The 56955-nt window shown below is 75.4% G+C and carries 52 protein-coding genes (2 of these 52 only partly in view); 27 read left to right on the plus strand and 25 right to left on the minus strand.

Features of this window, described 5'->3' with window-relative positions:
* From GWJ10_RS15075 to GWJ10_RS15105, 7 genes are all read left to right on the plus strand, one after another.
* Window positions 1-22, plus strand: the 3' portion of a protein-coding gene (locus tag GWJ10_RS15075; protein WP_021481970.1) for a DUF2505 domain-containing protein. The gene continues 479 nt to the left of window position 1, outside the view; the window shows 22 of its 501 coding nt (coding positions 480-501); the start codon falls outside the window, past its left edge; it ends in the stop codon at window positions 20-22.
* 292 nt (window positions 23-314) lie between these two features.
* Window positions 315-1649: an ABC transporter substrate-binding protein gene (locus GWJ10_RS15080; protein ID WP_043653372.1), complete on the plus strand. Its 1335-nt coding sequence runs from the start codon at window positions 315-317 to the stop codon at window positions 1647-1649.
* Window positions 1650-1765: 116 nt separating this feature from the next.
* Window positions 1766-2890 (plus strand): sugar ABC transporter permease, encoded by a 1125-nt coding sequence (locus GWJ10_RS15085; protein WP_061267476.1) that lies wholly within the window; start codon window positions 1766-1768, stop codon window positions 2888-2890.
* A complete protein-coding gene (locus tag GWJ10_RS15090) occupies window positions 2887-3807 on the plus strand; it encodes a carbohydrate ABC transporter permease (protein ID WP_061267475.1) in 921 nt (306 codons plus the stop codon). Before GWJ10_RS15085 ends, GWJ10_RS15090 begins: the two co-directional genes overlap by 4 nt.
* 136 nt (window positions 3808-3943) lie before the next feature.
* Complete coding sequence (locus GWJ10_RS15095; RefSeq protein ID WP_163188318.1) at window positions 3944-5494, plus strand: family 1 glycosylhydrolase; 1551 nt, start codon at window positions 3944-3946, stop codon at window positions 5492-5494.
* A 67-nt stretch (window positions 5495-5561) separates the two neighbouring features.
* The gene (locus tag GWJ10_RS15100; protein WP_061267473.1) at window positions 5562-6578 is read left to right on the plus strand and encodes a LacI family DNA-binding transcriptional regulator; all 1017 of its coding nucleotides are present in this window, start codon (window positions 5562-5564) and stop codon (window positions 6576-6578) included.
* Between the two features lie 83 nt (window positions 6579-6661).
* Window positions 6662-7876, plus strand: a complete 1215-nt coding sequence (locus GWJ10_RS15105) for a crosslink repair DNA glycosylase YcaQ family protein (protein ID WP_206158413.1) — start codon at window positions 6662-6664, stop codon at window positions 7874-7876.
* Window positions 7877-7910: 34 nt separating this feature from the next.
* On the opposite strand, the gene GWJ10_RS15110 is transcribed toward GWJ10_RS15105, so the two are convergent.
* On the minus strand, window positions 7911-11447 hold the full coding sequence (locus GWJ10_RS15110) for a bifunctional proline dehydrogenase/L-glutamate gamma-semialdehyde dehydrogenase (protein WP_163188320.1): 3537 nt from the start codon (window positions 11445-11447) through the stop codon (window positions 7911-7913).
* Window positions 11448-11500: 53 nt separating this feature from the next.
* Here GWJ10_RS15110 and GWJ10_RS15115 point away from each other — a divergent pair, with 53 nt between their 5' ends.
* From GWJ10_RS15115 to GWJ10_RS15125, 3 genes are all read left to right on the plus strand, one after another.
* Window positions 11501-12259 carry a helix-turn-helix domain-containing protein gene (locus GWJ10_RS15115; RefSeq protein WP_163188322.1) on the plus strand — a complete coding sequence of 253 codons (759 nt, stop codon included), beginning with the start codon at window positions 11501-11503 and terminating at the stop codon, window positions 12257-12259.
* Window positions 12260-12328: 69 nt separating this feature from the next.
* Window positions 12329-13129 carry an aldo/keto reductase gene (locus tag GWJ10_RS15120; RefSeq protein ID WP_163188324.1) on the plus strand — a complete coding sequence of 267 codons (801 nt, stop codon included), beginning with the start codon at window positions 12329-12331 and terminating at the stop codon, window positions 13127-13129.
* Between the two features lie 86 nt (window positions 13130-13215).
* Entirely contained in the window at window positions 13216-14562 is a 1347-nt protein-coding gene (locus GWJ10_RS15125) for a Glu/Leu/Phe/Val dehydrogenase (protein ID WP_241005839.1), read from the plus strand.
* Window positions 14563-14646: 84 nt separating this feature from the next.
* On the opposite strand, the gene GWJ10_RS15130 is transcribed toward GWJ10_RS15125, so the two are convergent.
* The 3 genes from GWJ10_RS15130 to GWJ10_RS15140 all read right to left on the minus strand — a co-directional run bounded on the left by GWJ10_RS15130 (window position 14647) and on the right by GWJ10_RS15140 (window position 17690).
* Window positions 14647-15480, minus strand: a complete 834-nt coding sequence (locus GWJ10_RS15130) for a tryptophan-rich sensory protein (protein WP_163188326.1) — start codon at window positions 15478-15480, stop codon at window positions 14647-14649.
* Window positions 15481-15684: 204 nt separating this feature from the next.
* Window positions 15685-16419, minus strand: coding sequence for a hydrogen peroxide-dependent heme synthase (hemQ, locus tag GWJ10_RS15135; RefSeq protein WP_043653352.1), 735 nt, complete (start codon window positions 16417-16419; stop codon window positions 15685-15687).
* A gap of 41 nt (window positions 16420-16460) precedes the next feature.
* Window positions 16461-17690 (minus strand): ferrochelatase, encoded by a 1230-nt coding sequence (locus tag GWJ10_RS15140; RefSeq protein WP_163188328.1) that lies wholly within the window; start codon window positions 17688-17690, stop codon window positions 16461-16463.
* 201 nt (window positions 17691-17891) lie between these two features.
* Here GWJ10_RS15140 and GWJ10_RS15145 point away from each other — a divergent pair, with 201 nt between their 5' ends.
* Together GWJ10_RS15145 and GWJ10_RS15150 are read left to right on the plus strand one after the other, a co-directional pair.
* The gene (locus GWJ10_RS15145) at window positions 17892-18932 is read left to right on the plus strand and encodes a DUF2804 domain-containing protein (RefSeq protein WP_163188329.1); all 1041 of its coding nucleotides are present in this window, start codon (window positions 17892-17894) and stop codon (window positions 18930-18932) included.
* 162 nt (window positions 18933-19094) lie between these two features.
* Window positions 19095-20402 (plus strand): alkaline phosphatase, encoded by a 1308-nt coding sequence (locus GWJ10_RS15150; protein ID WP_241005840.1) that lies wholly within the window; start codon window positions 19095-19097, stop codon window positions 20400-20402.
* Between the two features lie 167 nt (window positions 20403-20569).
* Here the strand turns inward: GWJ10_RS15150 and GWJ10_RS15155 are convergent, their stop codons facing one another.
* From GWJ10_RS15155 to GWJ10_RS15175, 5 genes are all read right to left on the minus strand, one after another.
* On the minus strand, window positions 20570-21631 hold the full coding sequence (locus tag GWJ10_RS15155; RefSeq protein ID WP_081599886.1) for a carbohydrate ABC transporter permease: 1062 nt from the start codon (window positions 21629-21631) through the stop codon (window positions 20570-20572).
* The gene (locus GWJ10_RS15160; RefSeq protein WP_076406070.1) at window positions 21628-22512 is read right to left on the minus strand and encodes a sugar ABC transporter permease; all 885 of its coding nucleotides are present in this window, start codon (window positions 22510-22512) and stop codon (window positions 21628-21630) included. Before GWJ10_RS15160 ends, GWJ10_RS15155 begins: the two co-directional genes overlap by 4 nt.
* 244 nt (window positions 22513-22756) lie before the next feature.
* On the minus strand, window positions 22757-24157 hold the full coding sequence (locus GWJ10_RS15165) for an extracellular solute-binding protein (protein ID WP_021483402.1): 1401 nt from the start codon (window positions 24155-24157) through the stop codon (window positions 22757-22759).
* Between the two features lie 110 nt (window positions 24158-24267).
* Window positions 24268-25932 (minus strand): glycoside hydrolase family 13 protein, encoded by a 1665-nt coding sequence (locus GWJ10_RS15170; RefSeq protein ID WP_241005851.1) that lies wholly within the window; start codon window positions 25930-25932, stop codon window positions 24268-24270.
* A 444-nt stretch (window positions 25933-26376) separates the two neighbouring features.
* On the minus strand, window positions 26377-27408 hold the full coding sequence (locus GWJ10_RS15175; protein ID WP_043658239.1) for a LacI family DNA-binding transcriptional regulator: 1032 nt from the start codon (window positions 27406-27408) through the stop codon (window positions 26377-26379).
* 132 nt (window positions 27409-27540) lie between these two features.
* Between GWJ10_RS15175 and GWJ10_RS15180 the strand changes: the two genes are divergently transcribed.
* The 5 genes from GWJ10_RS15180 (at window position 27541) to GWJ10_RS15200 (ending at window position 34178) form a co-directional block, all read left to right on the plus strand.
* A complete protein-coding gene (locus tag GWJ10_RS15180) occupies window positions 27541-29322 on the plus strand; it encodes a beta-N-acetylhexosaminidase (RefSeq protein ID WP_241005841.1) in 1782 nt (593 codons plus the stop codon).
* Entirely contained in the window at window positions 29319-30971 is a 1653-nt protein-coding gene (locus GWJ10_RS15185; RefSeq protein WP_076405893.1) for an amidohydrolase family protein, read from the plus strand. Before GWJ10_RS15180 ends, GWJ10_RS15185 begins: the two co-directional genes overlap by 4 nt.
* Window positions 30972-31020: 49 nt before the next feature.
* On the plus strand, window positions 31021-32397 hold the full coding sequence (locus GWJ10_RS15190) for an alanine racemase (protein WP_163188333.1): 1377 nt from the start codon (window positions 31021-31023) through the stop codon (window positions 32395-32397).
* Between the two features lie 68 nt (window positions 32398-32465).
* The gene (locus GWJ10_RS15195; RefSeq protein ID WP_021483739.1) at window positions 32466-32873 is read left to right on the plus strand and encodes a RidA family protein; all 408 of its coding nucleotides are present in this window, start codon (window positions 32466-32468) and stop codon (window positions 32871-32873) included.
* A 99-nt stretch (window positions 32874-32972) separates the two neighbouring features.
* A complete protein-coding gene (locus GWJ10_RS15200; RefSeq protein ID WP_163188336.1) occupies window positions 32973-34178 on the plus strand; it encodes an AAA family ATPase in 1206 nt (401 codons plus the stop codon).
* 57 nt (window positions 34179-34235) lie between these two features.
* Here GWJ10_RS15200 and GWJ10_RS15205 read toward each other — a convergent pair whose 3' ends face one another.
* The 3 genes from GWJ10_RS15205 to GWJ10_RS15215 form a co-directional block, all read right to left on the minus strand.
* Window positions 34236-35438 carry a glycerate kinase gene (locus GWJ10_RS15205; RefSeq protein ID WP_241005842.1) on the minus strand — a complete coding sequence of 401 codons (1203 nt, stop codon included), beginning with the start codon at window positions 35436-35438 and terminating at the stop codon, window positions 34236-34238.
* A gap of 146 nt (window positions 35439-35584) precedes the next feature.
* Entirely contained in the window at window positions 35585-36112 is a 528-nt protein-coding gene (locus GWJ10_RS15210) for a MarR family winged helix-turn-helix transcriptional regulator (protein ID WP_163188338.1), read from the minus strand.
* 59 nt (window positions 36113-36171) lie between these two features.
* Entirely contained in the window at window positions 36172-36933 is a 762-nt protein-coding gene (locus GWJ10_RS15215) for an isoprenyl transferase (RefSeq protein WP_043655243.1), read from the minus strand.
* 371 nt (window positions 36934-37304) lie between these two features.
* Between GWJ10_RS15215 and GWJ10_RS15220 the strand changes: the two genes are divergently transcribed.
* Window positions 37305-37973: a hemolysin III family protein gene (locus GWJ10_RS15220; RefSeq protein WP_061267462.1), complete on the plus strand. Its 669-nt coding sequence runs from the start codon at window positions 37305-37307 to the stop codon at window positions 37971-37973.
* 45 nt (window positions 37974-38018) lie between these two features.
* Here the strand turns inward: GWJ10_RS15220 and GWJ10_RS15225 are convergent, their stop codons facing one another.
* The 3 genes from GWJ10_RS15225 to mca are packed head-to-tail and all read right to left on the minus strand — an operon-like array spanning window position 38019 to window position 40194.
* Window positions 38019-38825: a carbon-nitrogen hydrolase family protein gene (locus GWJ10_RS15225; RefSeq protein WP_241005843.1), complete on the minus strand. Its 807-nt coding sequence runs from the start codon at window positions 38823-38825 to the stop codon at window positions 38019-38021.
* 2 nt (window positions 38826-38827) lie between these two features.
* Entirely contained in the window at window positions 38828-39256 is a 429-nt protein-coding gene (locus GWJ10_RS15230) for a hypothetical protein (RefSeq protein ID WP_163188230.1), read from the minus strand.
* The gene (gene mca, locus GWJ10_RS15235) at window positions 39253-40194 is read right to left on the minus strand and encodes a mycothiol conjugate amidase Mca (RefSeq protein ID WP_241005844.1); all 942 of its coding nucleotides are present in this window, start codon (window positions 40192-40194) and stop codon (window positions 39253-39255) included. Before mca ends, GWJ10_RS15230 begins: the two co-directional genes overlap by 4 nt.
* A 207-nt stretch (window positions 40195-40401) precedes the next feature.
* Between mca and GWJ10_RS15240 the strand changes: the two genes are divergently transcribed.
* The 3 genes from GWJ10_RS15240 to GWJ10_RS15250 all read left to right on the plus strand — a co-directional run bounded on the left by GWJ10_RS15240 (window position 40402) and on the right by GWJ10_RS15250 (window position 42802).
* The gene (locus tag GWJ10_RS15240) at window positions 40402-40836 is read left to right on the plus strand and encodes a DUF4307 domain-containing protein (protein WP_061267455.1); all 435 of its coding nucleotides are present in this window, start codon (window positions 40402-40404) and stop codon (window positions 40834-40836) included.
* Window positions 40837-41164: 328 nt separating this feature from the next.
* Window positions 41165-41647: a transcription elongation factor GreA gene (gene greA / locus GWJ10_RS15245; protein ID WP_021483866.1), complete on the plus strand. Its 483-nt coding sequence runs from the start codon at window positions 41165-41167 to the stop codon at window positions 41645-41647.
* A 165-nt stretch (window positions 41648-41812) separates the two neighbouring features.
* Window positions 41813-42802 carry a hypothetical protein gene (locus tag GWJ10_RS15250; RefSeq protein ID WP_163188340.1) on the plus strand — a complete coding sequence of 330 codons (990 nt, stop codon included), beginning with the start codon at window positions 41813-41815 and terminating at the stop codon, window positions 42800-42802.
* A gap of 102 nt (window positions 42803-42904) precedes the next feature.
* Here the strand turns inward: GWJ10_RS15250 and ilvA are convergent, their stop codons facing one another.
* The 3 genes from ilvA to GWJ10_RS15265 form a co-directional block, all read right to left on the minus strand.
* Window positions 42905-44170, minus strand: coding sequence for a threonine ammonia-lyase (gene ilvA / locus GWJ10_RS15255; RefSeq protein WP_163188342.1), 1266 nt, complete (start codon window positions 44168-44170; stop codon window positions 42905-42907).
* A complete protein-coding gene (locus GWJ10_RS15260; protein ID WP_081600043.1) occupies window positions 44167-45477 on the minus strand; it encodes an AI-2E family transporter in 1311 nt (436 codons plus the stop codon). The genes ilvA and GWJ10_RS15260 overlap by 4 nt, the downstream gene beginning before the upstream one ends.
* A gap of 79 nt (window positions 45478-45556) precedes the next feature.
* Window positions 45557-46792: a cystathionine gamma-synthase gene (locus tag GWJ10_RS15265; protein ID WP_163188395.1), complete on the minus strand. Its 1236-nt coding sequence runs from the start codon at window positions 46790-46792 to the stop codon at window positions 45557-45559.
* 213 nt (window positions 46793-47005) lie between these two features.
* On the opposite strand from GWJ10_RS15265, the gene GWJ10_RS15270 reads away from it, so the two are divergent.
* The 4 genes from GWJ10_RS15270 (at window position 47006) to GWJ10_RS15285 (ending at window position 50528) form a co-directional block, all read left to right on the plus strand.
* Window positions 47006-47800: an SDR family oxidoreductase gene (locus GWJ10_RS15270; protein ID WP_061267450.1), complete on the plus strand. Its 795-nt coding sequence runs from the start codon at window positions 47006-47008 to the stop codon at window positions 47798-47800.
* A 144-nt stretch (window positions 47801-47944) separates the two neighbouring features.
* Window positions 47945-48619, plus strand: coding sequence for a peptide-methionine (S)-S-oxide reductase MsrA (gene msrA / locus GWJ10_RS15275; RefSeq protein WP_021479764.1), 675 nt, complete (start codon window positions 47945-47947; stop codon window positions 48617-48619).
* A gap of 135 nt (window positions 48620-48754) precedes the next feature.
* Window positions 48755-49591 carry an aldo/keto reductase gene (locus GWJ10_RS15280; RefSeq protein ID WP_061267449.1) on the plus strand — a complete coding sequence of 279 codons (837 nt, stop codon included), beginning with the start codon at window positions 48755-48757 and terminating at the stop codon, window positions 49589-49591.
* A 109-nt stretch (window positions 49592-49700) separates the two neighbouring features.
* The gene (locus GWJ10_RS15285) at window positions 49701-50528 is read left to right on the plus strand and encodes a CPBP family intramembrane glutamic endopeptidase (protein WP_034653394.1); all 828 of its coding nucleotides are present in this window, start codon (window positions 49701-49703) and stop codon (window positions 50526-50528) included.
* A 21-nt stretch (window positions 50529-50549) separates the two neighbouring features.
* On the opposite strand, the gene GWJ10_RS15290 is transcribed toward GWJ10_RS15285, so the two are convergent.
* The 5 genes from GWJ10_RS15290 to GWJ10_RS15310 all read right to left on the minus strand — a co-directional run bounded on the left by GWJ10_RS15290 (window position 50550) and on the right by GWJ10_RS15310 (window position 54095).
* Window positions 50550-51377 carry a phosphatase PAP2 family protein gene (locus tag GWJ10_RS15290; RefSeq protein WP_241005845.1) on the minus strand — a complete coding sequence of 276 codons (828 nt, stop codon included), beginning with the start codon at window positions 51375-51377 and terminating at the stop codon, window positions 50550-50552.
* Window positions 51378-51511: 134 nt separating this feature from the next.
* A complete protein-coding gene (locus tag GWJ10_RS15295; RefSeq protein ID WP_163188344.1) occupies window positions 51512-52183 on the minus strand; it encodes an SRPBCC family protein in 672 nt (223 codons plus the stop codon).
* Window positions 52180-52572, minus strand: a complete 393-nt coding sequence (locus tag GWJ10_RS15300) for a metalloregulator ArsR/SmtB family transcription factor (protein WP_061267446.1) — start codon at window positions 52570-52572, stop codon at window positions 52180-52182. Before GWJ10_RS15300 ends, GWJ10_RS15295 begins: the two co-directional genes overlap by 4 nt.
* Before the next feature lie 39 nt (window positions 52573-52611).
* Window positions 52612-53187: a GNAT family N-acetyltransferase gene (locus tag GWJ10_RS15305; RefSeq protein WP_163188346.1), complete on the minus strand. Its 576-nt coding sequence runs from the start codon at window positions 53185-53187 to the stop codon at window positions 52612-52614.
* A complete protein-coding gene (locus GWJ10_RS15310; RefSeq protein WP_163188348.1) occupies window positions 53184-54095 on the minus strand; it encodes a LysR substrate-binding domain-containing protein in 912 nt (303 codons plus the stop codon). Before GWJ10_RS15310 ends, GWJ10_RS15305 begins: the two co-directional genes overlap by 4 nt.
* Before the next feature lie 144 nt (window positions 54096-54239).
* Here GWJ10_RS15310 and GWJ10_RS15315 point away from each other — a divergent pair, with 144 nt between their 5' ends.
* A complete protein-coding gene (locus GWJ10_RS15315) occupies window positions 54240-54620 on the plus strand; it encodes a DUF5997 family protein (RefSeq protein WP_034650386.1) in 381 nt (126 codons plus the stop codon).
* A gap of 44 nt (window positions 54621-54664) precedes the next feature.
* Here the strand turns inward: GWJ10_RS15315 and GWJ10_RS15320 are convergent, their stop codons facing one another.
* Entirely contained in the window at window positions 54665-54985 is a 321-nt protein-coding gene (locus GWJ10_RS15320; RefSeq protein ID WP_346773837.1) for a SelT/SelW/SelH family protein, read from the minus strand.
* Between the two features lie 182 nt (window positions 54986-55167).
* Window positions 55168-56562 (minus strand): DUF2252 domain-containing protein, encoded by a 1395-nt coding sequence (locus GWJ10_RS15325; protein ID WP_206158414.1) that lies wholly within the window; start codon window positions 56560-56562, stop codon window positions 55168-55170.
* 87 nt (window positions 56563-56649) lie between these two features.
* Between GWJ10_RS15325 and GWJ10_RS15330 the strand changes: the two genes are divergently transcribed.
* On the plus strand, window positions 56650-56955 hold the beginning of the coding sequence (locus GWJ10_RS15330; protein WP_241005846.1) for a class I SAM-dependent methyltransferase. 903 nt of this gene lie beyond the right edge of the window; the window shows 306 of its 1209 coding nt (coding positions 1-306); its start codon is at window positions 56650-56652; the stop codon falls past the right edge of the window.

The raw sequence follows: 56955 nt of genomic DNA on the forward strand, positions 1-56955 counted from the left end.
TCTCGCGTGGCTGTCGCGCTGACCACCGACCGAGCGGCGCCCGGCCGGACCTGATCGGCGACCCGGCGACGCCGGCCCGGCGACCGGTCTCGAACCGGTAACGATTTCCACGGAACCCGACCAACTGGTCGGTCGTCGTAACGCCCTGACCTGCGGCGATACCCCGGTGGGAGCGCGACCACACCCGTGCGGACCCGACTCAGGCTTGACACGGGTTCGGGCGGGAACGCACGATCAGGCCGTTGTGTGGAAGCGCTACCACATTGGTGGTGGGAGCGCTGCCACGACCCCGCCCCACCGACAAGGGAGTCACCGTGCTGAGCAGCACCCGTACGACCCGCCGGCCCCGCAAGGCGATCACCGCCGTCGCAGGCCTCGCGGCCATCACCCTCACCCTGACCGCGTGCTCGAGCGGCTCCGGCTCGGACGACGACGCGACGGGCTCCGGCGACGGAGACAAGATCACGCTCACCGTCGCGACGTTCAACGACTTCGGCTACACGGACGAGCTCCTCGCCGCGTACACCGCGGAGCACCCGAACGTCACCGTCAAGCAGACGAAGGCCGCCAAGTCCGAGGACGCGCGGACCAACCTCACCACGAAGCTCGCCGCCGGCGGCGAGGGTCTCGCGGACATCGAGGCCATCGAGGTCGACTGGCTCCCGGAGCTCATGCAGTACCCCGACCTCTTCACGGACCTCACCGACTCGTCGCTCGACGGCCGCTGGGTGGACTGGAAGGTCCAGCAGGCGACGACGACCGACGGCAAGCTCATCGGCTACGGCACCGACATCGGCCCGAGCGCGATCTGCTACCGCCAGGACCTCTTCGAGGCCGCGGGCCTCCCGAGCGACCCGGCCGGCGTGGCGGAGCTCCTCGGTGGCGAGGACGCCACGTGGGACGACTACTTCGCCGCGGGCAAGACCTTCGTCGCCGCGAGCGACGCGGCCTGGTACGACTCCGCGATGTCCATCTCGCAGGCGATGGTCAACCAGATCGACAACGCCTACGAGGAGTCCGACGGCACGCCGAAGGACCTCGCGTCCAACCAGCCGATCATCGACATCTACGACACGGTGCTCGAGCAGTCGACGACGAACGAGCTCTCCGCCGGCCTCGAGCAGTGGTCGGGCGACTGGGACGCCGCGTTCCAGAACGACGGCTTCGCGACGATGATCTGCCCCGCGTGGATGACCGGCCCGGTCGAGGAGCGCTCGGGCGGCGTCACCGGCTGGAACGTCGCGGACGTCTTCCCCGGCGGCGGCCTCAACTGGGGCGGCTCGTTCCTCACGGTGCCGGCCTCCGGCCCGAACGCCGAGGCGGCCAAGGAGCTCGCCGCGTGGCTGACCGACCCGGCGCAGCAGACGACGGCCTTCGAGAACGCGGGCACGTTCCCGTCGCAGCTCGAGGCGCAGGAGTCCGACGCCGTGCAGTCCTTCACGAACGACTTCTTCAACGACGCCCCGGTCGGCACGATCTTCGTCAACCGTGCGCTCGCGATCGACAGCGCGCCGTTCAAGGGCGCGAACTACTTCTCGATCCACACGACCGTCCAGGACGGCATCAAGCGCGTGGACGTCGAGAAGACGGACGACGCCGCCTCCTCGTGGCAGAAGACGCTCCAGTCCTTCCAGGACCTGGGCCTGTGACCTGACGGGGCCGGGGGCGGCACGACCTGCCGCCCCCGGCCCCGCGCGCGTCCGCCCGCGGACGACGCCCCGCACCCGCAGCCACCCAGCGCCACCGAGCAGCCCAGGAATCCCACATGGCCGTCCTCACGCCCACCCAGCCCTCGCCGGGGCTCAGCGGGCCGCCGCCGCGCACGCCGCGCCGCGTCGGCTTCTCCCAGCGCCTCAGCCGCTGGGACGTCAAGGTCTCGCCCTACCTCTACATCTCGCCCTTCTTCATCCTGTTCGCGATCACGGGACTCTTCCCGCTCGTGTACACCGCCGTGGTGTCGGTCTACGACTGGAACCTGCTCGGCGGCCAGGGCGACTTCGTCGGTCTCCAGAACTACACGGACGTCCTCGCGCAGCCGACGTTCTGGAAGTCCCTGCGCAACACCGTCTCGATCTTCGTGCTCTCGTCCGTGCCGCAGGTCGTCGCCGCGATCGCGATCGCGGCCCTGCTCGACCAGAACCTGCGCGCCGCGACGTTCTGGCGCATGGGCGTCCTGCTGCCGTACGTCGTCGCGCCCGTCGCGGTCTCGATGATCTTCGGCCGCCTGTTCGCCGACCAGTACGGGCTCATCAACGAGCTGCTCGGCCTCGTCGGCGTCGACCCGATCCGCTGGCACGCCGACGCCCTCGCGAGCCACGTCGCCATCGCGTCGATGGTGAACTTCCGCTGGACCGGCTACAACGCGCTGATCTTCCTCGCCGCGATGCAGGCCGTGCCGCGCGAGCTCTACGAGGCCGCGATCATCGACGGCGCCGGGCGCGTGCGCCAGTTCTTCTCCGTGACCGTCCCCCAGATCCGCGCCACGATCATCTTCGTCGTCATCACGTCGACGATCGGCGGCCTGCAGATCTTCGACGAGCCGCGCATGTTCGACGCGCAGGGTCTCGGCGGCGCCGACCGGCAGTGGATGACGACCGTGCTCTACCTCTACGACGTCGCGTGGGGCAACCAGAAGAACTTCGGCCGAGCGGCCGCCGTCGCGTGGCTGCTGTTCCTGCTCATCATCCTCGTGGGCATCGTCAACTTCCTCGTCACCCGGCGGATCGCCACGTCGAACGCGCAGCCGCGCCCGCCACGCTGGGTGCGTCGCCGCCAGGAGGCGCGCAAGCGCCTGCGCGCCGAGGACGCCATGTCCGCGCAGCGTTCCGCCGCGGGGACCGAGGCGTCCGTCCCGACCGCCGCCAGCCCGACCGACCGGAGGAAGCGATGAGCTCCGTCCCCGTCATCGCCCAGACCGCCGGCCCGGGCGCGGCCCGCGCCGCGTCCCGCCGCCGGAGCGCCGGGAAGAACGTGGGCGGCACGCAGCGCCGCCCGCGCTGGGTCACGTACACCATCCTCGGGATCGTCCTGCTGATCTCGGTGTTCCCGCTGTACTTCACCCTGATCCTCGGCTCCTCGACGCCCGAGGAGATCTCGCGCAGCGCGCTGCCCCAGCTCCTGCCGGACGCGAGCCTGTTCGACCGGTTCGCCGACGTCATGAGCTCGGACGCGATCAACTTCTGGAAGGCCGCCTGGAACTCGGTGGTCGTCGCTGTCCTCACGTCCCTCTCGGTCGTGCTGTTCTCGACGCTCGCCGGCTTCTCGTTCTCGAAGCTCCGGTTCCGCGGCCGCGGCCCGCTGCTCGTGTTCGTCATCGCGACGATGGCGGTGCCCACGCAGCTCGGCGTCATCCCGATGTACATCCTCATGTCGGACCTCGGGTGGATCGGCAAGCTCCAGGCCGTCATCGTGCCCGCGCTCGTCACGGCGTTCGGCGTCTTCTGGATGACGCAGTACCTCGGCGAGGCGCTCCCGTACGAGCTCATCGAGGCGGCCCGGGTCGACGGCGCGTCCATGATCCGCACGTTCTGGTCCATCGCGCTGCCGGCGGCCCGCCCGGCCGCCGCGATGCTGGGCCTGTTCACGTTCGTGCAGCAGTGGACGAACTTCTTCTGGCCGTCCATCGTGCTCAACCAGAACAACCCGACGCTGCCGCTCGTGGTGCGGTCCCTGCAGTCGAACTTCTTCGTCGACTACTCGCTCGTCATGGCCGGGATCTTCCTCGTCACGCTGCCGCTCATCGTCATCTTCATCTTCACCGGCCGCCAGCTCGTGGCGGGCATCATGCAGGGCGCCGTCAAGGGCTGACGCCCGGCGCCCCGCCGCCGCACGACCCGCCCACCACCCGGTGGGCGCGGTCCGTGCTGCGCGCCGACCGTCGCGCGGGCGGGCCCGACCGGCCCGCCCGCGTGCCATCCCGCGACTTCTCGAAGGACAATCGACCATGACCAGCTTCGTCCCGTCCGCGCCCCTTCCCCCGAACCCGGCGACCGCGACCGGACGCGTCGAGATGCCCCCCGGCTTCCTCTGGGGCGCCGCGACGGCCGCGTTCCAGATCGAGGGCGCGGGGCACACCGACGGACGCACGGACTCCGTGTGGGACGCGTTCGCCCGCGTGCCGGGCGCCGTCGTGAACGGTGACGACGGCATGGTCGCGTGCGACCACTACCACCGGTACCGCGAGGACGTCGCGCTCCTGCGCGACCTCAACCTGGGGACGTACCGGTTCTCGACGTCGTGGGCCCGCGTGCGCCCCGACGGCGGCGCGGTCAACCCCGCCGGGCTCGCGTTCTACGACCGCCTCGTCGACGAGCTGCTCGCCGCGGACGTCCTGCCGTGGCTCACGCTGTACCACTGGGACCTCCCGCAGGCGCTCGAGGACAAGGGCGGCTGGACGTCGCGCGACACGGCGTACCTCTTCGCCGAGTACGCGGTGACGATGCACGAGGCGCTGGGCGACCGCGTCGGCGTGTGGACGACGCTCAACGAGCCGTGGTGCTCCGCGTTCCTCGGCTACACCGCTGGCGTACACGCGCCCGGCCGGCAGTCGCGCGAGGACGGCCTCGCGGCCGCGCACCACCTGCTGCTCGGGCACGGCCTCGCGGTCCAGGCGCTGCGCGAGCGCGCGCCGGAGGCGAACCTCGGGCTCACGCTGAACTTCACGGTGTCCGACCCGGTCGACCCCCAGGACCCGGCCGACGTCGACGCCGCGCGCCGGATCGACGGCCAGTTCAACCGGATCTTCCTCGACCCCGTCTTCCACGGCGAGTACCCGGCCGACGTCCTCGAGGACGTCGCGCCCTACGGTCTGCTCGACCACGTCAAGGACGGGGACCTCGAGATCATCTCGACCCCGATCGACACGCTCGGGGTCAACTACTACAACGGCGGGGCGGTCTCGGCCCGCCCGCAGACGACGGCGCCCGGCACCGGGAGCGACGGCGGCGGGGGCACCCGCCCCGAGGGCGTCCGCGACGAGGAGGCCGACGCCGCGCCGGTGCGCCCGACGTCGTCCCCCTACCCCGCCGCGGACGGTGTGCACGCCCACTCCCGCGGCCTGCCGCGCACGGACATGGGCTGGGAGGTCCAGCCCGAGGGGCTGACGCGCCTCCTCACGCGCCTGCAGCGCGACTTCACCGGCCCGCGCGGCGTCGCGATGTACATCACCGAGAACGGCGCCGCCTACCCGGACCAGGTGGGCCCGGACGGCTCGGTCGACGACCAGGACCGGCTCGAGTTCCTCGACGCGCACCTGCGCGCGACGCGCGACGCGATCGACGCGGGGGCGGACGTGCGCGGCTACTTCGCGTGGTCCCTCATGGACAACTTCGAGTGGGCGCTCGGCTACACGAAGCGCTTCGGCATCGTCCGCGTCGACTACGAGACGCAGGAGCGCACCGTCAAGGCGAGCGGCGCCTGGTACGCCCAGGTCGCGCGCGACAACGCGATCCCGGCGCGCGAGACGCCGGTCGCGGACGCCGCCCCGGCCGAGTGACGGCGACGGTGAGGACACGGTGAGCGGGGCGGTGCGCACCGGGGAGCGCGCGCGCCATACTGTCCCGATGAACAGCCTGCGCTCCGCGCCGACCCTGGACGAGGTGGCCCAGACGGCGGGTGTCTCGCGCTCGACGGCGTCGCGCGCCATCAACGGCGGCCTGCGGGTGTCGCCCGAGGCGCAGGCGGCGGTCGACGCCGCCGTCGCGCAGCTCGGCTACACGCCCAACCGCGCCGCCCGCTCGCTCGTGACGCGCCGCACGGACTCGATCGCCCTCGTGGTCCCCGAGCCCGACGAGCGCATCCTCACCGACCCGTTCCTCGCGGGCACGATGCGCGGCGTGAGCGCCGCGCTCGGCGGCACGGACCTGCAGCTCGTGCTGCTGTTCGCGCGTCCCGACGAGCAGCCGGGCCGCATCGTGCGGTACCTCAGCAGCGGCCACGTCGACGGCGCGATCGTCGCGTCGCACCACCGCGACGACGACCTCGAGGAGGCGCTCCTCGCGGCGCGCCTGCCCGCCGTGTTCGTGGGGCGGCCGTTCCACCCGACGCCGGACCTCCTGTACGTCGACGTGGACAACGTCGAGGGCGGCCGCCTCGCGGCGCGGCGTCTCGTCGAGGCGGGCCGGCGCCGTATCGCGACGATCGCCGGCCCGCAGGACATGACGGCGGGCGTGGACCGGCTCACGGGGTTCCGCGAGGTGCTGCGCGACGCCGGCCTTCCGGACGACGCGGTCGAGATCGGCGACTTCGCCGTCGCGGGCGGCGCGGCGGCCATGGAACGCCTCCTCGCCGCGCACCCCGACCTCGACGGCCTGTTCGTCGCGTCCGACCTCATGGCCGAGGGCGCGCTGCGCGTGCTCGCGGCCCACGGCCGCGACGTGCCGCGCGACGTGTCCGTCGTCGGCTTCGACAACCTCGCCACCGCCGCCACGACGTCGCCCCCGCTCACCACGGTCCAGAACCCCATGGTCGAGATGGTGCGCGGCGCGACCGACCTCCTGCTCGACCTCGTGGGCGGCCGCGGCGACGAGATCGCGTCGCAGGTCCTCGCGCCGGAGCTCGTCGAGCGCGACTCCGTCTGACCCCCGCGCCGTCCGCGGCGCCGCGCGGCACCCGAGGCGTGGGGGGCCGAGACGCTGTGGGCGGTCGCTCGTAACCTGGCGTCGTGCACCCGTCCACGGAACCGGTGGCCATGCTCTCGCGGGCCGACGTCCTCGCCGCGCGCTGGCACGCCCACGAGCTCGACCGGGCGCCGGGCGCGGCCGCCGCGGTGACGGACGTCGCCGTCCTCGACCTGGGCGTCCAGGACACGGGGTCCGACGGCGCCGCGTGGGCGCTCGCCGTCCGGGGCGCCCCGCCCGTCGCGCCGGGCACCCTGCCGCCCGACCTCGCGCTCGCGTGGACGCTGCGCGGCGCCCCGCACGTCTACCGCCGCGCGGACCTCGCCGACGTCGCGACCGCGACGGCACCGTTCTCCGAGGCCGACGCCGCCAAGCGGGTCTACGACGCGAGCCGACCGCTCCGCGCGGCGGGTGTCGCCGTGCTCGACGCCCTGCGCACCGAGGCGCGGCTCGAGCGCGAGCTCGTCGAGACCCCGGCCGTCAAGGGCGACCTCTCGACGCGGCTCACCGCGCGGCTCCCGGAGCCGCACCTGCGCTGGTGCGGGCCGTGCGGCGCCACCCACAGCTACGAGCAGACGTTCCGCCTCGCGGCCCTGCAGGCCGGGCTCGAGCTCGAACCGGGCTCGTCCCCGCCCGTGCTGCGGCGCGTCCCCGGCCTCGAGCCGCCGCTCTACGGGCGCCTCGGCGGCGACGCCCTGCCGCGCCTGGACGTCGTCCGCGGCTACCTGCGCTTCTTCCCCGCCGCCAGCGTCCAGGACGTCGCCGCGTTCCTCGACGCCCCGGTCAAGGACGTCCGGGACCGGTGGCCCGACGACGCGGTCCGCGTCGAGGTCGCCGACGTCGAGCCCGGCCCGCGGCCGACCGAGCGCTGGGTGCTCGCCGAGGATCTCGGTCGCGTCACGGGCGCCGCCGCGCGCGAGCGCGACGCGCGACCCGCGCCCGGCGCCCCGGTCGTGCGCCTCGTGGGCCCCTACGACCTGTTCCTGCAGCTGCGCGACCGCGCGACGCTCGTCCCGGACGTGGCGCGTGCCAAGGACCTGTGGCGGGTCCTCGGCCGGCCCGGGGCCGTGCTCGCGGGCGGCGAGGTCGTGGGCACGTGGCGGCCCCGCGCGTCGGGCCGGCGCCTCACGGTCCTCACCGACCCCTGGGTCCCGTGGGACGCCGGGCTCGCCGACGCCGTCGCCGAGCAGGCGGAGCGCCTGCGCGCGTCCCGCGACGCGGCGTCCGTGACCGTCTCGCCGGTGCCGGACGCGCGGTAGCGACCGGGGTGCCGCGCGGTCGTCGCGGGAGGGGTCAGCGCTTCACGTGGCCGTACCGGTGCGTCGTGCGGCTGACGGCCTGCTCGTGGAGCACGGTGAGCAGCTCGCGGCGCCCGCTCGCGACGACGGGGTGGTCGAGCACCGTGACCTCGCCGACGCGCTCGGCCGCGGCCTCGTGCAGCCCCGGCGCGGAGCCGACGACGCGGACCCGGCCCCGGACGGCACCCGACGCGACGCGGCGCGCGAAGTCCTCGTCGCTCACCGCGGCGTCGCCCGTGCTCGGCACCACGACGGCCGGCACGCCCGCGGTGCGCGCGGCGTGCAGGACGCGCTCGACCTCGACGGGGAGCGCGTCCGCGCCGACGCGCACGGTGAGCACGTCGACCGGGCGGTAGCGGAAGACGTTCGCCTCGACGTGCAGGCCCGAGGGGTCGTGGCCCACGGAGAACTCCCGCTCCCACCAGCGCACGTCGTCGGCCTTCGCCCACGCGAGCCACGCCTCGGGCGCGGTCTCGCGCGCGGGCGGCACCGCGTCGTGCGTGCCGTCGGTGCCCGACGCCGACGCGCTCGTCGAGGTGTCGGGCGCGTCGCTCCAGCGCCCGAGCTGCGCGACGTAGTTCGGCCCGCCCGCCTTGGCGCCCGGCCCGACGGCCGACTGCTTCCAGCCGCCGAACGACTGCCGCTGCACGATCGCGCCAGTGATGTGCCGGTTGACGTAGGCGTTGCCCACCTGGACGGCGTCGAGCCAGCGTTCGACCTCGGCGTCGTCCAGGCTGTGGATGCCGCCGGTGAGGCCGAACGGGACCGCGTTCTGCAGCGCGATCGCCTCGTCGAGGGTCGCGGCCGTCATGATCCCGAGGACCGGCCCGAAGTACTCGGTGAGGTGGAACGGCGACCCGGGCGCGACGCCCTCCTTGAGAGCCGGCGTCCAGAGGCGGCCTTCCAGCTCGGGCCCGCCGTCCAGCAGCCGCGGTCGCACGAGCCAGGACTCCCCCGGCTCGAGCGTCGTCAGGGCGTGCAGCAGCTTGCCCGACGCGGGCTCGGTGAGCGGGCCCATGGTCGTCGCGACGTCCGTCGCCGGACCGACGGCGAGCGAGCGCACCGCGTCCACGAGCTGGCGCCGCACCCGGCGGCCCGTCTCCGTCCGCGGGTCGCCCGCCGAGCCGACGAGGATCGCGAGCGACGCGGCCGAGCACTTCTGCCCCGCGTGCCCGAACGCCGACCGCACGAGGTCCGCGACCGCGAGGTCGAGGTCCGCCGACGGCGTGACGACGAGCGCGTTCTTGCCCGACGTCTCGGCGAGCACCGGGCGCGACGGCTTCCACCGCGCGAAGAGCTGCGCGGTCTCGATCGAGCCCGTGAGCACGACGCGCGCGACGTCGTCGTGCGTGACGAGGCGGGTGCCGAGCTCGTCGTCGGGCACGCGGACGTACTGCACGACGTCGGTCACCGAGCCCGCGTCCAGCCCCGGGAAGTCACCGGGCGCCGCAGCCACCGCGTCGCGCAGGCCCGCGTGGACCGCCTCGACGGCGACCTCGAGGCAGCGCGGCGTCGGCGGCGCGGGCTTGGCGAGCACGGCCGACCCGGCCGCGAGCGCCGCGAGGACCCCGCCCACGGGGATCGCGACGGGGAAGTTCCACGGCGGCGTGACGAGCGTGACGCCGTCGGGCGCGAACCGGGCGCCGGGCACGTGGTCCAGCTCCTCGGCGGAGCGCGCGTAGTAGCGCGCGAAGTCGACGGCCTCGCTCACCTCGGGGTCGGCCTCGGCGACGGTCTTGCCCGGCTCGTGCACCATCGCGGCGACGAGGTCGGTGCGTGCCTCCTCCAGGCGCCGGGCGACGGCGCGCAGCGCGGCGGCGCGGGTCGCCGGGGCGACCTGCGACCACGCGGCGGTCGCGCGCACGGCGGTCGCGACGGCGTCGTCCACCTGGGCGGTCGTCGTGAGCTCGGGCGTGCGGACGGGGACGTACCCGGAGCCGGCCCCGGTGACGTGGCGGGCCCAGTCGCGCGAGGCGGCGACGGCGGGGTCGGTGTCGGGGGCGTTCGCGAACCCGGCGCCGGTCCCGCCGCCGACGGCGGGCCGGGGCGTGCGGCGCGGCGCGACGTCGGTCTCGGCGTAGTGCACCCCGTGGCGCACGGACGCGCGGAACGCGGCCTCCTGGCGCTCCATGGGGCTGCCCGCGGGCGACCCGTCGGGCGCGAACATGGCGTGCAGGAAGTTCTGCTCGGCGGCGTTCTCCTCGAGACGGCGCACGAGGTAGGAGATCGCGACGTCGAAGTCCTCGTCGCGCACGACGGGCGTGTACAGCACGACGCGGCCGCCGCGCCCGGCGTGCGGGCCGCTCTCGACGCGGTCGGCCGCGACCTCGTCGCGCACGGCGCGCGCCTCGCCGGGGGCCATGCCCTGGAGCATCTCGACGTCGAGCGCGTGGCTCACGCCGCGGGCCCGGCCGAGGAGCACGGCGAGCGCGACGTGGAAGAGGTTGTGGCTCGCGACGCCGATGCGCACGGCGTCGGTCCGCGGCGCGCGCAGGGCGTGGTCGAGGAGGCGGACGTAGTTGGCGTCGACGTCGGGCTTCGTGGGGTAGGGCGCCTGCGGCCAGCCGTGCAGCTCGGCCTCGACGGCCTCCATCGCGAGGTTCGCCCCCTTGACGAGGCGCACCTTGATCGGCGCTCCCCCGGCGGCGACGCGCTCGGTCGCGAAGCGGGTGAGCCCGTCGAGCGCGCCGAGCGCGTCGGGCAGGTACGCCTGGAGCACGATCCCGGCCTCGAGGTCGTGCAGGTCGTCGTGCGCGAGGATCTCGCGGAAGACCGCGGTCGTGAGCGCGAGGTCCTTGTACTCCTCCATGTCGAGGTTGAGGAAGACGCCGTGGTCGCGCGCGGCCCGGTACAGCGGCAGCAGCCGCTCGACGACGCGCGCGCACGACCCGTCGAGGTCCCACGTGACGAGCTGCGACGCGACGGACGACACCTTGACCGACACGTAGTCGACGTCGGGCCGCCGCACGAGCGCGAGCGTGCGCTCGAGGCGCGCGTCCGCCTCGGCCTCGCCGAGCACGGCCTCGCCGAGGAGGTTGACGTTGAGCGCGTAGCCCTCCGCGCGGGTCCGGGCGAGGTGCGGGCCGAGGCCGCGGCCGGCGTCGGCTACGAGGTGGCCCACGAGCTGGCGCAGGCGCACGCGCGCGGCCGGCACGACGACGCGCGGCAGCACCGGCGCGACGCCCGCCCCGACGCGCAGGAGGGACCGGTCGACCGGCCCGAGGAACGACCCCGCGCTACCCGCGAGCTCGCCGAGGCGGCCGAGCGCCCGCGCGGCGACGTGCACGTCCTGGGGACGCGCGACGTCGTCGACGAACCGGACCGCGAGCTCGAGGCCCGCGGGGTCGGAGACGAGCGCGCCGAGCCGCTCGGCGGTCCTGCGGGCGCGCGCGTCGCCCGCCCCCTCGCTCGCGGCGAGCCAGCGGCGGGCCAGCGTGACGGCCTCCTCGACGAGGTCGTCCGGGGAGGTGAGGCTCGTGTCGCCGACGGCTCCGGGGGTGGGGAGCGGCCGGGCGGGCGCGTCGTTGCTCATCCCTCCAGGGTGCCTCGGGTCGCGGTGGCTCGTCTTGTACGATCCGGGGCGACATGACACCCGTCCGCGACAACGCCGAGACCTCGCCGCCCGCGGCGGACCAGCTCCTCGCCGCCCTCAGCCCCGCCATGGTCGCGCTCATGGACGAGCTGCCGGACACGATGTTCTGCGCGAAGGACGTCACGGGCCGGTACGTCGCGGTCAACCCGGTGTTCGTCGCGCGCACGAACGAGCGCTCGCGCCGCGCGGTGCTGGGCCGACGCGCGCGCGACCTGTTCGTCGCGCAGCTCGCCGAGCGCTACGAGCAGCAGGACGCCGAGGTGCTGCGCGGGCGCGCGCTGCGCGGCGAGCTCGAGCGCATCCGGCGGCTCGGCGGCACGTCGGGCTGGTTCCTCACGTCCAAGCTCCCCGTGCACGACGACGCCGGTCACCTCGTGGGGATCGTCTCCGTCTCGCACGACCTGCGCGCGGGCGCGGCGGACGACGCGACGATGGACTCCCTCGCCGCGCTCGTCGCCGCGGTCGAGGCGGACCTCGGGGCGCGCTGGACGACGGCGCGGCTCGCCGAGGCGGCGGGGTGCACGCCCGCGGTGCTCGACCGGCGCGTGCGGCGCGTGTACGGCGTGACGCCGCGCCAGCTCGTGCTGCGCACCCGGGTCGACCACGCGACACGCCTGCTCGCGGGGAGCGCCGTGTCGATCGGTGACGTCGCGGCGGCGAGCGGGTTCTACGACCAGCCGTCGTTCACGCGCACGTTCGCGCGCCTCGCGGGCGAGACCCCGGCCCAGTACCGGCGCCGCACCCGCCGCTGACCTCCACCCGCCCGACGGCGAGGGCGCCCGCGGTGGCGAGGGACGGCGTCGGGCACGGAGACTGACGGCATGACCTCCGCAGACCTTGCCCCCGTCCCCGCGGTCGAGCTGCCCGGCGGCACGATGCCCCTGCTCGGCCTCGGCACCTGGCAGTCCGAGGGCGACGACGCCTACCGCGCCGTGCGCCACGCGCTCGACGTGGGCTACCGGCACGTCGACACCGCGACGGGCTACGGCAACGAGGCGCAGGTGGGGCGCGCGCTCGCCGACTCGTCCGTCGACCGCGCCGACGTGTTCGTCACGACCAAGCTCCCGCCGGACGCCGCGGGCCGCGAGCGCGAGACGCTCGAGGCGTCGCTGCGCGACCTCGGCACGGACCACGTCGACCTGTGGCTCATCCACTGGCCGCCGGCGGGCGAGGCGTCGCCGTGGGTGTGGGAGCGGTTCGTCGCGCTGCGCGACGAGGGCAAGGTCCGCTCGATCGGGGTGAGCAACTACTCCGTCGAGCAGGTCGACGTGCTGTCCGAGCAGGTCGGCGAGACGCCCGCCGTCGACCAGATCCCGTGGAGCCCGGCCGACTACGACCACCGGGTCGTGCACGAGCTCGCGCAGCGCGGCGTCGTGCTCGAGGGGTACAGCCCGTTCAAGCGCACCGACCTCGACGCGCCGGTCCTGGCGGAGGTCGCGGCGGCGCACGGCGTCACCCCCGCGCAGGTCGTGCTGCGCTGGCACCTCGACCACGGGTTCGTGGTCATCCCGAAGTCCGTGACGCCGGAGCGGATCGAGGTGAACTTCCGGGTGACCGGGTTCTCCCTCACCGCCGACGAGCTCGCGGCGGTCGACGCGCTCGGGCACCGCCGGGGCGCGTGAGGGGCGAGCGACCGCGCCGGGGGTAGCGTGACCCTCGGTGCCGCACACCCCCGCGGCACCGAGGAGAACCTCGAACCGGAGGAACCGTGACGACGACGTCCGTGCCGCCCGCCACCACGAGCGACGGCCCCACCCCGACCGACAGCACCGATCTCCCCCGCGGCACACGCCGCTCCCCCGACGCCGGGACCCCGGCGTCCGCGCTCGACACCGCGCACGCGCAGCTCGCCGGCGCGGTCCGCTTCCTCGGCTACGACGACGGCCTGCACGAGATGCTCGCGACCCCGCGCCGCGAGGTGAACGTGGCCGTGCCGCTGCGGCGCGACGACGGCCGCACCGTCCTGTTCCACGGCTACCGCGTGCAGCACAACGTCTCGCGCGGTCCGGGCAAGGGCGGCCTGCGGTACGCGCCGAGCGTCGACATCGACGAGGTCCGCGCGCTCGCCATGTGGATGACGTGGAAGTGCGCCCTCGTGGACCTGCCGTACGGCGGCGCGAAGGGCGGCGTCGCGATCGACCCGCGCTCCTACTCCGACGCGGAGCTCGAGCGCGTCACGCGCCGCTACACGTCGGAGATCATGCCGGTCATCGGGCCCGAGCGGGACATCATGGCGCCCGACATGGGCACGAGCGAGCGGACCATGGCCTGGGTCATGGACACCTACTCCGTCAACCAGGGCTACACGATCCCAGCGGTCGTGACGGGCAAGCCCATCACCGTGGGCGGGTCGCTCGGTCGCACGACGGCGACGAGCGCCGGGGTCGTGCACGTCACCGCCGCGGCGCTCGAGGAGGCGGGCGTGCCGCTGTCCGACGTGCGCGTCGCCGTCCAGGGCTTCGGCAAGGTCGGGTCGCACGCGGCCGCGATCTTCGCCGCCCGCGGCGCGCGCGTCGTGGCGGTCTCCGACCAGTACGGCGGGCTGCACGCCCCGGACGGGCTCGACGTGCGGGCGCTGGTCGAGCACGTCGCCGCGACGGGGAGCGTCGTGGGCTTCGACCGGGCCGACCCGGTGGACAACGACGCGCTGCTCGCGCTCGACGTCGACGTGCTCGTCCCGGCCGCGGTCGAGGGCGTGCTCGACGGCGACACCGCCCGGACCGTGCGCGCGCGCTGGGTCGTCGAGGGCGCCAACGGCCCGACGACCGCCGAGGGCGACCGCGTGCTCGCGAAGAACGGCGTGACCGTGGTGCCGGACGTGCTCGCGAACGCGGGCGGCGTCGTCGTCTCCTACTTCGAGTGGGTCCAGGCGAACCAGGCGTACTGGTGGACCGCGGACGAGATCGGCGACAAGCTCGAGCACCGCATGCTCCACGCCTACGAGGAGGTCGCGGGTCTCGCGCGCCGCGAGGACCTCAGCCTGCGCGACGCGGCGCTCGTCATCGGCGTCCAGCGCGTAGCGGAGGCCCACCAGATCCGAGGCCTCTACCCCTGACGGACCAGACTCGGCCCCGCCGAGCACGGGGTCCGCGACCGTCCTGGGCTCGATCCGGTCGCGGAGCCCGTGCTCGGCGGGTGATCAGGGGCGTGGCCGGCGGGTTGTCGCCAGGAGCGCCGACAGGAGGGCGATCGCGGATGCTGCGACGGCGGCCCAGGCGACGGTGTGGTTGACCAGCTCGCCCTGGAACCGGCCGACGGCGATCCACGCGAGGCCCCACGACATCGCGAGGCCGATGCCGAGCACGACCGCACGGCGACCGGCGGCGAACACGGCCCACGCGACCGAGAGGGCGGCGGCCGCCGCGACGAGCACGACCGACCAGACCGTCGCGCCGAGGCCGAGCTCGCCGACGCCCGCGTCGGTGAGTGCCGCGGCGACGTTCGCGAGCGTCGCGACGCTCACCCAGCCGGTGTACAGGCCCATCGTCCCGTCGAGCACGACGGCCTGCGCCGTCGACTCGGGCCGACGGCGCACGAGCCGCACGACGACCACCGCGTCGACGGCGAGCAGCGCCGCGATGACGACGACGCTCAGCGGCACCCACCCGGCCTGCACGACACCGATCCACGCGGCGTTGAGGACCATGGACACCAGGACCCACCACGCGGTCGCGCGCAGGCGCGGGCTCGTCGCGTGCCGCGGCAGCACCTGGTAGACGGCGAACGCGAAGAGGCCGAGGTAGATCACCGACCAGATGCGGAACGCCGGGTTGTCGGGCGCGACGGGCGTCGCGGTCGAGGACAGCGCTCCCCCGGCGGTCTGCTCGACGGACGTGCCGCCGAAGGCGCCCGCGCCGTACGCGGCGGCCCCGGCCGCGACGAGCGACCCGACGAGGACGACGACCTGGCGGACCCGGTCGGAGGGAGCGGGGGCGCGGACGCTTCCCGCGGGGACGGCGGCTGCGGTGGTCATGCCTCCAGCCTGACATCACTCAGCATGCTGAGCATGTCGGGGCGCCACCGCTCCCCGCGGAGAAGGTGGCCGCTCCCCCGCCGAGAACGACCCTGCTCCCCGCCGAGAGCGACTCTGGTGTCGGTATCGCGGGGATACCGACACCAGAGTCGTTCTCGGCCGCAGGCCCGGGCTTGCCGGGCGGGCGGGAGCGAGGGTGGGGGGTCAGGCCAGGGGCTGGCGGTCCGCCCAGTCGGCGAGGGTGGTGCGCGGGCCCGTGAAGAACGGGACCTCCTCGCGCACGTGGCGGCGCGCCTCGGTCGCGCGCAGCTCGCGCATGAGGTCGACGATGCGGTGCAGCTCGTCGGCCTCGAACGCGAGGATCCACTCGTAGTCGCCGAGGGCGAACGACGCGACCGTGTTGGCCCGCACGTCCGGGTAGTCCTTCGCCGCGAGGCCGTGGTCGCGCAGCATGGTGCGGCGCTCGGCGTCGGGCAGGAGGTACCAGTCGTACGAGCGCACGAACGGGTAGACCGACAGGTAGTCGCGCGGCTCCTCGCCCGCGAGGAACGCGGGCACGTGCCCCCGGTTGAACTCCGCCGGGCGGTGCAGCGCCACGTTCGACCACACGGGCTCGAGGTGCGCGCCCAGACCGCTCGCGCGCAGGTGCTGGTAGGCACGCTGCACCGACTCGACCGTCGGGCCGTGCCACCACACCATGAGGTCGGCGTCCGAGCGCAGGCCCGCGACGTCGTACCAGCCGCGCACGACGAGGTCGCCGTCCGTCGCGGACGGGTCGTCGCCGCCGCCGACGGCGGTCAGCGCGTCGGCCACGAGGCCCGCGCGCTCGTCCGCGTCGGCGGGCAGGGGCGCCGCCGTCGCGAAGACGGACCACATCGCGTAGCGGATGGTGGTGTTGATCTGCTCGTGGTCCGCGGGTACGCGCGCGGCGTCGTTCATCGGGGTTCCTCTCGGGTCCGTGCGGGGGTGTCCGCCGGGGTTCAGCTGTGGATGTCCGTGCTGCACAGCGCCGGGACGCCGCTCGGCTCGCCGTCGCGGCGCAGGCAGCAGCCCGGCGCGCACACCGAGCGGAACGGGGGCAGCGCGCCGACCGTGGCCTGCTCGACGTCCTCGCCGCGCGCGAGCGCCGCGCGCTCGACGAGCAGGTCGACGAGACCGCGCACGAACGGCTCGCGCGTGCTCACGGTGCCCGCGCGGACCGCGGTCATCCCGAGCTCCGTCGCCGTCTCCATCGCCTCGGTGTCGAGGTCGTACGCGACCTCCATGTGGTCGGAGACGAAGCCGATCGGCGACAGCACGACGTCGCGGACGCCGTCCTGCGCGAGGGCCTCCAGGTGGTCGTTCACGTCGGGCTCGAGCCACGGCTGGCTCGGCGGGCCGGACCGCGAGCAGTACGCGAGGTCCCACGCGACGTCGTGGCCCAGGCGCGCCGAGACCTCCGCGGCGATGACGCGCGCGAGGTCGAGGTGCTGCTCGGAGTACGTCGCGAACGAGATGCGCGACGCCGCCTCCATCGTGTCCGGGATGGAGTGCGTGACGAACACGAGCCGCGCGGCCGCGCCGTCGCCGCCCTTGTCCGCGAGCGCCGCGTAGCCGTCGAGCACCGCGTCGACGTTCGCCTGCGCGAAGCCCGGGTGGTTGAAGTAGGAGCGCACCTTGTCGAACTGCACGCCCGTGGAGCCGTCGGGGCCGAGCTGGCCGCGCCCGTCGAGCACGACCGCGAGGTCCTCGCGGTACTGGCGGCAGCCCGAGTACGACGAGTACGCGGACGTCACGAGCGCGACGGCGTTCTTCGCGCCCAGCGCCTCGAGCTCGTCGATCGCGTCGGTCGTGTACGGCTCCCAGTTGCGGTTGCCCCACACGACGGGCAGCTCGGCGCCGCGGCGCGCGAGCTCGGCCTCGATCGCCGCCTTGAGCGCGAGGTTCTGCTCGTTGATGGGGCTCTTGCCGCCGAAGCCGTAGTAGTGCTCGCCGACCTCCTCGAGGCGCGAGTCCGGGATGCCCTTGCCCGCGGTGACGTTGCGCAGGAACGGCACGACGTCCTCGGGCTTGTTGGGCCCGCCGAACGAGTACAGCAGCAGCGCGTCGTACGGGCGCAGGTCGGGCGCAGGGCCGGGGTCGACGGCGCTCGCGGGGGTGGCGGCGGGCTCGACGGGCTCAGCGGCCCGGCCCGTGTCGGCAGTGACGTCCTGGGGGGAGAACGGGGGCATGCTCCCGATCATGGCACCCGCTCCTGAGCCCGCTCGTCCGGAAGCGGGCACCTCGGACGTGACATTGACGGGACAGAGTGTCACCTCGTCCCTCGCGACGACGGTCGCGCCCTAGACTCGGGCCGCTCGTCCCTCGGGCCGCGCCGTGGGCACCGACGCCCGCGCACGAGCCGCCCGAGCCGACCACGTGGAGGTGGAGCCGTGCCGCTCCCGGAGATCACCGAGCGCGTGCCGCTCACGCGCCCCGACGGCCGCCTCGACCGCCGGGCCGTCGGCTGGGCCCGCCGGCCTCTCGTCGACACCGACGCGATCGGGCGGCGCGGCGCGGGCGGCCCGCGCCGGTTCGGCCGGAACAAGCGCTGGGAGTACTGGGGCGTGACCACCCCGACGCACGTCCTCGCCCTCACCGTCTCCTCGATCGACTACGCCGCGGTGCACGAGGTGTGGGTCCTGGACCGGGAGTCGGGCCGGACGTGGGGTGCCGGCGCGACCGTGGTGCCGGCGCGCGGCGTCGAGCTCCCCGGCACGCTGGGCGACGGCCCGGCGCGCGCCCGGGCGAGGAACCTCGCGATCGACCTCGACGAGGTCGACGGCGGCACGCGCCTGCGGGCGCGCACGCGCGACGTCTCGTTCGACGTCGTCGCCACGCTGCCGCCGGGTCACGAGCGGCTCGCGGTGGTGGTCCCGTGGAGCGACACGCGGTTCCAGTACACGGTCAAGGACGTGGCCCGCCCGGCGCACGGGACGCTGTGGGTCGACGGCCGGACGGTCGACGTGCCGGCCGGGTCGTCGTGGGCCGTGCTCGACCACGGGCGCGGCCGCTGGCCGTACGACGTCCGGTGGAACTGGGGCGCGGGCTCGGGCGAGAGCCACGGCCGGGTCGTCGGGATCCAGGTGGGCGGCCGCTGGACGGTCGGCACGGGCTCGACCGAGAACGCGGTCCTCGTCGACGGGCGCCTCCACCACCTCCCCGACGAGCTCGGGTGGGACTACGACCTCGCCGACCCGGACCGGCCGTGGCGCGTCAGCGGCGGCGGCCTGGACGCGACGTTCGTGCCCTTCCACACGAAGGTCACGCGCACGCACCTCGGGGTCGTCTCGTCGTCGACCGACCAGTGCTTCGGGCACTGGTCGGGCACGTTCACCCCGCCGGCCGCGCCGGGAGCGGGCGGCACCCCGCCCGCGCCGGTGCGGTTCGACGGGCTCGTCGGCTGGGCCGAGGAGGTCCACAACCGCTGGTGACCGCCCCGCACCCCGGCCCGGCTTGCCAGTCCCCCGCCCCTGCCTAGCGTGGGGAGCGTCCCGACGGCACCGACGCCGTCGGGCGTGCCCCGCGACGACGGCGACCCGTCCGCGGCGGCCGTGCCGGCACCGGAGCCGGCGCCGGTGGGAAAGGGGAGTCTCATGCAGGCACGACGAGGACGGTTCAGCGCGGGGACGACGGGGGTCGCGGCCGCCGCGGCGCTCGTGATGCTCCTGCCGCTCGGCGGCGGAGGCGAGCGCGGCGACGACCGGGGCGGCGACCGCGGCGGCGGCCAGGGCCACGGGAACGACCGCGCCCGCAACGTCATCTTCATCCAGGGCGACGGGCTCGGGCTCTCGCACCGCGAGCTCATCCGGCTCGCGACGGTCGGCAAGGACGGGCAGCTCGCGATGGACTCGCTCGAGCACGCCGGGTGGACCACGACGGACTCGGCCGACCCCGAGGAGGCCGTCACGGACTCCGCGGCGGGCGCCACGGCGTTCGCGTCCGGGGTCCGGACGTACAACGGGGCGGTGGGCGTCGACGTCGACGGCAACCCGGTCCCGACGCTCCTCGAGGCGGCCCGGGACGCGGGCAAGGCCACCGGGCTCGTCACGACGGCGCAGGTCACCGACGCGACGCCCGCGGCGTTCGGCGCGCACGTGCCTGACCGCGGCGACCAGAGCGAGATCGCGCGCCAGCTCCTGGAGGGCTCGCGGCCCGACGTCGTCCTCGGCGGCGGCGAGGACTGGTGGTACCCGGCGGGCGACCCCGGCGCGTGGGAGGACAACCCCGCCAAGGACCCGACCGAGCAGAGCAAGGGGACGAAGGGGAACCTCGTCGAGCGCGCGCAGGACCTCGGGTACACGTACGTGAGCGACGCCGAGGGGCTCGCGGACGCGCGCGGGCGCAAGCTGCTCGGCCTGTTCGCGAACGAGGAGATGTTCGAGCAGCGCAACGAGGGCGAGGGCGACCTGTACGAGCCGGAGGTGCCGCTCGTCGACATGACGGCCAAGGCGCTCGACGTGCTGTCGCGCGACCGCGACGGGTTCTTCCTGCTCGTCGAGGAGGAGGGCGTGGACGAGTTCGCGCACCGCTCCAACGCGACGCGCACGATCCAGGCCGGGCAGGCGCTCGACGAGACCGTCGCGCTGGCGCTGGAGTTCCAGGAGCGGAACCGGGACACGCTCGTGCTCGTCGTGGGCGACCACGCGACGGGCGGGCTCGCGATCGAGAACGTCGACCCCGCGGACGAGGGCGGCGAGGGCGCGACGGCCGAGGACGGCCCGTTCGACCTCGCGGGCTCCGACCTGCAGCTCACGGTCGACTGGACGACGGGCGGCCACACGGGCGAGGCGACGCCGATCACCGCGCAGGGCCCGGGCGCCGCACGGCTCGCGGGCGCGCAGCGCAACACCGACGTCCACGACGCCGTCCTGCGCGCGATGCAGGGCCGCGGTCGCGGCTGAGCCCCGGGGCCGCACGGCCCCGCGCCGCCGACCACGGGCCTGGCGCCGCCGAGCACGGGGTAGGCGACCGGAATCGTCTCGATCCGGTCGCCGACCCCGTGTTCGACGGAGAGGTGGGGGCGGAGAAGGGGGGTGCGGGTGGGGACCGGGGGGGCAGGGCGCTGGGGTCAGCCCTTGACCGCTCCTCCGAGGCCGGCGCCCTGGAGGAACATGCGCTGGAAGACGAGGAACAGGCCGACGGGGATGAGGGTCGAGATCGCGAGCGCGGCGAGGAAGACGCCGAGGTCGGTCGACGCCTCGATGGACGGCAGGCGCACGGACAGCGGCTGGATCGCCGGGTCCTTGAGCACGAGCAGCGGCCAGAGGAAGTCCTTCCAGGCCGCGATGACCGCGAACACCGAGACGACGCCGACGATCGGGCGCGACATCGGCAGCACGACCGACCAGAACAGGCGGTACGGCCCGGCGCCGTCCATGCGCGCGGCCTCGAACACCTCGCGCGGGAGGCTGTCGAAGAACCGCTGGACGAGCAGCACGTTGAACGCGCTCGCGCCCGCGGGCAGCCACACGGCCCAGAAGCTGTTGATGAGCGAGCGCCCCAGCAGCGGCGGGTCGAGGATCGTCAGGTACAGCGGGACGAGCAGGACGATCGCGGGCACGAACATCGTCGACAGCACGAGCGCCTGCACGACCTTCCCGTACCGCGGGCGCAGCACGGACAGCGCGTAGCCGCCCGTCGTCGCGACGAGGATCTGCGACGCCCACGACCCGACCGCGAGCCAGATCGTGTTGAGGAAGTACCGGCTGACCTGGACGTCGTTCCACGCCTTGTCGAGGTTGTCCCACGCGATGCCGTTCGGGAAGACGGCCATCGGCGTGCGCAGGATGTCCTGCGTCGGGGTCACGGCGTACTTCGCGAGCAGCAGCATCGGGCCGAGGCCCGCGACGACGAGGACCACGAGCAGCAGGACGTGGGTCGTGCCCATCCCCCACCGCACCGACGGGCGGCGCCAGTCCGCCTCGGAGAGCGCGCCGCGGTCCTCGACGCCGTCGAGCGCCTTGCGGCGGCGCGCGCGCAGCCGTCGGCGGTCCGCCTCGCGCCGGGTGCGGCTCGCCTCCGCGGCGCGGCGAGCGGTGCCCGCCGGGTCGTCGGCGGCGTCCGTCGCCGCCGCGGAGTCCTGCGAGACGACGCCGATCTCGCTCGGGTTGTCGGTGGGCGAGAGGGTCATGACGTGCTCCAGGACCGGGTGAGCCGGAAGTAGAGGACCGAGAAGACGGCGAGGACGGCGGCGAGCATGATCGACAGCGCGGTCGCGGCCCCGTAGTCGCCGCCCAGGCTGTTCTGGAAGGCGTAGCGGTAGATGAGCAGCAGGATCGTCAGGGTCGCGTTGTTCGGCCCGCCGCCGGTGAAGAGGTAGGGCTCGAGGAAGACCTGCGCCGTGCCGATCACCTGGAGGATCAGGGTGATGAACAGGACGCCGCGCAGCGCGGGCAGCGTGACGTGCCAGATCTTGCGCCACAGCCCGGCGCCGTCGACCTCGGACGCGTCGTAGAGCTCGGGCGGCACGCTCGTGAGCGCCGCGAGGTAGATGATGATCGTCCCGCCCGCGCCGGCCCACGTGGCCGCGAGCACGAGCGAGGGCATCGCCGTCGAGGCGTCCTGGAGCCACGGGTACGGGCCGAGCCCGACCCAGCCGAGGATCGTGTTGAACACGCCCGTCGGGCTGCCGTTGTAGAAGAACTTCCACAGCAGCACCGCGACGACCGGCGGCACGACGACCGGCAGGTACGCGAGCGCGGAGTACAGCCCGCGCGCCCGGCGGACCTCGCGCATGAGCACCGCGGCGACGAGCGGGATCGGGTAGCCGAACAGCAGCGCGAGGAACGCGAAGTAGAGCGTGTTCTTCACGGCCTTGCCCAGGAGCGGGTCGCTGAGCACCTGGCGGAAGTTGTCGAGCCCGACGAACGTCGGGTCGCTCACGAGGTTCGTCTCCTGGAAGCTCATGATCACCGCGCGCACGATCGGGAACCACGAGAAGACGCCGAAGACGAGGATCAGCGGGAGCAGGAACACGAGGTTGCTCAGGCCGCCGCCGCGGAACCACGTCACGGGGCTGCGGCGTCGGCCGCCGCGGTCGGCCCGCGCGTGCGAGGCGGGTCCCCGTCGCGGCGGGGCGGTGGTGGCGGTCACGGGCGGACGTCCTTCGGTGCGGTGGGAGGTGCCCGACGACGCGAGGTGCGTCGCGCCGTCGGGCACCGGCGGGGTACGGATCGGCCGGCGGGGGGCGCCGCCGGCCGACCCGGGTCTGCGAGCCGGGACGCGCGGACGGTGTGCCCGCCCGCCCAGACGGGCGTCAGCCCTGGTCGAGCAGGGCCTGCGCCTCGGTGTTCGCCTGCTCCAGCAGCGCGTCCACGTCGGCGTTCTCGTCGGTGAGGACGGCCTGGACGACGGGGTCGAGCAGGGCGTAGATCTCCTGCGTCTTCTGCGACGGCTCACCCACGAGCGGCAGGTCGAACATCGTGTCCGTGTAGCTCGTCATCTGGTCGAGCGGGACGTTGATGTAGTCCTTGATCCACTCCTGGTTCTGCTGGTACTGCTCCGGGGAGAACATCGGCAGGACCGGGGTGCCGACGGGCTGGTCGTTCGCGACGAGCGTCTCGGCGTCGGCGACGGCGCGCTTCTCGTCGACGAGCTTGCCGAGGTAGAAGAAGTCGATCCACTTGATCGCGGCCTCCTTCTTCGCCTCGTCCACGTCCGCCGGCATCGCGGCGAGCGTGCCGCCGGTGAGGACGCCCGCGTCGTCGCCCTCGAGCGGGAGCGCCGCGAGGCCGTAGGTGGCGGGGTCGATCGCGTTCGTCTGGACGAGCGACGTGAAGACGTCCGAGCCCGACGTGTACATGGCGACCTGGCCCGCGGCGAACGCCTGGTTCATGGTCCCCCAGTCGAGGAGGAAGTTGCTCCCGAGGGAGTTGTCCTCCCAGCGCATGGCCTGGAGCCACTCGAGCGCTTCCTTGGTGCCGTCGTTCGTGAGCGTCGACGTGGCGGTGCCGTCGTCGGCGACCTCCTGCGTCCGACCGCCGCGCGCGAACGTGTTGACCGTGAGCTGCCAGCCGCCCGTGTTGTTCTGCGACATCTGCATGTAGCCCGCGACGCCCGGGTTGGCGTCCGCGATCTTCTTCGCGTCCTCGCGGACCTCGTCCCACGTGGTCGGCGGCTGGTCGGGGTCGAGCCCGGCGGACTCGAACAGCTCCCGGTTGTAGTGCAGGCCCACGCCGTACACGTTCTTCGCGGGGATCGCGTAGACGTGGCCGTCGGAGCCCGTCCCGGCCTCGAGGATCGCCGGGTTGAACTTGTCGGCGTACGGCAGGGTCCGGAACTGCTCGTCGAGATCGGCGAGCTGGCCGTTCTCGACGAGCGTCTTGGCGTCGGTGAAGGGGATCTCGAAGACGTCGGGCAGCGTGCCGCCGGCGAGCTGCGGGGCGAACGTCGTCGCCTTCCACTCGTACTCCTCCGGCTGCACGTCGATGTCCGGGTTCGCGGCCTCGAACTCCTCGACCTGCGCGTTGAAGGCGTCGATCGCCTCCTGCTCGGAGCCCGGCAGGAGGGACACCACCTTGAGGGTGACCTTCCCGTCGCCGCCCGAGCCGCTGCTCTCGTCGTCGCTGCCCGAGCCGCCGCTCGAGCACGCGGCGAGCGTGCTGAACGCGAGCGCCCCCGCGAGGGTGAGGGCGGTCGCCTGACGTGTGGACTTCATCGTCGCTCCTGGGTTCCGGTGGTGCTGGGTGGGTTACGGGGTGCTGGGTAGCGGGTGCGGGTCGTGGGGCCGGGGCCCCGCGGCCCGGGTTCTCGTGGCGGTCGCCGCGGTCAGGCCCGGAGCCAGACGGCGGTGTCGGTGGGCAGGCGCGCCGCGCCCGGCGCGTCGCTCGCGCGGGACACGCTCCCGGGCGCGTCGCTGCGCAGGAGGACCTCGGCGTCCGCGGGGAGCGGGACGTCGTCGGGCCCGAGGTTGACGACGCACGCGACCGCGCGGCCGTCGCCGTCGCCGTCTCGCGGGGCGTCGCGGACGAAGGCGAGCACGTCGTCGCCGAGCACGACCCCGCCGAGGGAGTCGAGCCAGCGGAACCCGCCGGCCCGGAGCGCGGGCTCGGCCCGGCGGGTCGCGAGGACGCGCCGGTAGAGCGTGAGCACCGAGGTCTCGTCGCCGGTCTGCGCCTCGACGGAGAGCTCGCCCCAGCCGCGCGGCTGGGGCAGCCACGGCTGCGCCCCGCCGTCGGGCCCGAAGCCGTGGCTCGTGCCGCCGCGCGTCCACGGGAGCGGGACGCGGCAGCCGTCGCGGCCCGGGTCGACGCCGCCGGACCGCGCGTGCATCGGGTCCTGGATCGCGTCGAGCGGGAGGTCCTCCACCTCGGGCAGCCCGAGCTCGTCGCCCTGGTAGAGGTACAGCGAGCCCGGCAGCGCGGCGGAGAGCAGCGCGGCCGCGCGGGCCCGACGCCGCCCGGTCGCCAGGTCCGTCGGCGTGCCGAACCGCTTGGTGGCGAACGCGAACGAGCTGTCCTCGCGCCCGTAGCGCGTCACGGGTCGGGTCACGTCGTGGTTCGACAGGACCCAGGTCGCGGGGGCGGCGACCGGCGCGTGCGCGTCGAGCGTGGTCTGGACCGACTCGCGCAGCGCCTTCGCGTCCCACGGGCGGGCCATGAAGTCGAAGTTGAACGCCGTGTGCATCTCGTCCGGGCGCAGGTACCGGGCGAACCGCTCCCGGTCCGCGAGCCAGACCTCGCCCACGAGCACGCGCGGCTCGTCGTACGCGTCGGCGACGGCGCGCCAGCCGCGGTAGATGTCGTGCAGCTCGTCGCGGTCGACGTGCGGGTGCTCGCCCGGGCCGGGGTGGTCCGCGACCTCGGGCAGCGCGGGGTCCTTGACGAGCTGCGCCGCCGAGTCGATGCGGATGCCCGCGGCGCCGCGGTCGAACCAGAACCGCAGGATGTCCTCGTGCTCGCGGCGCACGTCGGGGTGGTCCCAGTTGAGGTCGGGCTGCTCGGGCGCGAACACGTGGAGGTACCACTCGCCGGGCGTACCGTCGGGGTTCGTCGTGCGCGTCCACGTGCCGCCCTGGAACTCCGAGACCCAGTGGGTCGGGACCTGCGACCCGTCCTCGCCCCGGCCCGGGTGGAACCAGAAGCGCTCGCGCTCGGGCGAGCCGGGGCCGGCCGCGAGGGCCGCGCGGAACCACTCGTGCTCGGACGAGACGTGGTTCGGGACGACGTCGACGATCGTGCGGATGCCGAGCGCGCGGGCCTCCGCGATGAGCTGCTCGGCCTCGGCGAGCGTGCCGAACTGCGGGTCGATCGCGCGGTAGTCGGCGACGTCGTAGCCGCCGTCCGCGAGCGGGGACACGTACCAGGGGGTGAACCAGATCGCGTCGACGCCGAGGTCGCGCAGGTAGCCGAGGCGCTGGCGCACGCCTGCGAGGTCACCGGTCCCGTCGCCGTTCCCGTCCGCGAAGCTGCGCACGTACACCTGGTAGATCACGGCGCTGCGCCACCAGTCGGGCGACGAGGCCGCCGGCCGTGCCGCCGCCGCGGGGGCCGCGTCGGGGGTGGGCGCGCCGTCGGCGGCTCGGGGGTGGTCGTTGCTCACCGCGTCCTCTTCCGTGAGTGCGTGGCCGGTGGTCGGGGCGGTCGCCCCGTCGGTCGGCGCACGGCGTTCGATGCAGTCCGGGATGGTCCCGGGATGGTCCCGGGACGGCCGTCGTGCACCGGGTGCCGACCGCGCCGTCGGGCATGACAGTAACTAGTCGACAGCATGAGCGCAAGAACCTGACAGCAGCGTTATCGAAACGCTATCTCGACGTGTCCAGACCGCGACGGCGGTCAGCCAGAGGCGAGACCGGCCCCGCCGCAGGGCAGACGACGAGGGCCCCGGCCCGGCGCGCACGAGGCGGCCGGGCCGGGGCCCAGGAGGAAGAGGGTGCGGTCAGGCGACCGTCGCGTCACGACCCGTCGTGCGTGCGGCGGCCGTCGAGCCGCGCACGACGAGCTCCGGCTCGAAGAGCAGCTCGTCGCGGGAGACGTCGGCGCCCGCGATCATGCCGGCGAGCAGGTCGACGGCCGCGCGACCCATCGGCTCGATGGGCTGGCGCACGGTCGTCAGCGCGGGGTCCGTCGAGTTCATGAGGTTCGAGTCGTCGTAGCCGACGACGGAGACGTCGGCGGGCACGTCGAGCCCCGCGCGGCGGACGGCGCGGACCGCGCCCAGCGCGAGGGGGTCGCTCGCGCACACGATCGCCGTCGCGCCGGCCTCGAGGAGCCGGTTCGCGGCGGCCTGACCGCTCTCGAGCGAGTACTGGCTGTGCACGACGAGCGCCGGGTCCAGCGCGTGGCCGTGCCGCTCGGCGAAGGCCTGCGCGGCGGCGAGCTTGCGCTCGGACGGTACGTGGTCGGCCGGGCCGAGGAGCAGGCCGACCCTCTCGTGGCCGAGGGACAGCACGTGGCCGAGCGCCTGGTTCATCGCGACGAGGTCGTCGCACGAGACGCGCGGGAAGTCGAGGTCCTCGACGGACGCGTTCATCAGCACGACGGGCAGGCCGAGCTTCTCGAGCCGGCGGAAGTGCGCGTGGTCGGCCTGGCGCTCGGCGTAGAAGCCGCCCGCGAAGATGACGCCCGACACGTGCTGCCCCAGGAGCAGGTCGATGTACTCGGCCTCCGTCACGCCGCCCGCCGTGCGCGTGCACAGCACCGGGGTGAACCCCTGCTGCGCGAGCGCGCCCCCGATGACCTCGGCGAACGCCGGGAAGATGGGGTTGACGAGCTCCGGGAGCACGAGCCCCACGAGCCGGCCGCGCTCCCCGCGCAGCTTGGTGGGCCGTTCGTAGCCGAGCACGTCGAGCGCCGTGAGCACCGCGTCCCGCGTGGCCTGCGAGACGCCGGGCTTCCCGTTGAGCACGCGGCTCACGGTGGCCTCGCTGACACCGACCTTGGTGGCGACCTCCGCCAGACGTCTCGACATGCCGTCGACTATACGTCCGGCCGCAAGCGGCTTGCGTGATCCTCCCGGCTGCGAACGCACGCTTGCGGCAGCGCTGTCCCACTCGTCCACAGCCGGGTAGGAACGCCCCCGCGGGCCCGCTAGGCTCGTTCGGTGTCCTTCCAAAAGGTGCCCACCTCGTCCACGGCGGACCCCGCCGGGATCCTCCCCGCCCCGGTGACGCTCGAGCCCGGCGCCGGGACGACCGTCGTCGCGGACGGGACGACCGTCGTCGCGGACCCCGCCCTGCACCCGGCGGCGCGCTGGTGGCGGCGCGTCACCGAGGACGCGTTCGGCCTGGACCTCGTGCCCGCCCCGGCGGGCACCGCGCCCACCGACGGCACCCCGCCCGTGGTCTTCGCGGTCGACGACGACCTCCCGCCGTCGGGCTACCGCCTCGTCGTCGGCGACGACGGCGTCCGGGTCGGTGCGGCCGACCTCGACGGCGCGCACGCCGCGGCCCAGACCCTGCGCCAGCTCGCCGGCCCCGCCGCGTTCCGCCGCGCCCCCGCCGTGACGGGCGCGGGCGGTCGCGCGACGCTCGCGCTCCCCCACGTCGCGGTCACCGACCACCCGCGGTTCGCGTGGCGTGGGGTGCTGCTCGACGTCGCGCGCCACTTCCTGCCGAAGGCCGACGTCCTGCGGTTCGTCGACCTCGCCGCCGCGCACCGGCTCAACGTGCTCCAGCTCCACCTCACGGACGACCAGGGGTGGCGCGTCGAGATCGCGCGCTACCCCCGGCTCACCGAGGTGGGCGCGTGGCGGCGCGAGTCCGGGCTCGGCACCTGGCGCGCCGGCGTCGCCGACGGCCGTCCGCACGGCGGCTTCTACACGCAGGACGACCTGCGCGAGATCGTCGCGTACGCGCGCGAGCGCGGCGTCACCGTGGTCCCGGAGATCGACGCGCCGGGGCACGTGGAGGCCGCCGTCGCCGCGTACCCGGAGCTCGGCACGCGCAAGCGGCCGCACGAGGTCCGCACCACGTGGGGCGTGAGCACCGAGGTGCTCGACCCGTCGGAGGAGTCGCTGACGTTCTTCCGGCACGTGCTCGACGAGGTGCTGGAGATCTTCGACGCGCCGTTCGTCGCGATCGGCGGCGACGAGGTGCCCACCACGCTGTGGCGCGAGAACCCCGCGATCGTCGCGCGCGCGCAGGCGCTCGGGCTCGACGACGTCGGCGGGCTGCACGGCTGGTTCCTCGCGCGGCTCGCCGAGCACGTCGCGTCCCGCGGTCGGCGGGCGGTCGTGTGGGACGAGGCGTTCGGCCCCGCGCTCCCGCGCGACGTCGTCGTGACCTCGTGGCGCGGCTGGGCCGTGGGCGCGGACGCGCTCGCGGCGGGCCACGACGTCGTCATGGCGCCCGAGCAGGTCGTGTACCTCGACCACCGCGGCGGCGACACCCCGGACGAGCCCGTGCCGGTCGGGTTCCTCACCACGCTCGACGACGTGTACGCGTTCGAGCCCCTGCCGGCCGAGCTCGCGGGTGCCGCGGACGGCACGGCGGCCGGTCCCGCCGCCGCTCCCGCGCCGGGCGCGCTGCTCGGCGGGCAGGCGGAGCTCTGGTCCGAGCACCTCGACTCCGCGCGCCGCGTCGACTACGCCGCGTTCCCGCGCCTCGCGGCGTTCGCCGAGGTCATGTGGTCGCCCGAGGCCGACCGCTCCCCCGGGTCCCCCGCGGCGCGCGCGTTCCGCGAGCGCCTCGTCGCGCACCACCTGCCGCGCCTCGACGCGGCCGGCGTGGAGTACCGGCCGCTCGACGGGCCGCACCCGTGGCAGACCCGGCCCGGGATCGCGGGCTGGCCGCGCGACCGCGCCGAGGAGCTCGCCGCGGGTGGCCTGCGCGGCGTCGGCGGCTGGGTCGAGGGTCGCGACGAGGACGCGGGCGGCCCGGCATGAGCGCCCTCGTGGTGCGCGGGGCGCGCCTCGTCGAGCCCGACGGCGGCCCCTCCGCCCCCGTCGACGTCACCGTGCGCGCGGGCCGGGTCGAGGGTGTCGCGCCCGCGGCCGGGACCGCTCCGGCGGACGCCGACGTGCTGGACGCGGACGGCCGCCTCCTGCTGCCCGGGTTCGTCGACGCGCACGTGCACGGGGAGGCCGCCGTGCTCGACGACGACGTGCAGCTCGCGATGCTGCGCCAGGGCGTGACGAGCGTCGTCGTCGGGCAGGACGGGGTGTCCTACGCACCCTCGCCGCGCCCGGGCGCCGACGGCGGGCCCGCGGCGTCGGGCCTGCACGACGCCGCCGCGTGGGCGAGCGGGTACTTCGCGGCGATCAACGGCGAGCACCCGACGTTCCGGGGCGGGTCCGTCGCCGACCTCCTCGCCACGTACGACGGCACGACCCGCGTCAACGTGGGCTACCTCGCCCCGCACGGCACGATCCGCTACGCGGTGCTCGGCGCCGCCGCGCGCCCCGCGACGCCCGCCGAGACGGACCGGATGCTCGCGCTGCTCGCCTCGGCGCTCGACGACGGCGCGCTCGGCCTGTCGACCGGCCTGGAGTACGTCCCCGCGACGTACGCCGACGAGGCCGAGCTCGTCGCGCTCGCGCGCGTGCTCGCGGCCCGCGGCGTGCCGCACGTGTCGCACATGCGCGGCTACGAGGACCGGGCCGGCCCGGCGTTCGCGGAGCTGGTGCGCGTCGCACGCGCGTCCGGGGTCGCGACCCACGTCTCGCACTACCACGGCCCGGCCGCGGAGCTGCTGGGGTACGTCGACGACGCGCACGCCGCGGGCCTGGACGTCACGTTCGACTCGTACCCGTACCTGCGCGGCTGCTCGATCCTGTCGATGGTGTCGCTGCCGACGTGGCTCCCCATCGCGGACGTCGACGCGACCGTCGCGGCGCTCGCCGACCCCGCGGTGCTCGAGCGCCTGCACCGCGAGCACTTCCCGCACCTGGCCGACCTGTGGCCGCGCGTGACGATGGCCGCGGTCCCGACCGGCCCCGCCGCCGGGGCCGCGCCGGGCTCGGTCGAGGACCTGTCGTGGACCGAGGGCATGACGTTGCCCGACGTCGCCGCGCGCCTGGGGCTGTCCCCCGCCGAGACCGCGGTGCGGCTGCTCGTCGCGACGCGGCTGCGCGCGTCGTGCGTCTTCGCCCAGCCGCCCACGAACTCCCCGGAGTCCGTCCGCGCCCTGCTGCGCCACCGGGCGCACGTCGGCGGGTCCGACGCGATCTACGCGCCGGTCGGGGGCGGCGGCCGCCCCCACCCGCGTGGCTGGGGCGCGTTCGCGCGCTTCCTCGCCGAGCACGTGCGTACGCTCGGGGACTGGACGTGGCACGACGCCGTCACGCACCTGTCCGCGCGGCCCGCCGCGCGCTTCGGGCTCGCCGGGCGCGGTGCGGTCGTCCCGGGGGCGGTCGCGGACCTCGCGCTCGTCGACCCCGACCGCGTGCGCGACGAGGCGACGTACGAGGACCCGCGCCGACCGGCGTCGGGCGTGGACGACGTGCTCGTCGCGGGCGTGCGCGTCCTGCGCGACGGCGCGCTCACCGACGCGCTCCCGGGCCGCCCGCTGCGCCCGGGCGCCCCGGCGGCGTGAGCCTCCCCCTGCACCCGTCCACGAGAGCCCCGTCCCCGAGGAGGACCCCATGACCGGCACGACGCACGACGCCGCGCGGCCCGCACCCGACCGCCCCTGGGCGCGCGACGTCGTCGGGCCCCGGACCAAGGGCCTGCGGCTCCCGGCCGGGACCACCGTCGCGGACGTGCTCGCGGGCTCGCCGCGCGTCACCGACGGCGCGTTCTCCTGGCCGCTGCTCACGCTCGACGACGCGGCGCTCGACCACAACGTCGGCACCGTCGCGCGCGTGTGCGCCGAGCGCGGGGTCGAGCACGCGCCGCACGTGAAGACGACGATGTCGCGCGCGCTCTACGCGCGCCAGGCCGCGGCCGGGGCGTGGGGCGCGACGGTCGCGACGCCGTCCCAGCTGCGCACGGTGCGCGACTGGGGCGTGCCTCGCGTGCTGCTCGCCAACGAGCTGCTCGACCCGCGCGAGATCGCGTGGCTGCGCGACGACCTGGCGCGCGCCGAGGCCGCGGGAGGCGACGACGAGGTGTGGCTGTGCGTCGACTCGCCGCACGGGGTCGACCTGCTCGCCCGCGGGTTCGCCGACGCCCCGGCCGGCGTCCGCGCGCGCCTCGGCGTGCTCGTCGAGCTCGGCGTCCCCGGCGGGCGCACCGGCGTCCGCAGCACCGCCGCGGCGCTCGACCTCGCGCGCGCGGTCCGCGCGTCGGGCCTGCGCCTGCTCGGCGCGACGGGGTACGAGGGCTCGGTCGCGGGCGGCACGACCGACGACGAGCTCGCCGCCGTCGCCGCCTGGTGCGACGGGCTGCGCGCGCTCGGCGCCGCGTTCGTGCGCGAGAGTCTCGCGGGCGTCGCCGAGCCGCTCGTGCTGTCGGCGGGCGGCAGCTCGTTCCTCGACGTCGTGCTCGCCGGGCTGCCCGGCCCCGTCCCCGGCGCGGACGGGCGCGAGGTCGAGGTCCGCGTCGTCGTGCGCTCGGGCGCGTACGTGACGCACGACCACGGCTTCTACTCGCGCACCGACCCGTGGAGCCGCATCCCCGGCGCGGAGCCGCTGCGCGCCGCCGCGACCGTCTGGGGCCAGGTGCTCTCCGTCCCGGAGCCCGGGCTCGCGGTCTGCGGCATCGGGCGCCGCGACGTCTCGTTCGACATCGACCTGCCCGTCGCGCTCTGGCTGCGCTCGCAGGCCGACGACGGCTGGCTCGCCCCCCGCGAGCTCGCCGGCACCCGTGTCACCGCGCTCAACGACCAGCACCTCTACCTCGCGCTGGACGCGGACGAGGCCGGCGCCGGGCAGGTCGGCGGCCCCGCCACCGCCCAGGTCCGCCCGGGCGACGTCGTCGGCTTCGGCATCTCCCACCCCTGCACGACGTTCGACCGGTGGCGCGTCGCCGCCGTCGTGCGGGGCGACGAGGTCGTGGACCTCGCGACGATCGACCTCTGACCCACCCCGACGACCCCACCCGACCCCGCACAGCACCCAGACACCCAGACGCTCCGAGAGGACCCCGCATGACCACCGAGAAGACCGCGATCTCCACCCCCGACGCCCCAGCCCCCGCGCACACGTTCCACCAGGGCGTGCGCAAGGGACCGTTCGTCCAGGTCTCGGGCCAGGGGCCCGTCGACCCGGCGACGAACGAGTACCTCTACCCCGGCGACGTCGCGGCGCAGACCACGCGCACGCTCGAGAACGTGCGCGCGATCGTCGAGGCGTCCGGCGCCACGTTCGACGACGTCGTCATGCTCCGCGTGTACCTCACGAAGCGCGAGGACTTCCCGATCATGAACGACGCCTACGGCGCGTTCGTCGCGCAGCACACCACGAAGGGCGTGCTCCCCAGCCGCACCACGGTGTTCACGGGTCTGCCGCGCGAGGAGATGCTCGTCGAGATCGACGCGTTCGCGATCACCGACTGACGCGCCACGCGGCCCGACGCCGCCTCGCCGCGCACCGCGCCGGGTCCCCGCGCCGCCGCGTGGGACCCGGCGCGTAGCGTGCCGGGCGGGAGGTGACCGATGCTCGCGACGATCGCGGTGGAGGGCTACCGCTCGCTGCGGAGCCTCGTGCTGCCGCTCGGGCGGCTCACGGTCGTGACCGGGGCGAACGGGACGGGCAAGTCGAGCCTGTACCGCGCGCTGCGCCTGCTGTCCGGGTGCGCGCTCGGCGGCGCCGTCGGCGCGGTGGCCCGCGAGGGCGGGCTGCGGTCGACGCTCTGGGCCGGGCCCGAGCAGGGCGGTCGGGTGGCGCGCGGTGGCGCGGTGCAGGGCACGCGCAGAACGGCGCCCGTCGCGCTGCGCCTCGGGTTCGCGGGGGCCACCCCGGACGACCTGGGCTACGCGGTGGACCTCGGCCTGCCGCAGCACCCGGGGTCGGCGTTCGCCCTCGACCCGGAGATCAAGGTCGAGACCGTCTGGTCGGGGCCCGTCCCGCGGCCCGCGACGCTCCAGGTCGAGCGGCGCGGACCGGCCGTCCGCGTGCGCGACGACGCGGGCCGCTGGCAGTCCTCACCCGCGCGCCTGCGCCCCTTCGACAGCGTGCTCACCGAGCTCGTCGACCCGGTAGGCGCGCCGGAGGTCGTCGCGGTGCGCGAGCGCCTGCGGTCGTGGCGCTTCTACGACCAGCTGCGCACCGACGCCGACGCCCCGGCGCGCTCGCCGCAGCTCGGCACCCGCACGCCCGTCCTCGCGCACGACGGCGCGGACCTCGCCGCGGCGCTGGAGACGGTGCGCGACCTGGGCCGCGGGGACGAGCTGGACGACGCCGTCGCCCGCGCCTTCCCCGGCAGCCGGCTCGCGGTGCACGCCGACGACGGCCGGTTCGAGGTCGCCTTCCACCAGGACGGGCTGCTCCGGCCGCTCAGCGGCGCCGAGCTGAGCGACGGGACGCTGCGCTACCTCTTCCTCGTCGCGGCGCTGCTCTCGCCGCGACCGCCCGAGCTCCTCGTGCTCAACGAGCCGGAGACGAGCCTGCACCCCGACCTCCTGCCCGCGCTCGGCACGCTCGTGCACGCCGCGGGCCGCGAGACGCAGGTCGTGGTCGTCACGCACGCGCCGGCGCTCGTCGAGGCGCTGCGCGACGCGGCCGCGTCGGGCCCGGCGGACCTGCCCGGCGCGGACGAGCTCGTCGAGGTCGAGCTCGTGCGGTCGCCGTGGGGCGAGACGACGGTCGCCGGGCGCGAGGGGCTCCTCGACCAGCCCGCGTGGGTCTGGCCGAAGCGCTGACGGCGGCGCCGTCCCCCGCGGGTCGGCCCCGAGAGCCGGCCCGGGGGGCGGCGCCCGTCAGCGCCGCGACGCGACGTGCAGGCTCGTGACGGTCGCCGCGAGGTCGACGAGGCGGGACGCCGTGCGGTCGAGCAGCTCGTCGAGCGCGATGGGGCCGGGCGCGATGCTGAACGCCGCGGCGATCCCGGCCTCGCGCGCCTGGTGGGCGGGCAGCAGCACCCGGCCCGCGAGCACGACGACCGGAGGCCGCTGCGGTGCCTCCGCCGCGAGGGCGCCCATCGCGTCCGCGACCTTCCCGTTGACGGACTGCGAGTCGAACGACCCCTCGCCGGTGACGACGAGGTCGGCAGAGCGGATGGCGGCGGGCAGCCCGACCGCCTCGGCGACGAGGCGCGCGCCCGGCTCGAGCTCGGCGCCGAGGACGCCGACCATGCCCGCGGGCACGCCGCCCGCGGCGCCCGCACCCGCGAGCTCAGCCACGTCGACGCCGGTCTCCTGCGCGAGGACGCCCGCCCAGCGCCGCAGCGCGTCGTCGAGGAACGCCACGTCCGCCGGCTGGGCGCCCTTCTGCGGTCCGAACACGTGCGCCGCGCCCCGCTCGCCGTGCAGGGGGTTGGTGACGTCGACCGCGAGGCGCCAGCGGACCTCGCGCGCCCGCGGGTGCAGGCCGGACAGGTCGAGCCGCGCGACCCGTGCGAGGCCCTCACCTCCGTCGGGCACGGTCGTCCCGTCGGCGTCGAGGAGCCGCGCGCCGAGGCCGGTGAGGATGCCCGCGCCGCCGTCGGTGGACGCCGACCCGCCGAGGCACACGATCACCTCGTCGACCCCCGCGTCGAGCACCGCGGCCGCCGCGGCCCCCGTGCCGCGGGTGTGCGCGTGCAGGGGCTGGAGCGCGACGTCGCTCACCTGGGGCAGCCCGCTCGCCTCGGCGAGCTCGACCACGCCGAGGCGGCCGTCGGCCGAGACCCCGTACCGCGCGGTGCGGGGACGGCCGATCGCGTCGACCGTGGAGACCTCCCGGGCCGGGACGCCCCACACGGCGAGCAGGGCCTCGAGCGTGCCCTCGCCGCCGTCGGCCATGGGGAGCTCGACGACCTCCGCGTCGGGGACGACGCTGCGCACGCCCGACGCGACGGCGCGCGCGACGTCGGCGGCGCTCAGGCTGCCCTTGAACGAGTCGGGCGCGACGACGACGCGCAGCGGGCCGTCGGCGCGGGGCCCGGGGACGGGGTGCAGGGTGGTGCTCGGCGTTGAGGACACGCTCGCATCCTAGGCAGGCCGACGTGCGACGGCCCGTAGCGGAAGGGACGGACCGGACGTGTTCCGCGCCACAGCGCCGAGCGCGCGGGGCCGGTGCTGAGGCGCCCGGGGTGCCCGGGGTGACCGCGTCGTCCGTGGGCGCGCGCTCAGGCGCCCGGGGCGCCCGCCGCGCGTCCCGGGGCGGCGTCCGGGATGTCCTGCTGCGCCGCGCGCAGCCGCTCGAGCAGCTCGCCGAGCGTCGCGAGGTCGGCGTCGTCGAGCGCGCCGCCCACGTACGTCGCGATGGCCCGGGCGTGCGCGCGGCCGGTCGTGCGCTGGAGGTCGCGGCCCGCCGGGGTGAGCCGGACGAGCGTGCCCCGCGCGTCGTCCGGCGGGGTCGCCCGGTCGACGAGGCCGCGCGCCGCGAGCCGGTCCACCATGCGGCTCAGCGAGGGCTGGCTGAGCAGGATGTACGCGTTGAGGTCGCGCAGCCGCATCCCGTCCTCGGGGCCCTTCGTCAGCGAGAACAGCACGTCGTACTCGCGCAGGGTCAGGCCGTCCCAGACCGGGTCGGACTGCAGCCGCCGCATGATCGCGACCTGGGCCCGGAAGAGGGACTCCCACGTCTCGACGGCGAGGCGCGCGCTCCCGGGGCCCGGCTCGGGGCCCGCGTCGTCGGCGTGCTGCTGCGTCATGTCGCCCCCGGACGGCTCGGTCGATGCGTTCGCATCGACCCTACCCGCCGGGTGGCCGGTCAGCGGCCCAGGCGGCGTTCGCGCTGCGAGTACGCGCGCAGCGCGCGCAGGTAGTCGACGCGACGGAAGTCGGGCCAGTACGCCTCGCAGAAGTAGAACTCCGAGTGCGCGCTCTGCCAGAGCAGGAAGCCGCCGAGGCGCTGCTCGCCCGACGTGCGGATGACGAGCTCCGGGTCCGGCTGGCCCTTGGTGTAGAGGTGCTCCTCGATGTGCTCGACGTCGAGGTTCTCCGCGAGGTCCTGCAGGCGCGCCCCCGCGGCGGCCTGCTCGCGCAGGTACGACCGCACGGCGTCGGCGATCTCGTGGCGCCCGCCGTAGCCGATCGCGACGTTGACCTGGAGCCCGTCGACGGCGGCCGTGCGCTGCTGGGCGTCGCGCAGCGCCGCCGTGAGCCGCTCGGGCAGCAGGTCGAGCCGGCCCATGACCCGCAGGCGCCAGCGGCCCGTCTCGGCGAGGTCGCGCACGGCGTCCTCGATGATGTCGAGCAGCGCCGACAGCTCCTCCTGCGACCGCGACAGGTTGTCGGTCGAGAGCATCCACAGCGTGACGACCTCGACGCCGAGGTCCTCGCTCCAGCCCAGGAACTCCGTGATCTTGTCGGCACCCCGGCGGTGGCCGGTCGCCGTGGACTCCCCGAACGAGCGCGCCCACCGCCGGTTGCCGTCGAGGATGACCCCCACGTGGCGCGGGACGCTCTCGCGCGAGAGGGTCGCCGCGAGGCGACGCTCGTAGAGTCCGTAGACGGGGCGGGGCAGGCGCACGCTGGTTCCTCGGCGATGGGCGGACGGGGACGCCCGGCGGGCGCGCCCCGGTGCGGGGCGCTCGGGCCGAACCCGCACACGCTACCGCTCGTCCGTGCCCGGTCCGGCGGGCCCGGACCGCTCCGCGCGCCCCTGCCCAGGATCTTCACACCGCGAGGCGGGGACCGGTCGCGAACCTACGTTGGCGTAACTTACGATGGCGTAGGTTGGCGTGGGAGCCCCGCGCCGGCCTCTTCCGTGCACGGACACACCACCGAGGAGACGTCGTGGACCGACCGACCGACCGCGACCGCACCCCGAGCGCGCCGCCCGCCGACCCGGGCCCGGCGCACGCACCCGGCACCGACGCGCTCGACTCCGTCCGCGAGAACGTGGGCGACGCGGTCGCGAAGGTCGCCGAGGTCGTCAAGCCGCGCCTGCGCGGCTGGATCCACGCGGGGACGTTCCCCCTCGCGCTCGTCGCGAGCATCGTCCTCGTCGTCGTCGCGCCGCCCGTCGCCGGCAAGGTCGCGACCGCGGTCTTCGGCCTCAGCGCGTGCCTGCTGTTCGGCACGAGCGCCGTGTACCACCGCGGCACGTGGTCGCCCCGCGTCGCGGGCGTGCTCCGCCGCGCCGACCACTCGAACATCTTCCTCATCATCGCGGGCACCTACACGCCCCTCGCCGTGCTCCTGCTCCCCCAGCGGACAGCGACGATCCTGCTCGCGATCGTGTGGAGCGGGGCCCTGCTCGGCCTCCTCGCCCGGATCCTGTGGCTCGACGCCCCGCGGTGGGTGTACGTCCCGATCTACGTCGCGCTCGGGTGGGTCGCGGTGGGCTACATGCCGCAGTTCTGGACGACGACGAACGGCCCGGCGATCGTCTGGCTCGTCGCCGTCGGCGGCCTCGCCTACACGCTGGGCGCCGTGGTCTACGGCATCAAGAAGCCCAACCCCAGCCCGCGCTGGTTCGGCTTCCACGAGATCTTCCACGTGCTCACCGTCGTCGGCTACGGGTGCCACTACGCCGCGATCCTCATCGCGGCGCTCGCCGCGCGCTGAGCGCCCGCCGCGGGCGGAGTGCCCACCCGGGCGCCCCGCGCCGGCTCAGTCCTTCGGGACGACGACGTAGCGCCGGTTCGCGAGCGACGGGTTGCGCTCGCGCACCGCGGCCAGCGCGGCCGGGTCGAGGTCCGCGCTGCGCAGCTCCGCGCGCTCGCCGAGCTCCAGCCCCACCTGGCCGTCGGGACCGACGAGCAGGGAGCGCCCGGTCACGCCCCGGCCCGCCTGGCCAACGGCGAGCACGACGGCGGTGTTCTCGATCGCGCGGGCGCGCGCGAGGGTGCGCCACTGGTCCGCCTTGAGCTCGCCCGCCGCCCACGCGGCCGGCACCACCAGCACGTCGGCGCCCGCGTCCACGAGGCGCCGCGCGCTCTCCGGGAAGCGCAGGTCGTAGCAGGTCATCACGCCGAACGTCAGGTCGCCGACGCGCAGCACGAGCGGGGGCGCGGCCGGGTCCCCGGCGTCGAGCCGGTCCGACTCGCGGTGACCGAAGGCGTCGTAGAGGTGCACCTTGCGGTACGTGCCCACGAGGTCGCCCGCGGCGTCGACCGCCACGACGACGTTGACCGCCCGGCCGGGCGCGCTGCCCGGCACGAGGGTCCCCGCCACGACCGCGACACCGTGCTCGCGCGCGAGCCGGCGCAACGTGCCGACGAACGGCCCGTCCAGCGGCTCCGCGTGCTCCGCGCCGGTGCCGCGCGGGTCGAACGCCGCGGCGTACTCCGGCAGCACGAGCAGGTCGGCGCGCACGCGCGCCGCCTCCCGGAACGCCGCGCCGACCGTCACGAGGTTCGCGGCGTGGTCGGCCGAGACCTCGAGCTGCCCGATCGTGACGCGAGCGCCGGTCGCCACGGTCAGCCCTGCCGCTCCGGGCCGCTCTCGTCCGGGCCGCGCGCGTCGCGGGTGCCGCCGGACGTGGAGCCGTCCGGCGCGGCGCCGTCGGACGCGGAGCCGTCCGGTCCGGAGCCGGCGGTCGCGGAGCCGGCGGGGGTCTCCGGGGCGGTCTCGTCGACCGGGCCGTCCGGGCCGATCCCCTGGGTCTCGGCGTTGTGCCGCATGCGTCGGAGCTGGCGCGAGAGCCCGAAGAACAGGGCGACGGTCGCGACCGCCACCGCGAAGATCGCGAGGAAACCGGCGAGACCGGGCGACACGTCGTTCGGATCCAGGTCCTCGCGCAGCGGGTCGTCCGACGGGCTCGGCGTCGCGGTCTCCGCCACGACGTCCGCCGCCCAGCCCGGGCCGCCCGCGAGCGTCGGCACGTCGCGGAAGGGTGCCGCGCTCACGAGGCCACCTCCTCGCCCGCGACGAGCTCCCGCACGCCGGCGAACAGGTCGTCCTCCGGCAGGTCCGTCGGGACGCGCGACTCCGCGAGCTCGAACTCCTCGAACGGCCACACGTCGACCTCGAGGTCGCGCGGGATCGCGAAGAAGAAGCCCTCCGGGTCGATCTGCGACGCGTGCGCGATGAGCGCCGCGTCACGCTGGGCGTAGTAGCGCGCCACGTGGACGCGCGTCGTGACCTCGCGCTCGGGGATCTCCCGCGCGGACCGCGACTCGACCCAGTCGCCGAACGGCGACTCCAGGCCCGCGCCCTGCATCGCCTCGTGGAGCGTGCGGATGCGGTTCATCGAGAAGTCGTGGTTGTAGTACAGCTTGAGCGGCGACCAGGGCGCCGCGCCGCCCTCCCGGCGGTAGCGCTCCGGGTCGCCCGCGGCGTGGAACGCCTCGAACGCGACGCGGTGGCACATGACGTGGTCCGGGTGCGGGTAGCCGCCCGACGGGTCGTACGTCGTGACGACGTGCGGACGGAACTCGCGCACGAGCTCGACCAGCGGCGCGGCCGCCTCCTCGAGCGGCACGAGACCGAACGAGCCCTCGGGCAGCGGCGGCAGCGGGTCCCCCTCGGGCAACCCTGAGTCGACGAACCCGAGCCACTGCTGCCGGACGCCGAGCGCGCGCGCCGCGGCGGCCATCTCGACGCGGCGGAGGGCGCGCATGCCCTCGATGTCCGCCGGGCCCTCGCCGAAGCTCGGGTTGAGGATGTCGCCGCGCTCGCCCCCGGTGCACGTGGCGACGAGCACGTCCACGCCCTCGGCCGCGTAGCGCGCCGTCGTCGCGGCGCCCTTGCTCGACTCGTCGTCGGGATGCGCGTGCACGGCCAGGAGACGGAGCGTCTCCGGCTGCTCGCGCTGGGTGGTCGATCCGGCCGCGGGTTCGGCCACTGGTCCTCCCGGGTGCGTCGTACGTCTCCTCGCGCGGCCTGGGACGCGGCACAGGACGCCGTGGGTGCACGACGAGGGCCGGGGCTCTGCGAAGATGGGTCGAGGACATGATCCACCACCGCGCCCACACCTGACGAACCGCCGACCACCGCCGGCACCCGCCGGGCCAGCGACCGGGCGCGGCGGCACCGACCACGGGACCGCACCATGACGAACGAGACCACCGCCCCGCAGCCGAGCCCGAGCACGCCCCTGCGCCCTCCAGCGGGCCGGTACGGGCCCGAGCCCACCGAGCGGCGTCGGCGCCTGGCGGTCGTCGGGATCGTGCTCGTCGCGGTCGTCGGGCTCGCCATCACGTTCGTCATCGGGCTGCGCTACGCGAACGAGCCGGTGCGCTTCAAGGACTTCGGGTACACCGTCGTCAGCCCGGAGCGCGTGGACGTCACGTTCGAGGTGTACATGGATCCCGGCACGACGGCGACGTGCACCCTGGACGCACTCGCCGAGAGCTACGCGCAGGTCGGCACGGTCGACGTGACGGTCGGCCCCGTCGAGGTCACGGAGTCCCGCTACACCGTGAGCGTCGCGACGTCGGAGCTCGCCACGACGGGGATCGTCCAGTCCTGCCGCCCGGCTCCCTGAGCCGCCCGGCCGTCGTGCGGACCAGCCGCCGCACTCCCGGCCGTCGCGCCGGCGGACCGCCCCGCCCCGCGCCGTCCGCACCTCGTGCTTTGCTATCCTGAGGGATTCCCGCACCCGACCGCGTGCGGCCCGCGGCCGGTGCTCGTGACAGGCGACCGACCATCGGGCGACCCGGCGGTCCGGCGGGAACCAGTCCTCCGCGCTGCCACCCGGGCAGCGTCACCGACCCGGGCAGGCAGGCGCTCGCGTGAGCACGCGCCCCGGCTGCCCGTCTCTGCACGGCCGTGCCCGGCGCGACCGTCGAACCATGGAAAGGAAGGAGCGAACCGTGACCGACACCACCGTCACCTGGCTGACCCAGGAGGCGCACGACAGGCTGCAGGCCGAGCTCGCCCACCTGTCCGGCGAGGGCCGCACCGAGATCGCGGAGCGCATCGCCGCCGCCCGTGACGAGGGCGACCTCAAGGAGAACGGCGGCTACCACGCCGCCCGCGAGGAGCAGGCCAAGAACGAGGCCCGCATCCGCGAGCTCACCGAGAAGCTGCGCAACGTGCGCATCGGCACGCCGCCGGACGACGGCAAGGTCGAGGCCGGCATGGTCGTCACGGCCGTCGTCGCGGGCGACGAGATGACGTTCCTCCTCGGCTCGCGCGAGATCGCCGGCACGACGGACCTCGACGTGTACTCGCCGACGTCCCCGCTCGGTGCCGCGATCGACGGCAAGACCGTCGGCGACGAGACCAGCTACACCGCTCCGAACGGCAACGAGATCGCCGTGAAGATCACCGCCGCGAAGCCCTTCGAGGGCTGACGCGCCCCCGGCGGCCGCGACGCCGCCGGGCGAGACGTGAGAAGTGGCCCCTCCGACACGTGTCGGAGGGGCCACTTCTCGCTTCTCGGCAGCTCTCGTCTGCTTCGTCCACAGGTCTTGGCCGTTCCTCGGCAGGTCGGGGGTGTGCTCGGGGACACTCTCGGCATGCCCGTCCCGGTGCCCGACCCGCCGTTCGTCGTCGCCGAGGCGCTCCGCCTCGGCGTGAGCCGGAAGCAGCTGCGCTCACCGCGGCTCCACGCCCCGGTGCGGGGCGTCCGCATGGACGCCGCCCGGCGCGACGACCTGCGGTCCGTCGCCGCCGCCGTCCGGCTCGCGCTCCCGCGCGCGGCCGCCTTCTCCCACACCACCGCTGCCGCGCTGTGGGACCTGCCGCTCCCGCCCGGCGTGTCCGGCCTCTCTCCGCTGCACGTCTCGGGGCCACCCGGCACGCGACCCCTCGACGCGACCGGTGTCGTCACGCACGTCGGCCTGCCGGGGCGCGACGTCGTCGTCCGGCACGAGCTCGCCGTGACCGGCACGGACAGGACCGTCGCCGACCTGGCGGCGCTCGTCGCCGCGGGCGGGCACGGTCTCACCGAGACGGACCTCGTCGTCGTCCTGGACGCGGTCCTCGGCGCCCGGGGACGAGCCCGCCCGTACCCCCGCGACCGGCTCGAGGCGCGCGTGCACCTGCTGCGCGGTCGACGCGGGGTCGTGCCGCTCGCGTCCGCGCTCCACCGTTCCCGCCGTTTCGTGGACTCCCCCATGGAGACGCTGCTGCGCCTCCGGCTGGTCGACTCGGGCTTCCCCTGCCCGGTCGTCGGGGCCGACGTCGTCGACGACGACGGACGCTGGCTCGCACGACCCGACCTGTGCTGGCCCGAGCTCCGCATCGCGGTGGAGTACGACGGCCGGCACCACCTGACCTCCGCGCGGCAGCGCCTGAACGACGTCGCGCGGCAGGAGGAGCTGGAACGGCTCGGATGGCGGGTGATCGTGCTGTTCGCGTACGACGTCCTCGGCCGCTGGCCCTCGACCGAGGGCCGGATTCTGCAAGCCTTCGTCGACCGCGGCGCGCGCCCGGAAGAGCTCCCGGACGCTCCCGACCCGGCCACGCGCCCGCGCGTCGTCACCCCGGCGCACCGGACCACCTGACTGCCGGCCGCCGGCCGAGAGGCGGGTGGGCGAGACGTGAGAAGTGAGAAGTGGGCCCTCCGGCACGCGCGGGAGGGGCCACTTCTCGCTTCTCAGGTCTCGTCAGACCCGCGGCGACCCGCCGTCGCTGCGCTCGACGCGGTAGCCCGCGGAGCGCAGGTGCGCGACGAGCTCGTCGCAGTGCTCGGGCCCCTTGGTCTCGACCTGCATGCGCACCCACGCCTCGCCGATCGCGAGGCCCACGTCGGTGCGGTCGTGGTCGATGTGCATGATGTTGCCGCGCCTCGCCGCGACCGCCTCGAGCATGCGCGCGAGGGCGCCGGGGCGGTCGTCGAGCAGCACCTGGAGCTGGATGTACCGGCCCGCGGCGGCGAGGCCGTGCCGCACGACCCGCAGCAGCACGAGCGGGTCGACGTTCCCTCCGGACAGCACGACGACGACCGGTCCCTCGACCGGGTCCGCCGCGCCCGCGTCGACCGCGGCCGTCCCGGACAGGAGCGCCGCGACACCGGTCGCGGCGGCGGGCTCCACGAGCAGCTTCGCACGCTCGGCGACCATGAGCAGGGACCGGGAGATCTCCTCCTCGGTCACGGTGCGCACCTCGACGCCGTGGTGCGCGACGATCCCGAACGGCACCGCACCCGGGGTCCCGACCGCGATGCCGTCGGCCATCGTCCCGGCGAGCCGGGCCGTCGTCGGCTCTCCCGCGGCGAGCGAGCCCGGGTAGGCCGCGGCACGCTCCGCCTGCACCCCGATGACGCGCACGTGCGGCGCGGCCTGGGCGAACGCCGCGGCGAGCCCGGCGACGAGCCCGCCGCCGCCGAGCGGGGCGACGACGGTCCGGACGTCGGGCACCTGCTCGAGGATCTCGAGCGCGATGGTCGCCTGGCCCGCGACGACGTCGGGGTGGTCGAACGGGTGGATGAAGACGGCGCCCGTGCGGTCGGCCTCGGCGCGCGCGGCGGCGAGCGTCTCGTCCACGTCGGCGCCCACGAGCCGGACCTCGGCACCGTACTGGCGCGTCGCCGCGACCTTGGGGAGTGCGGCGTCGACCGGCATGTACACGACGGCCCGGATGCCGAGCAGGCCCGCGGCGAACGCGACGCCCTGCGCGTGGTTGCCCGCGCTCGCCGCGACGACGCCGCGCGCCTTCTCGTCGACGCTCAGGCGCGCCATGCGCACGTAGGCGCCGCGGACCTTGAACGACCCCGCGCGCTGGAGGTTCTCGCACTTGAGCAGGACCCGGACGCCAGCCGCCTCGCTGATCGCCCGGGTGGTGTGCACCGGCGTGCGGTACGCGACGCCGTCGAGCAGGCGGGCGGCGTCGCGGACGTCGTCGAGCGGGACGGGCACGGGACCTGAGGTCACCGCGCCTCTCCCGGTGTGCCCTCGCCCGGTGCGTCGGCGACGCCGGCGTCCTGCGTCTCGACGACCGCCGAGCCGCCGGCGTCGTGCGCCCGGCGACCGGGGCGGCGGGCGCCCGTGTCGTCGAGGTCGGACTCGGCGCGCGCGATGACGGGCGGCTGCGGGCTGCCGCGCACGACGACGCGGTCGTCGGTGCCGAGCTCGGGGAACTTGTCGTGGCCGTGCAGGTAGAGCACCACCGTGTTGAGCACCGCGGCGATCGGGACCGCGAACAGCGCGCCGACGATGCCCGCGGCGAAGCTACCGGCCGCGACGACGAGCAGGACGGCGACGGGGTGCAGCGAGACCGCGTGCCCCATGAGGAAGGGCTGGAGGATGTGGCCCTCGATCTGCTGCACGAGCAGCACGATGCCGAGCATGACGAGCGCCTGCACCCAGCCCTGCGCGACGAGCACGACGAGCACGGCGATGGACCCGGTGACGATGGCACCGACGATCGGGATGAACGACCCGACGAAGACGAGGATGCCGAGCGGCAGCGCGAGCGACGGCACGAAGAACGCGGCACCGACGCCGATGCCGACCGCGTCGACCGCGGCGACGAGGATCTGGGTGCGCGTGTACGCGGCGAGCGTCACGATGCCGCGACGGCCGGCCTGGTGCACGCGGTCGCGGGCGCGCAGCGGGAGCAGCCCCACGACCCACGACCAGATCGAGCGGCCGTCGAGCAGGAAGAAGAACGTGCAGAACAGGGCGATGAGGGCCCCGGCGAGCACGTGGCCGATGGTCGTCGCCGCGCCCAGCGCGCCCGAGACGATCGAGTCCTGGTTCTCGGAGACCGCGGTCCCCGCCTGGTCGAGCCAGTGCGAGAGCGTGGTGGAGTCGAGGCCGAGGGGGCCGTCGGCGAGCCAGTTCGTGAACTGCTCGAAGCCCTCGACGGCCTGGTCGCGCAGGTCCTGGAAGCCGCTGACGATCTGCTGCCCCGCGATGGCGATGAGCCCCGCGACCACGACGATGAGCGCGATGAGCGCGGCGCCCGACGCGAGGCCGCGCGACATGCGCAGGTGCCGCCGGAAGAACCGCTGGACCGGCGTGAGGAGCACGGTGAGCAGCAGCGCCACCGCGATCGGCACGACGATCACCTTGAGCTGCGTCACGACCCACAGCCCGGCCGCGATCGCCGCGCCGATGAGCAGCAGGCGCCACGACCACGCGGCGGCCGAGCGCACGGCGTCGGGCACGGCCGCTGCGCCGGGACGCGCGGGAGGAAGCGGGTCGGGGGTGCGGTGCTGGTCCGTCTGCGCGCTCACAGCGCAACCCTAGGGGAGCGGCCCCCGCCGCGCGCCCCTGCGCACGGCGAGCCCGCGCGGTGTGCGCAGGATCTCCCCGTCAGGCGAGCGCCTGCCCGAGGTCGGCGAGGAGGTCCTCGACGTCCTCGATGCCGACGGAGAGCCGGACGAGGTCGTCGGGGACCTCGAGCGCCGTGCCCGCGACGGAGCCGTGCGTCATGCGGCCGGGGTGCTCGACGAGCGACTCGACCCCGCCCAGCGACTCCGCGAGCGTGAACACCCGGGTGCGCGCGCACACGTCGAGCGCCTTGGCCTCGCTGCCCACGCGGAACGAGACCATGCCGCCGAAACCGGACATCTGACGCGCGGCGAGCTCGTGGCCCGGGTGCGACGCGAGGCCCGGGTAGATCACCTCGGTCACGGCCGGGTGCGCGTCGAGGAACTCCGCGACCGCGGCCGCGTTCGCCTGGTGGCGGTCCATGCGCACCGCGAGCGTCTTGAGCCCGCGCAGCGTGAGCCACGCGTCGAACGGCCCGGCGACGGCGCCCGACGCGTTCTGGTGGAAGCCCACCGCCCCCGCGACGTCCGTGCCGCCCGCGGGCGACGCGAGCCCGCCGGGGAGCTGCGCACCCGTCGCCACGACGAGCGCTCCCCCGACGACGTCGCTGTGGCCCCCGACGTACTTCGTCGTCGAGTGCACGACGACGTCCGCCCCCAGCGCGAGCGGCTGCTGGAGGTAGGGCGTCGCGAACGTGTTGTCGACGACGAGCAGCGCCCCGGCGTCGTGCGCGACGCCCGCGAGCGCCGCGACGTCGCTCACGCCGAGCAGCGGGTTCGTCGGGGTCTCGACCCAGACGACGCGCGTCTCGGGGCGCACGGCGGCGCGCACGGCCTCGACGTCCGTGAGGTCGACGGGCGTGTGCTCGACGCCCCACGGGCCGAACACGCGGGCGATGAGGCGGTAGGTGCCGCCGTACGCGTCGTCGGGCACGATCACGTGGTCCCCGGGGCGCACGACGGCGCGCAGCAGCGTGTCCTCGGCCGCGAGGCCGGACGCGAAGGCGAACCCGCGCGCGGCGGGCGACCCGTCCGCCGTCGGGCGCAGGCCGCCGGACTCCGCGGCCGCGAGCGCCTCCTCGAGGGCGGTGCGCGTCGGGTTCGCGGAGCGCGAGTACTCGTAGCCGCCGCGCAGCCCGCCGACGCCGTCCTGCTTGTACGTCGAGACCTGGTGGATCGGCGGCACGACGGCGCCGGTCGTCGCGTCCGGGTCCTGGCCCGCGTGGATCGCACGCGTGGAGAAGCCGGTGGTGGTCCAGTCGGGGTGCTCGCTCGAGATGGTCACCCGACCAGCCTAGGCGCACCCCCTGCGCCGAGCAGGCGGTCCTGGTCCGTCCCGCTACCCGGACGAGCCAGGACCACCTGCTCGGCGGCGGCCGTGGCGACGGCGGCCATGGCGGGGGCGGTGGGGCGGTGGCGGCCGCGACCGCCGCGGGCCACGGTAGGGAGGCGGGCGGCGACCGTCGTCCGACGACCCGGAAGGAGCCCGCGCATGAGGATCGACCTGGACGGCAGGAGGGCGCTCGTCACCGGCTCGGCGCAGGGGATCGGGCTCGCGATCTCGCGCACGCTCGCGGCGTGCGGCGCGGCGGTCGTCGTCAACGGGCGCTCCGAGGAGACGGCGCAGCGGGCTTCCGCCGACGTGCGCGAGCACGTGCCCGGGGCGGACGTGCTGGGCGTGGCCGCCGACCTCGCGACCGACGAGGGGACGGCGGCCGTGCTCGACGCCGTGCCGCACGTCGACGTGCTGGTGAACAACCTCGGCATCTTCTCGAGCGCGGACCCGCTCGCGATCGACGACGCCACGTGGCGCCGCTACTTCGAGGTGAACGTCCTCGCGGGCGTGCGGCTCACGCGCGCGTACCTGCCGGGGATGACGGAGCGCGGCTGGGGCCGGGTGCAGTTCGTCGGGAGCGACTCGGCGGTCGTGATCCCGGCCGAGATGATCCACTACGGCGTGACGAAGACGGCGCTGCTCGGCGTCTCGCGCGGGTTCGCCAAGGCGGCGGCGGGCACGGGCGTCACGGTGAACAGCGTGCTCGCCGGGCCCACGCACACGGGCGGGGTGGAGGCGTTCGCGCGCGAGCTCGTCGGCGACGACCTGCCGTGGGACGAGGCGCAGCGCGTGTTCATGCGCGAGCACCGCCCGCAGTCGCTGCTCCAGCGCCTCATCGAGCCGGAGGAGATCGCGCACATGGTCGCCTACCTCGCGTCACCGCTCGCGTCGGCGACGACCGGCGCCGCGGTGCGCGTCGACGGCGGGTACATCGACTCGATCGTCCCGTGAGAGGCTCGGGCCGGACGCGCGCCCGGCCCCCGGTCGCGGCACGTCCGCGGAACACCGACCGCCCCCGCCGCGTTCTACCCCGTGCCAGGACGATGCGTCGTGGGCCAGCGCCCCGGTCGTCCGGGCACCCTCAGGAGGTAAGCGATGAACTCGATCTTCGACGCGATCTTCGGCTCGTCCGGCAAGACGACGATGATCGCCCCCGAGGACGCGCTGCCCGGGCGCCAGTCGCCCGTGCTGCAGGCGCCGCGTCCCCACACCGTGCTCGGCACCTCGATCACCGGACCGTGGCCCGAGGGCACGCGCGTGCTCTACCTGGCGATGGGCTGCTTCTGGGGCGCCGAGGAGATCTTCTGGCAGGTCCCCGGGGTGGTGAGCACCGCCGTCGGCTACATGGGCGGCACGACGCCGAACCCCACCTACGAGGAGGCGTGCACCGCGCGGACCGGCCACACCGAGACGGCGCTCGTCGCGTACGACCCGACGAAGGTCTCCGAGGAGGAGCTGCTCAAGATCTTCTGGGAGCGCCACGACCCGACGCAGGGCTATCGCCAGGGCAACGACGTCGGCACCCAGTACCGGTCCGCCGTGTACTGGACGACGCCCGAGCAGGAGCAGGCCGTCCGCGAGACGGCGGCGCGCTACTCCGCGGTGCTCGAGGCCAAGGGCTACGACCCCGTGACTACCGAGATGCGCCCCGCGGCCGAGGCCGGGCCGTTCTACTACGCCGAGGACTACCACCAGCAGTACCTCGACAAGAACCCGAACGGCTACCGCTGCCACGCGACCACGGGGGTCCCGTTCCCGAGCGCCGCGTAGCACCCGCCGAGAGGTGAGAAGTGGCCCCTGGTCCCGCCGGACCAGGGGCCACTTCTCGCATCTCGCCCGCGCGACGTCCCGCTGCCGCGTCCCGCCGAGGTGCGGGGCCGCCGGGGTCGCCCGCACGATGGGCCCATGACGATCCCCACCCTCGCGGCGCAGGACGGCACGACGATCCCCGCGATCGGCCTCGGCACCTACCGGCTCCAGGGCGAGGAGGGCGCGGACGCCGTCGCGCGCGCGATCGACGCGGGGTACCGGCTCGTCGACTCCGCGTTCAGCTACGAGAACGAGGGCGCCGTGGGCGCGGCGGTGCGCCGCTCGGGCGTCGCGCGCGAGGACGTGCTCGTGACGTCGAAGCTCCCCGGGCGCCACCACGCGCACGACGACGCCGTCCGGACGGTCGAGGAGTCGGTGCTGCGCACGGGCCTGGACTACCTCGATCTGTACCTCGTGCACTGGCCCAACCCGCGCGTGGGCCGGTACGTCGAGGCGTACGAGGCGCTCGTGGAGTGCCGCGACCGGGGCCTGGTCCGGCACGTCGGCGTCTCGAACTTCCTGCCGGAGCACCTGGACGCGGTGATCGCGGCGACGGGCGTGACGCCCGTCGTGAACCAGGTCGAGCTGCACCCGTACTTCCCGCAGCCGCTCCAGCGTGCGGCGGACGCGGAGCGCGGCGTCGTCACGGAGGCGTGGAGCCCGATCGGACGCGCGAACGACCTGCTCCGGGACCCGGTCGTCACGCAGGTCGCGGCCGCGCACGGCGTCTCCCCGGTGCAGGCGATCCTGCGCTGGCACGTGCAGCTCGGCGTCGTGCCGCTGCCGAAGGCGTCGTCGCCGGAGCGTCAGCGCGAGAACCTCGACGTGTTCTCGTTCGAGCTGACCACGCACGAGATGAACGCCCTGACCGGGCTCGCCCGGGCGGACGGGCGCACGAACGGCCAGGACCCGGCGGTGTACGAGGAGCTGTAGCGCCGGGGCTCGCACGGCCCGGTCGCGGCCCGGTCCCGGCGCGGCGGCGCGCGCCCCCGCCCGCCGGTCGTGGCACCGTGTGCGCGTGACCTCCGCCGCACTCAGCCCGCTGCCCGACGCCGCCCGCCCGCCCTGGGCGGTCGGGTCGCCCCTGCGGCTGCTCGCCGCGGTCCTCGTGTCCGGCTCCGCGGTGCTGCTCTTCGCGGTCCACGCGCGCCCGCTCGGGTACGTCCCGCTCGTCCTCGGGGTCGCGCTCGGGCTGCTCGTGGACCGGCGCCTCGGCCGCGACCTCGCGCTGGTCGGCGTCGGGATGGGGATCATCTCGACCATCTCGCTGAAGGCCGACCTGTCCGACGCCGGCATGGTGCGCTTCGCCGTCGTGCTCTCCCTCGCGGTGCTCGTCCCGTGGGCGCTGTCCCGCTTCGTCTTCCGCGAGGACGCCGTCACGTTCCCCGTCGCGACGGGGCGCCGCTGGACGCGGGGGCAGGTCGTGTACCTGGTCGTGGTCGTCGTGGCGGGCTACCTGATCCTGCCGTTCTACTTCATCGGGTCGGGCGCGTACCTCAACTGGCCGCCGATCACGGGCGGCGCGGAGATCGCGCGCCTGTTCGTCGGCGTCAACGCGGTGGGCATCTGGGACGAGCTGTTCTTCGTGTGCGTGGTCTTCGCGCTGTACCGCGAGCACTTCGGGGTGTGGACGGCGAACCTGCTGCAGGCGACGGTCTTCGTGTCGTTCCTCTGGGAGCTCGGCTACCGCGAGTGGGGCCCGCTGCTCACCGTGCCGTTCGCGCTCGTCCAGGGCTGGATCTTCTCCTGGAGCAAGTCGCTCACGTACGTCGTGGCCGTCCACCTGCTGTTCGACGTCGTGGTGTTCGCCGTGCTGGTGCACGCCCACCACCCGGAGCTGTTCGACGTCTTCGTCACCGCGCCGCGCTGACGGCGCCGCCCGCGGGCGGGGTCAGGACGGTCGGGCGAGCAGCATGCGGCGCACCCCGTCGACGCGGCACGCCGCCGCGACGGCCGTCGTGGCGGGACCGGCGAGCACCGTCACCGCCGCCACGACCACGGCGACGCCCACGGCCGCGCCGGCCGCGACGTCGTGCGGGAAGTGCACGCCCTGGGCGACGCGGGCCGCCGCGACCGCCACGGCCAGCAGGGCCGGCACGACGACCCACACCGCGAGGTCGCGCGTACGGGAGCGGGTCGCGTGCCGCGCCGGCACGGCGCCGGGGACCCGCACGGCCGGCGCGCCGGCGAGGACGACGGCGGTCGCGAGGGCGAACGCGATCGCGGTGTGGTTGCTCGGGAACGACCAGTCGCCCGCCGCGGGGCAGTGCGCGACCTCGACCAGCTCCCAGCAACCGCGCGGCTGGCGGACGAGCGACTTCACGGCCTCGCTCGCGGCGTAGGCGGCGACGGCGCCCACGCCGGCGACGAGCGTCGTCGCGACCGCGGGCGGGCCGCCCCGGCGCGAGCGCCAGGCCACGAGCGCGCACCAGGCCACGAGCACGAGCACGCCGCCCTCGGCGACGAGCTCCGTCCCGGGGAGGTCGGCCGTGCGCGCCGTGACGGCGAGGTAGAGGGACTCGCTCGGGCCGCGCAGCATCCGGGCGACGAGGACGACGAGCGCCGCCCCGACGAGCCACGACAGCGCCACGAGCGCCTGCCCCGCCAGCCCGGACGACGGCTCGGGGGCCGTGGGTCCGGCCGGCGCGCCGTCGCTCTCGTCACGCGTCGGGGCGGCGTCGGGCAGGGTCGTGGTGCGGGACGAATCGGGCGAAGTCATCGGACGAGGGTATGCCGGGTGAACCACGGGTGAACATCCGCCCCGCGGCGGACGTCCGCCGCGGGGCGTCCCCCCAGGGCGGTACCTCGCGGCGCCCCCGGTGCGACCCGCGACCCGCGACCGCGGGGGCGGCCCTACCGGGTGCCCGAGCCGTCCTCGGCGTGGACGTCGTCCGCAGGGACGTAGAACGCCGTCGTGGCGGCGACGCGGGCGGCGACGTCGTCCGCGTCGAGCCCGTCGGCCACGGCGAGCGCCGCTCCCCACGCCTCGCTGCTCGCGACGTTGAACGCGCGCAGCTCGGGGCTCGCGAGGACGGCCTCGGGGTCGAGCGTCGCCCGGCCGTCGAGGTGCAGCCCGAGGCCCAGCAGGGCGCCGTCCCACCCGACGCCGACGGCGCCCGGGCCGAACTGGTCCCACATCTCCGGCGGCACGACGGCGGTGTGCTCGAGCGTGAGCGTCGTGCCGCCGTCGGGCGCGGGCGCGAGCCGGACCTCGACGACGGACGTGTCCTCCGGCGTCGGCGGGCCCATGACCCACGTGAGCCGCAGGAGCCGCGGGGCCTCGCACGCGCGGATCTCGCCGCCGGCGTTGCCCTCGACCTGGTAGGTGCCGCCCACCCGGAGGTCGCCCGTCACGGGCAGGAACCAGCGCGGGATGCGCTCGGGGTCGGTGACGGCCTCCCACACGTCCTCGACGTCGGCCGGGTAGGTGCGCTCGATGGTGACGACCCGTGCCGCACCGGCGGGCAGGTCTCCCGTCCCGACGGTGCGCCGCGCGGCCTCGAGCTCGGCGATGAAGTCCTTCATGCTGTCCTCCTGGTGGTGTCGGTGGGGCGCTCGTCGTCCTCGTCGGCGCCGGCTGCCGTCGCCCGACGGCGCTCGCGGGCACCCCGGGCGAGCTCGGTCCCGAGCGCGTCCAGCCGCTGCTCCCAGAACCGGCGCAGGCCCGCGGTCCAGTCCTCGACCTCGTCGAGGGCGGCCGGGTCGAGCGCGTAGAGGCGCCGGGTCCCGTCCGGACGCACCGACGCGAACCCGCTGGTCCGCAGCACGCGCAGGTGCTGCGACACCGCGGGCTGGCTGATGCCGAACTCCTCCCCCACGCGCGCCGCGATCTCGCCGGCGGGCTGCTCGCCGTGCGCGAGGTGCTCGAGGATCCGGCGACGCACCGGGTCGCCGAGGACGTCGAACGCTTCCATGACCCCCATCTTTCAGACTGTGCTTATATAAGTCAAGACCTATGTTGCGAGCGCGCGTGCCATGACCCGCTGCGGCCCGGCGCTGCCCCCGAGGTACGCGCCGCGGTCGTGCATCCCCGCACGGGCGTACGCGCGCCGCCCCGCCGCGTTGCGGTCGTTGACCGTGAGGACGAGCGCCCCGTACGGCGCCGTCCGCCCACGCAGCGCCGCGAGCGCCGCGACCGCGCCGGGAAGGTCCCGCACGACGCGCGACCCGACGCCGCCGCCCTGCGCCGCGACGTCGACGAGGAAGCCGCGGAACAGCACGACGTCGTCCGGGGCGACGCCGTCGAGCAGCGCCGCGACCTCGGCCGGGGCACCGCCCGGGTGCAGCACCCCGAGCGCGACGGGGTCGCCGCCCGGCGGGCGGGCGACCAGCAGGTGCCGACCCGGGTCGGCGTGGGCCGCGGCGACGACGTCGGCCGCGGGCGGCACGAACTCCTCCTGCCCGGGTCCCAGCCGGAGCCGGAGCGCGGCGGCGAGCAGCCGGCCCCGCTCGCCCGGGGGCACCGCGTCGAGCAGCACGAGCTCGACCGGGCCACCCGGAGCCTGCGGCGCGGGCGGCGGAGCCGTCACCGCCGCTTCCCGCCCCGACCACGGGCGCCCCGGCCCTTCGGCGTTCCGCGGCCCTGCGCGCCGCCCCCGCCGCGCCCGCCGCCCGCTCCCGCACGACCGGTGCCCGCTCCGCCGCGACCCGTGCCCGCTCCCCCGCGGCCCGCGCCACCGCGCGCGTCGCGGTCGCGGCGCTCGCGGGCGGGCGCGGCGTCCTCCGCGGGCGCCGTCGCGCGACGCCCGCGCGAGCTGTTGGCCGTGCGGCCCCGGACGATCCCGACCATCTCCTCGACGAGGTCGTCGTCGTCGCGGTCCGCGACCCACGCGAGCGCGACGGGGGCCGACGGCGCCCCCTCCAGGCGGCGGTAGGTGACGTCCTTGCGGTGGTGCAGGCGCGCGAGCGACTGCGGCACGACCGCCACCCCGACGTTCGCGGCGACCAGCACGACCGCGTCGCCGGTCGTCGCGGGCCGCTCGTCGGCCGGCCGCCCCGGTGGCTGCGGCGCGTCGTCCGGGGCCCCGGCCTCGCCCGCCCACGGCACGACGTCGTCGAGCGGCCGCAGCAGCACGTCGTCGGCGAGGTCGTCGAGCGCGACCGGCTCCTCGGGCTCCAGGGCGGCGAGCAGGTGGTCGCGCGACACGAGCACGACCGGCGCCTCCTCGTAGAGACGGATCGCGCTCAGCACGTCGCGGTCGACGGGCAGGCGCAGGATCGCGGCGTCGGCCTCGTCGTCGCGCAGCACCCGCTCCGCGTCGCAGGGCTCGACGGCGACGAGCTCGAGCGGCACGTCGGGGAGGCGCTCGCGCCACGTGCGCACCCACTTGGCCGGGGTCGCGCCGGGGACGTACGCGAGCCGGAACCGGCGGCCGGCCCCGTCGTCCCCGCCGCCGTCGGTCGTTGCCTCGGGAGCCGTGCCCGCGTCGTCGTCCACCCGGACAGCCTAGGCGCGCGGTCCCGCGCGCTCCCGCCCGAGGTGCACCGGGCCCGGCTCCGGTCCGTCGCGGGCCCGCCGGACGCCCGCCGCGCGCCCCGCCGCGGACCGCCGGCACCCGACCGGCCGACTACCCTGGAGCCCATGACCCCCAAGCAGTCCGCGCAGACCATGAAGCCCGCCACCGCGGCGAAGAAGCTCGGGGTGTACCTGCCCGCCACGCCGCAGGAGTTCCAGGAGGGCACCATCACCCGGGCCCAGCTCGAGGAGATGGAGAAGAACCCGCCCCAGTGGCTCGCGGACCTGCGCCGCAACGGCCCGCACCCGCGGCCCGTCGTCGCGGGCCGGCTCGGCGTCTCGATCTCCGGCCTCACGCGCGGCGGCCTCACCGAGCCGCTGACCACCGACGAGATCGACGCGCTGCGCCAGGACCCGCCGGAGTGGCTGACGGCCGAGCGCGAGGTGCAGAAGAAGGTCCGCGCCGAGGAGGAGCGGCTCGCCGCCGCGCGCGCGAAGAAGGGCTGAGCCGCGCCCTGCGGGACCGCGTCTGCCGGGCGGCCCGACCGGCCTCAGTCCGTGCGCGTCGCGGCGTCCGTCGCGGGGTCCGTCGCCGTGGCCGCGCGGTCGGTGTGGCCGAGCGACAGGTCGGGCGCGACGGCGTCGCGCACCCGGCGCTTGAGGTCCGGGACCTCGGGGAACCCGCCGTCGACGCGGCGGTCCCACAGCAGCACCGGCCCGTCCCCGGCGTCGAGCGTGACCCGGAAGACGCCGTCCGTGCCGGGCACGAGGGCCACCTCGCCCAGGCGCGTGCGGAACGTCTGCAGGAGCTCCTGCGCGACCCACGCCGCGCGCAGCAGCCAGCGGCACTGCGTGCAGTACTCGACCGCCACGCGCGCGGTCCCGCGCGCCTCGGCGGGCGCGGTCGGAGCCTCTGCCCGCGCGGAGGACTCCGCAGGCGCCTCGGCGGGCGCGGGGGCGTGCGGGCCGGGCTGACCTCCGTCGTCCGTCATGGCGCCCAGCGTACGGGCGACGGCCGGGCGCGCGGGTGGCCGTCCACCGCCGTCGGACCGGCTCAGACGCCCCGCTCGGCCGGGAGGCGGCCGCTCGTCACGGCGGCCTCGAGCGCGGCGTAGTCGCCCTCGACGACGTCCGCGTACGCGCGCGACCACCGCGCGAGGGACTCGTCGAACACGTCCGAGCGGCCGAGGTAGCCGTGCGCCACGCGCGCGCCCGGCGACTGGCTGTGCGCGCGGGCGAGCACGCGCCCGCACAGCTCCCCGTACCGCACGAACTGCGAGGCCGAGAGCCGGCCGAGCTCGACCGACCCCTTCATGTCGCGGAACTGGCGCCAGTAGAAGTCGACGCGCGGGCGGCCCGTGCGGTCGGGCGCCTCGACGGTCGTCCACCCCAGGAACGGGTCGGACTGCGCCTGCAGGATGCGCTGGGCGGCGACCACCCGGCGGCCCTGGGCGGGCACGGCACCGGCGGGCACGAGCCCGGACGGCAGCGCGTCGACCATCCCGCCGTACGTCGCGAGGACCGACGACGTCGCCTCCTTCACCTGCAGCACGAGCGGCTCCCCCGCGGGCCCCTCGAGGAGCACGATGTAGCAGCGTGTCCCGACGCTCCCGACGCCCACGACGCGCAGCACGAAGTCCACGACCGTGAACTGGCTCAGCAGGAGCCGGGCGTCGGCGCGCAGGGGCTCGCGGTACGCCTCGAACAGCGTCGTGAGCTCGTCGACGCTCGCCGTGTCCACGTGCTGGGTGACCGGCGGCTGGTCGACGATCCGCGTGCGGCCGTCGGCGGTCCGGCTCGTGATCTTCCGCACCACCTGCTCCGACGTGCGCCGCCGCGCCTTGCGCACGGTCCGCTCGAGCTCCTCGCGACCGCCGTCGAGCAGCAGGGGCTCGATGACCGCGGTGTCGACGAGGAACGCGTAGCGCTCGAGGGCGTCGCGCGCGAACGCCTCGGCGAGCGTCTCGCGGTACCCGCGCACCGCGCCGCGCGCGGCGTCCGCGCAGTCGTGCTCGGCCAGGCCCTTGTCCCGCCCGCCCACGTACATGCTCGCCGCCAGGCGCTTGACGTCCCACTCCCACGGGGCGTCCGACGCCTCGTCGAAGTCGTTGAGGTCGAACAGGACCCGCCGCTCGGGCGACGCGAAGAGCCCGAAGTTGGAGACGTGCGCGTCCCCGCACGCGACGACCTGGACGCCGGTCCGGGGGCCGTCGCGCAGGTCGTGGGCCATCGTCGCGGCGGTGCCGCGGTAGAAGGCGAAGGGCGACTCGAGCATCCGGCCGATCCGCAGCGGGACGAGGTCCTGGAGCCGGTCGCGGTTCTGCTCCTCGACGATCGCCACCGGGTCGCGGTCCGGCAGCAGCAGCGCGCCCTGCGTGCGGCGCGGCACCCGGTCGCGCAGCGCGCGCCCGACGGCACGGGACTCGACCAGGGTTCGCGGGACGTCCACGGGTGCCTCCTCGCTCTCCGCAGTCGCACAGTAGCGCTCCGCCGGGCGCGCGGCGCGGCGACCACCGGCGTCGGGGAGACTGGGGCGGTGACGACCTCGCCCGACCTCGCCGCCCTCCTGGAGCGCCTGCGCACCCATGACGCCGGTCCGGACCGGGAGGACGCACCGGTCGCCGTCGACCCGGCCGACCGCCTGCTGCTCGACGAGGCGGCACCCTGGCTCGCGCAGGCGGCCCCGGGGGCCGTGGCCGTCGTCGACGACCGGTACGGCGCCCTCACCCTGGGCGCCGCGCTGCTCACCGGCGCAGGACCCGCCGGGGATCCCGGGAGCGCGACGGCCGCCGGGGGGCGCGTGCGCGTCCACCAGGACGCGTGCACCGCGGAGGCGGCGCTC

Source organism: Cellulosimicrobium sp. SL-1, assembly GCF_011033075.1.
Classification (GTDB): Bacteria; Actinomycetota; Actinomycetes; order Actinomycetales; family Cellulomonadaceae; genus Cellulosimicrobium; species Cellulosimicrobium funkei.

What these genes read in the sequence shown, in the direction of transcription:
- GWJ10_RS15130 (WP_163188326.1), bottom strand. Translation starts at nt 15,480, where the DNA reads ATGACCACCGCAGCCGCCGTCCCCGCGGGAAGCGTCCGCGCCCCCGCT.
- GWJ10_RS15095 (WP_163188318.1), top strand. Translation starts at nt 3,944, where the DNA reads ATGACCAGCTTCGTCCCGTCCGCGCCCCTTCCCCCGAACCCGGCGACC.
- GWJ10_RS15195 (WP_021483739.1), top strand. Translation starts at nt 32,466, where the DNA reads ATGACCACCGAGAAGACCGCGATCTCCACCCCCGACGCCCCAGCCCCC.
- GWJ10_RS15185 (WP_076405893.1), top strand. Translation starts at nt 29,319, where the DNA reads ATGAGCGCCCTCGTGGTGCGCGGGGCGCGCCTCGTCGAGCCCGACGGC.
- GWJ10_RS15280 (WP_061267449.1), top strand. Translation starts at nt 48,755, where the DNA reads ATGACGATCCCCACCCTCGCGGCGCAGGACGGCACGACGATCCCCGCG.
- hemQ (WP_043653352.1), bottom strand. Translation starts at nt 16,419, where the DNA reads ATGAACGACGCCGCGCGCGTACCCGCGGACCACGAGCAGATCAACACC.
- GWJ10_RS15085 (WP_061267476.1), top strand. Translation starts at nt 1,766, where the DNA reads ATGGCCGTCCTCACGCCCACCCAGCCCTCGCCGGGGCTCAGCGGGCCG.
- GWJ10_RS15190 (WP_163188333.1), top strand. Translation starts at nt 31,021, where the DNA reads ATGACCGGCACGACGCACGACGCCGCGCGGCCCGCACCCGACCGCCCC.
- GWJ10_RS15110 (WP_163188320.1), bottom strand. Translation starts at nt 11,447, where the DNA reads ATGAGCAACGACGCGCCCGCCCGGCCGCTCCCCACCCCCGGAGCCGTC.
- GWJ10_RS15315 (WP_034650386.1), top strand. Translation starts at nt 54,240, where the DNA reads ATGACCCCCAAGCAGTCCGCGCAGACCATGAAGCCCGCCACCGCGGCG.
- GWJ10_RS15140 (WP_163188328.1), bottom strand. Translation starts at nt 17,690, where the DNA reads ATGCCCCCGTTCTCCCCCCAGGACGTCACTGCCGACACGGGCCGGGCC.
- GWJ10_RS15295 (WP_163188344.1), bottom strand. Translation starts at nt 52,183, where the DNA reads ATGAAGGACTTCATCGCCGAGCTCGAGGCCGCGCGGCGCACCGTCGGG.
- GWJ10_RS15120 (WP_163188324.1), top strand. Translation starts at nt 12,329, where the DNA reads ATGACCTCCGCAGACCTTGCCCCCGTCCCCGCGGTCGAGCTGCCCGGC.
- GWJ10_RS15210 (WP_163188338.1), bottom strand. Translation starts at nt 36,112, where the DNA reads ATGACGCAGCAGCACGCCGACGACGCGGGCCCCGAGCCGGGCCCCGGG.
- GWJ10_RS15175 (WP_043658239.1), bottom strand. Translation starts at nt 27,408, where the DNA reads ATGTCGAGACGTCTGGCGGAGGTCGCCACCAAGGTCGGTGTCAGCGAG.
- GWJ10_RS15290 (WP_241005845.1), bottom strand. Translation starts at nt 51,377, where the DNA reads ATGACTTCGCCCGATTCGTCCCGCACCACGACCCTGCCCGACGCCGCC.
- GWJ10_RS15150 (WP_241005840.1), top strand. Translation starts at nt 19,095, where the DNA reads ATGCAGGCACGACGAGGACGGTTCAGCGCGGGGACGACGGGGGTCGCG.
- GWJ10_RS15090 (WP_061267475.1), top strand. Translation starts at nt 2,887, where the DNA reads ATGAGCTCCGTCCCCGTCATCGCCCAGACCGCCGGCCCGGGCGCGGCC.
- GWJ10_RS15250 (WP_163188340.1), top strand. Translation starts at nt 41,813, where the DNA reads ATGCCCGTCCCGGTGCCCGACCCGCCGTTCGTCGTCGCCGAGGCGCTC.
- GWJ10_RS15270 (WP_061267450.1), top strand. Translation starts at nt 47,006, where the DNA reads ATGAGGATCGACCTGGACGGCAGGAGGGCGCTCGTCACCGGCTCGGCG.
- GWJ10_RS15100 (WP_061267473.1), top strand. Translation starts at nt 5,562, where the DNA reads ATGAACAGCCTGCGCTCCGCGCCGACCCTGGACGAGGTGGCCCAGACG.
- GWJ10_RS15200 (WP_163188336.1), top strand. Translation starts at nt 32,973, where the DNA reads ATGCTCGCGACGATCGCGGTGGAGGGCTACCGCTCGCTGCGGAGCCTC.
- GWJ10_RS15165 (WP_021483402.1), bottom strand. Translation starts at nt 24,157, where the DNA reads ATGAAGTCCACACGTCAGGCGACCGCCCTCACCCTCGCGGGGGCGCTC.
- GWJ10_RS15240 (WP_061267455.1), top strand. Translation starts at nt 40,402, where the DNA reads ATGACGAACGAGACCACCGCCCCGCAGCCGAGCCCGAGCACGCCCCTG.
- GWJ10_RS15115 (WP_163188322.1), top strand. Translation starts at nt 11,501, where the DNA reads ATGACACCCGTCCGCGACAACGCCGAGACCTCGCCGCCCGCGGCGGAC.
- GWJ10_RS15300 (WP_061267446.1), bottom strand. Translation starts at nt 52,572, where the DNA reads ATGGAAGCGTTCGACGTCCTCGGCGACCCGGTGCGTCGCCGGATCCTC.
- msrA (WP_021479764.1), top strand. Translation starts at nt 47,945, where the DNA reads ATGAACTCGATCTTCGACGCGATCTTCGGCTCGTCCGGCAAGACGACG.
- GWJ10_RS15155 (WP_081599886.1), bottom strand. Translation starts at nt 21,631, where the DNA reads ATGACCCTCTCGCCCACCGACAACCCGAGCGAGATCGGCGTCGTCTCG.